Below are 55,303 nucleotides of genomic sequence, written 5' to 3'. Positions count from 1 at the left end.
CGGCCGCCGTCTCCCGCGCTTCCCGGGTCCCGCCCATGATCAGCCCACCGTCCAGATGTCGTGGAGACGCACTTCGAGCACCGCGAGGACGACCGCGCCCGCCGCGACCGTCGCCGACCCCCACCGGCTGCGCTCGGCGAGCGACATGAACCCGGCCACCGGCACCGCGCACAGCGCCCCCAGCAGGTAGGCGACGAAGATGGTGGTGCCCTCCTCCGCCTTCTCGCCGCGCGCCAGCTGCACGATGCCCACGATCAGCTGGGCGAGGACCAGGAGGGTCACCACGGCCATGCCGATGAAGTGCCAGTCCTTGGTCGGCTGGTCCCGGTAGGCGGCGAAGCCGCACCAGGCGGCGAGGGCGAGCGCGGCCACACAGACCGCGACCGTCAGGGCGTCGAGCATGCGCCCGAGCGTATTACGGCCGGAATGGTCCGATGCGCGCGGCCCCCGGGCCGTGGCCTTGACCACATCCGGGGCCCCTCGCGGCCGGTTCCGCCGGCCGGCGCGCGGCCCGGCGGAGCCCGTACACCCCGGCCCTACGGGGCAGGAGCGGCGGACCGGCCCAGCGGCTCCGGCCGTCCGCGGGGCGTCTCACAGCTGTCCGGTATGCGGACAGGCTGCTTCCGTTCGCAGCCGCGCATGTTTTACTTGCAGACATGACCACGACGAGCAGCCGCACCCTTGCGACCGAGGCGAACACGACGCCCGGTGCTCGTTGTATGTGTCGAATGTGCGCCTTCTGAGGGCCCCCGCCGAGCCTCGCGCCCCGAAGCGAGACCCCGACGGCCAGCCGTTCCGCCGCCCACCGGCGCGGACCGTGCCTGCCCCGCGCACCGCTGCCCCGGCCACCGCCGGAGCCGCCTCCCGTGCGCCTGACTGTCCGAAATGACGAATGCCCCGTGCACGGCGGACCCCGCGTCGCGCACTCGACAGTGACGGAAACCCCTGTGATCACCACTTCGGGCCTGACCAAGGTCTACGAGTCGCGCGGCCGCCAGGTCACCGCTCTGGACGGCGTCGACCTCCACGTCCGCGAAGGAGAGGTCTACGGCGTCATCGGCCAGAGCGGCGCCGGCAAGTCCTCGCTCATCCGCTGCGTCAACCTCCTGGAGCGTCCCACCTCCGGCACCGTGACGGTCGACGGCGTCGACCTCACCGCCCTCGTCGGCCGCAGCCGCCGCGCCGGCAAGGACCTGCGCCGGGCCCGCAGCCGGATCGGCATGGTCTTCCAGCACTTCAACCTGCTGTCCTCGCGCACGGTCAAGGACAACATCGAACTCCCCCTGGAGATCCTCGGCGTCTCCGGCGCCGAGCGCTCCCGCCGCGCCCTCGAACTCCTCGACCTCGTCGGCCTCGCCGACAAGGCGAAGGCCTACCCCGGACAGCTCTCCGGCGGCCAGAAGCAGCGCGTCGGCATCGCCCGCGCCCTCGCCGGCAACCCGAAGGTGCTCCTCTCCGACGAGGCCACCAGCGCCCTCGACCCCGAGACCACCCGCTCCATCCTCCAGCTGCTCCGCGACCTCAACCGGCAGCTCGGCCTCACCGTCCTCCTCATCACGCACGAGATGGACGTCGTCAAGACGATCTGCGACTCGGCCGCCCTCATGCAGCGGGGCCGGATCGTGGAGTCCGGCACCGTGAGCGAACTGCTCGCCACCCCCGGCTCCCAGCTGGCGGCCGAGCTGTTCCCGGTCAGCGGCCACTCCACCGGCCCCGACCGCACGGTCGTGGACGTCACCTTCCACGGCGAGGCCGCCACCCGGCCGGTCATCTCCCAGCTGTCCCGGACCTACAACATCGACATCTCGATCCTCGGGGCGGCGATGGACACCGTGGGCGGCAGGCAGATCGGCCGGATGCGGATCGAACTGCCCGGACGGTACGAGGAGAACGTGGTCCCGGTCGGCTTCCTTCGCGAGCAGGGCCTCCAGGTCGAGATCGTCGAGGAACAGCCGGAACAGGCGGAACACGGCGAGGCCGCCGGAACGCCGCTGCTGGTCAAGGAAGGTGCCAAGTGACCTGGGAAGAGATGCGGCCCCTGCTGGAGCAGGGCACCGTCGACACCCTCTACATGGTCCTCTGGGCCACCGTCGTCACCGTGCTGGGCGGCCTGCCGCTCGGCATCCTGCTCGTCCTCACCGACAAGGGCGGACTGCTGCAGAACCGGCCGGTGAACAAGATCGTCGGCGCGATCGTGAACATCGGGCGCTCCCTGCCGTTCATCATCCTGCTGATCGCCCTGATCCCCTTCACCACCTTCGTCGTCGGCACCTTCATCGGCCCGACCGCGATGATCGTGCCGCTCGCCATCGGCGCCATCCCCTTCTTCGCGCGCCTCGTCGAGACGGCCGTCCGCGAGGTCGACCACGGACTCGTCGAAGCCGTCCAGGCCATGGGCGGCGGCATCCCCACCATCGTCCGCAAGGTGCTCCTGCCGCAGGCCCTGCCCTCGCTCGTCTCCGCCGTCACCACCACGGTGATCGTGCTCATCGGCTACTCCGCGATGGCGGGCGCGGTGGGCGGCGAAGGCCTCGGATCCAAGGCCGTCACCTACGGGTACCAGCGCTTCGACACCACCTTCATGCTGGTCACCGTCGTCGTCCTGGTGGTCCTCGTGACCGTCGTCCAGCTCATCGGCGACGGAGTCGTACGGCTCCTCGCCCGCCGCGGCCGCACCGCCTGACCGCGACCGGCCCCCTCAAGGCTTCGTCCACCGAAGAACAGCCCGGACTTGTTGTCCAGGCGTCCACCGCTCCACCCGAAAGAGGCACTCTTCGTGCGTAAGAACATCAAGCTCACCGCCGGCTTCGCCGCCACCACCGCCCTCGCCCTCGGCCTCACCGCCTGCGGCACCTCCTCGGACCCGTCCTCCTCCACGAGCGGCTCCGGCGACGCCTCCAAGGCCCTCGTCGTCGCGGCGTCCCCCACGCCCCACGGCGACATCCTCACCTTCGTCCAGAAGAACCTCGCCGAGAAGGCCGGCCTCAAGCTGGAGGTCCGCGAGTTCACGGACTACGTCCTGCCGAACACCGCCACCCAGTCCGGCCAGGTCGACGCCAACTTCTTCCAGCACAAGCCGTACCTGGACGACTTCAACCAGAAGAACAAGACCACCATCGTCCCCGTGGTCGACGTCCACCTGGAGCCGCTCGGCCTCTACTCCAAGAAGCTGAAGTCGGTGAAGGACATCAAGTCCGGCCAGACCGTCGCCGTGCCCAACGACACCACCAACGGCGGCCGCGCCCTCCAGCTCCTCGCCGACAACGGCCTGATCACCCTCAAGCCGGGCGTGGGCACCAACGCCAAGCTCTCCGACATCACCGACAAGAAGGGCCTGGAGTTCAAGGAGCTGGAGGCCGCCACCGTGCCCCGCGCCCTGAACGACGTGGACGCCGCCGTCATCAACGGCAACTACGCCCTCGAGGCCGACCTGCAGCCCGCCAAGGACGCCCTCGTCCTGGAGAAGGCCGACGGCAACCCGTACGCCAACTTCCTCGCCGTCAAGAAGGGCAACGAGAACGACGCGCGCGTGCAGAAGCTCGCGAAGCTCCTGAACTCGCCCGAGGTGAAGAAGTACATCGAGGACACCTACAAGGGCTCGGTCATCCCGGCCTTCGGCGCCGCCGAGTAACGCCCGCCGCGCAGGATTCCCGCGCGAAGGCCCCGCCCGCCCCACCGGCGCGCGGGGCCTTCGGCACGGCCCCCGCCACCCCGCACCCGGCCATGCGCACGCGCCGTCCCATGCTGCATGCTGTGCGTTCACGGTCTCAACGGACGGTCTTCGCTACGGAGCTGCGCATGACTACCACCTTTCCGGACATCTCCATCAGCACGGACCGGCTGGTGCTGCGCCCGTACGAAGAGGCCGACATCCCCGCCTTCGTCGAGATGATGAACGACGAACTCGTCGTCGCCTGGACCTCCGTTCCGCACCCCTACACCCGCTCCCACGCCGAGGACTGGGTGCGCAGGATCGCTCCTGCGGAACGAACCGAAGGCCACGGCATCGTCTTCGCCGTCACCGAGTTCCTCACCCAGCGCCTCGTCGGCACCGTCCACCTCCACAGCACCAACTGGCGCACCAAGGCCACCGAGGTCGCCTACGTCACCGCCCCCTGGGCCCGCGGCGAGGGCTACGCCACCGAGTCCGTCCTCGCCGTCGCCCAGTGGCTGTTCGGCGACCGCGGCTTCGAACGCCTCGAACTGCGCACCGCCGCCGACAACACCGCCTCCCAGCAGGTCGCGCAGAAGATCGGCTGCATCAGCGAGGGCGTCCTGCGCAACGCCTGGATAGCGCGGAGCCAGACCGAGGCCGGAGACTGGGCCGACATCCGGACCGACCTCATCGTCTGGAGCCTCCTCCCCGAGGATCTCGACGGCGTCGCCGAGCAGATGGCCGACGCCGGCTACTCCACCTTCGCCGACTGGAGCTGACCACCGGCCCTCCACCGGCCCGAGACGGCCGGCACGCGCCCCGGGCGGCGCGCCGGGTCCGCGTCCGTTCCGGGTACGCTCGACCCGCTCGGCACGCTTCCGCCGCGTTCGACCCGTGTCCGACCCGCGGCGACCCGCACACCACCCCAGGAGACAGACGACGATGGCCGACCGCGTCACCGTGATCGGCTGGGACGGCTCGCCGCTCACCTCGGCGGCCCGGTCCGCGCTCCGCGCCGCCACCCTCGTGGCCGGCGCCGCCCACCACCTCGTACTGCCGGACGTACCCCCCGGCGCCGAACGCGTCCGCCTCGGCAGCCTCGACCTCGCCGCCCGCCGCATCGCCGGCCACCGCGGCACCGCCGTCGTCCTCGCCGACGGCGACCCCGGATTCTTCGGCGTCGTCCGCACCCTGCGCGCCCCCGAGCACGGCCTGGAGGTGGAGGTCGTCCCCGCCGTCTCCTCCGTCGCCACCGCCTTCGCCCGCGCCGGCATGCCCTGGGACGACGCCAAGGTCGTCGTCGCCCACCAGCGCACCCTGCGCCGCGCCGTCAACGTCTGCCGCGCCCACCCCAAGGTCGCCGTCCTCACCTCGCCCGGCGCGGGCCCCGCCGAACTCGCCCTGCTCCTCGACGGCGTCCACCGCACCTTCGTCGTCTGCGAGGAACTCGGCACCGCCCGCGAGCAGGTCTCCGTCCTCACCTCCGACAAGGCCGCCGACCACAGCTGGCGCGACCCCAACGTCGTCCTCGTCATCGGCGGCGTCGCCGGCGGCACCCCCGGAGCCGCCGGCGCCCCCTGGCTCCTCGGCGAGGACCCGGCGGCCCGTACCGTACGGGGCTGGGGCCTGCCCGCCGAGGAGTACGGGCCCGGCGGCGCGCCCCGCACCCGGGCGGGCGAGGACCCGGCCCTGCGCGCCGCCCAGCTGGCCCGCCTCGGACCCCGCCCCGGTGACCTGGTCTGGGACATCGGCTGCGCCGGCGGTGCGTTCTCCGTCGAGGCGGCCCGTTTCGGCGCCGCCGTCATCGCCGTTGACCTCGACCCCGACGCCTGCGCCCGCACCACCGCGGCCGCCCGCCGCCACGGCGTCCCCCTCCAGACCGTGCACGGCCGGGCCCCGCACGTCCTGGAGAGCCTGCCCGAGCCGGACGTCGTCCGCGTCGGGGCCGGCGGCGTCCCCGTCGTCACCGCCTGCACCGACCGGCGCCCGGAACGCATCGTCGCCCACGCCTCCACCCGCGACGAGGCCGAGTCCGTCGGCACCGCCCTCACCGCCGGCGGTTACACCGTCGAGAGCCTCCTCCTCCAGACGGTCGGGCTCGACCCGGACGACTGGTCCGAGCGCGAGCGGTCGGTCGTCTTCCTGCTCTCCGGACGCCGCGTCGACCCGCCCGCGCACCGGGCCGGGCAGCCCCACCCCTGACCGCCCCGCCCCACCGGGCCAGGTAGGCTGGCGGATTGTTGTACCGCACCCGGACGTTCGGCGTTCTGTTCGTCAATGTCCTGAAACGCTGGCCCTTTTGGCCCGCTGATGTGGTACGGAGCAACGGGGGGACCGCGCGACGTGGCGCAGTCCACAGCGCACCGTGGCGGATCTCCCTGCCACGATGGCCGAGGGCCGCGACAATGCTTGGGTGTCCGCGCGTCCTCCGTGCCGCGCGACGCGGACGCTCGTTCTTGTCGACGGGCGAAGGTCTGAAGGAGCACAACCGATGGGCGAGGGGTACGCATGACGGACACCGGCCAGATCCCGGGCGAGGGGCTGCCGGAGAACGCAGGCATGGTCGAGCAGCCGGGCGTTCCCGCGCCGGCTGCGTACACCTACCTGGACCCCTCCGAGCACACAGCCGAGGACGACGACCTGCTCCTGATGCCGGGCACGCAGGGAGCCTGGAGCGAGCAGCCGCCGGGTGCCACGCCCGCTCCGCCGGTCGCCGTACCGCCCCCGCCCGCCGCACCCGTGGCGCCCGGCCACGAGGCACCGCACCAGGGCGCGCCGCAGCACGGCGTGCCCGCTCCGGAGGCCCCGCAGGCCGGCGACCCGGTGACCGACCCGTTCGCGGGCCCACTGCCGGACTCCGCCGTCCTCGCCGACCAGCTGACCGCCCCGGCGGCTGCCACCCCGCCGCAGGGCGTGCCGCTCCCGCCCCAGGGAGCCGGTACTCCCGCGCACGGCACCCCCGCGCACGGCACCCCCGCGCACGGCGTCCCCGCCGCGCCGCACGAGCAGCCGGTCGTCACCGACCACGGATACGAGCCCGGCATCCTCGACACCGGTGCCCACGAGGCCGCCGGCCGGGACACCGGCTCCGTCGACCTCGGCGGGGTCCGCGTCCCGCCGCCGGCCACCGCTCCGGGGCCGCAGCACGGCCGCCGCCCGCTGCACATGGGCCCGGTCGTGCCCGACGGCACCGGAGGCGTCGTCCGTTCCCTCGCCGACCGAGGCCCCGCCACGGCCCCCGCTCCCGCGCCGCAGCCCGCGCCGGCCCCGGCGCCCGAGCCGGTCGTGGCGACGGCGCCCGCGCCCATGCCCGTACGGAACCCGGGGCCGCCCACCACGGGTCCCGAGTACTTCGACATCGCGCAGGACCAGTCGCTCGGACAGGGCCGGCAGCTCGCCCCGCAGGGTGCCGAGCCGTGGCCGGCGCAGCCCCAGGCAACCGAAGTCCCCGAAGAAACGGTCGTTCCGCCGGCCGGCCGGTTCGTCCAGGTGGAGGGCACCGTCCCCACCGCCCCGCACCTGGCCCCGACGCCCGTCGCGGAGCCCGCCCCGGCCCCGGCCGAGGCGCCCGCGCCGCAGGAGGCTCCCGAGGCGTCCGAGGACGCGGCCGCCCTTCCCGCCGAGGCCCAGGCCGAGCCCCAGCCCCAGCCGGCCGCGGAGCCCGCGCCCGCACCCGAGGCCGTGGCCGAGCAGCCCGCCGTCGCGCAGCCGACCGTCCCCGCGCCGCGCGAGGGCGAGCCGGCCGCCGCACCCGCCGCCGAGGCCGTACCGGTCGCCGTTCCCGAGGAGGCCGCCGGAATGCCCGCCGAGGCCCCGGCCGCCGAGCCCGTTCCGGCGGAGGCCGGGCCGCTGCCCGCCGCCGAGGTGACCCGGGCGGAGCCGGCCGCGCAGCCCGTGGAGGCCCGTCCGGAACCCGAGGCGCTGCCGGCCGAGGCCGCCGCGCCCGTGGAGCCCGCCGAGGTCCCGCAGGCCGCCGAGGAGACGGCCGTCGCCCCCGCGCAGCCCGTCGAGGCCGCCGTCCAGCCGCTCCCCGAGGAGCAGGCGCCCGAGGCCCCGGTCGTCACCGAGGCCGCCGTGCCCGTCGAGCCCGTGCCCGAGGCCGCCGCCGAGCCCGCGCAGACCGAGGTCGTGCAGGCCGAGGAGGCGGCCCCCGTCGAGCCGGCCCCCGTGGAGGAGACCGCTCCGGCCGGCACGGTGGCCGAGCCCGTCGCCGAGGCCGTGCCCGTGGAGGTGACCGGAGAGCCGGAGATGCTCCCGGAGGCCGCCACGGAGGCCGGCACCCCGGAAGAGGCCCCGGCGGCCGAGCTCCCGCAGGCTCCGGAGGCCCCGCACGCCGCCGCCGAGGCCCCGGCCGAGGCCCTCGCACCCGACGCCCCCGCCGCCGACGAACCCGGCGAGCCCGCCGAGCCGACCGCACCGGTCGAGAGCGCGGAGCCCGTCACCGTCGCGCCCGCCGCCCAGGACGGAGCGCCGGCCGAGGACGCCGGGACCGCGCCGGCCGCCGAGGCCGGGCCCCCGGCCCCCGGCTACGACGAGGCCGAGCGCGAGGCCGTCCTGCGCGTGATGCGCGAGCGCCGCGACATCCGCAACGGCTTCCGCTCCGACCCGATCCCGCACGAGGTGCTGCTCCGCGTCCTGGAGGCCGCCCACACGGCCCCCAGCGTCGGCCACTCCCAGCCCTGGGACTTCGTCGTCATCCGCTCCGCCGAGACCCGGCAGACGATGCACGAACTCGCCCAGCGGCAGCGCGAGGCGTACGCGAACTCGCTGCCGAAGGCCCGGGCCAAGCAGTTCAAGGAACTGAAGATCGAGGCCATCCTCGACACCCCGGTGAACATCGTCGTGACCGCCGACCCCACCCGGGGCGGCCGCCACACCCTCGGCCGCTACACGCAGCCGCAGATGGCCCCCTACTCCTCGGCCCTCGCCGTCGAGAACCTCTGGCTCGCCGCCCGTGCCGAGGGCCTCGGCGTCGGCTGGGTCAGCTTCTTCGACGAGCGCGAGATGGTCCGCGCCCTCGGCCTGCCCGAGCACCTCGAAGTGGTCGCGTACCTCTGCGTCGGCTACGTCGACGAGTTCCCGGCCGAGCCCGAGCTGATGCAGGCGGGCTGGTCCAAGCGCCGCCCGCTGGCCTGGGTCGTCCACGAGGAGACGTACGGCCGCCGCGCCCTGCCCGGCGAGGAGCCGCACGACCTCCTCCAGGAGACCGTCGCCAACATCCGCCCGCTGGACGCCAAGGCGCTCGGCGAGGCCTGGGAGCGGCAGAAGCGGATGACCAAGCCGGCCGGCGCGCTCGGCATGCTGGAGATCATCTCCGCCCAGCTCTCCGGCCTCTCCCGGATGTGCCCGCCGCCGATCCCCGAGCCGGCCGCCGTCGCGATCTTCGCGGGCGACCACGGCGTCCACGCCCAGGGCGTCACCCCGTGGCCGCAGGAGGTCACCGGCCAGATGGTGGCCAACTTCCTCGGCGGGGGAGCGGTCTGCAACGCCTTCGCCAACCAGGTCGGCGCCGAGGTCTGCGTCATCGACGTGGGCGTCGCCGCCGAGCTCCCGGCCACCCCCGGCCTCCTGCCGCGCAAGGTCCGCCCGGGCACCGGCGACTTCACCACCGGCCTCGCGATGACCCGCGAGGAGGTGCTCGCGGCGATCGAGGTCGGCATCGAGACCGCCCGCGACCTCGTCGCCGCCGGCAACAAGGCGCTGCTCACCGGCGAGATGGGCATCGCGAACACCACCGCGTCCGCCGCGCTCATCTCGGTCTACACCGGTGTCGACCCCGCCGAGGTCACCGGCCGCGGCACCGGCATCAACGACGAGACCCACGCCCGCAAGGTGGACGTGGTCCGGCGCGCGCTCGACCTGCACCAGCCGGACCCGGCCGACCCCCTCGGCGTCCTCGCCGCGGTCGGCGGCCTGGAGCACGCCGCCCTCGTCGGCCTGATCCTGGGCGCGGCCTCGCTCCGTACCCCGGTCATCCTCGACGGCGTCTCCACCGGGGCGGCGGCCCTCGTCGCCCGGGCGATCGCGCCCGAGTCGCTCGCGGCCTGCATCGCCGGCCACCGCAGCGCCGAGCCGGGCCACGTGGCGGCCCTCAACAAGCTCGGCCTGCGTCCCCTGGTCGACCTGGACCTCCGCCTCGGCGAGGGCACCGGCGCGCTGCTCGCCCTGCCGCTGGTGCAGAGCGCGGCCCGCGCGATGCACGAGGTGGCCACCTTCGACTCGGCGGGCGTCACCGAGAAGTAGGGCCTTCCCGCACCGGCGCAGGAGCCCGACCCGGAACCCCGGGGCCGGGCTCCTGCGCCGCCCGGCCCCGGCCCGCACCACCGAAGCGGTCCCGCCCGGCCCCGGAGCCGGACAGGCCCGCACCACCCGGAGCCGTACCGCCTCCCCGTGCGTACGGCACCTCCCCGTACCACCGGGGCCTCCCGCGAGCCCCGAGGGACAAGGGTCACAGCGTGCCCGGCCCCCCTCACCGATATCGTGGGCACGGGCCCACCGCCCGTCCCACCAGCCGCTTCACCGCCGCAGCGGCCCCCTCATCCGCACGCCCCTCCGAGGAGCCGCCCGCACATGGCCGAGCACGCCGAGCACCCCGCGCACGCCGAGCACCCCGCCTACCCCGTCGGCCTGCGCCTCGCGGGCCGACGCGTCGTCGTCCTGGGCGGCGGCCAGGTCGCCCAGCGCCGGCTCCCCGCCCTCATCGCCGCCGGCGCCGACATCACCCTCGTCTCCCCGTCCGCGACCCCCTCGGTGGAGGCCATGGCCGAGGCCGGCGAGATCACCTGGGTCAAGCGGCGGTACGAGGACGGGGATCTCGCCGAGGCCTGGTACGCGCTCGTCGCCACCACCGACCCGGCCTCCAACGCCGCCGCCTCCGCCGAGGCCGAGCGCCGCCGGATCTGGTGCGTCCGCTCCGACGACGCCGAGGCCGCCAGCGCCTGGACCCCCGCCACCGGCCGCTGCGAGGGCGTGACCGTGGCCGTACTCACCGGCCACGACCCGCGCCGCTCGGCGGCCGTGCGCGACGCCGTGCTCGAAGGCCTCAGGGACGGTTCGATCGCGGCCCCCCAGCAGCGGGCCCGGACCCCCTTCGTCGCGCTCGTCGGCGGCGGCCCCGGCGACCCGGACCTCATCACCGTGCGCGGCCGGCGTCTGCTCGCCGAGGCGGACGTGGTGATCGCCGACCGCCTCGGCCCGCGCGACCTCCTGGACGAACTGCCCCCGCACGTCGAGGTGATCGACGCGGCGAAGATCCCGTACGGCCGTTTCATGGCCCAGGAGGCCATCAACCACGCGCTCATCGAGCACGCCAAGGCCGGAAAGTCCGTCGTTCGCCTCAAGGGCGGCGACCCGTTCGTCTTCGGCCGGGGCATGGAGGAGGCGCAGGCGCTCGCCGCCGAGGGCATCGCCTGCACGGTCGTCCCCGGCATCTCCAGCTCGATCTCGGTTCCCGGCGCGGCCGGCATCCCCGTCACCCACCGGGGCGTCGCCCACGAGTTCACCGTCGTCAGCGGGCATGTGGCTCCCGACGACCCGCGCTCGCTCGTCGACTGGGCCTCGCTCGCCAAGCTCACCGGCACCCTGGTGATCCTCATGGGCGTCGACAAGATCGGGAAGATCGCCGAGGCGCTCGTCGCCCATGGCAAGGACCCCGGCACCCCGCTCGCCCTGGTCCAGGAGGGCACCACCGCCGCCCAGCGCCGGGTCGACGCCACCCTCGCCACCGTGGCGGAGGTCGTCAGGACCGAGGACGTGCGCCCGCCCGCCGTCATCGTGATCGGCCCCGTCGTCGCGGAAGGCCCCGGCAGGCCGGTCCGCTGACCGGCGCCCGCCCCGCGCTCCTTTTGGCACTCCACCCCGGACAAGGCAGTATCACCCCGTGGCCGAACTCATCACCATCGACGATCCCGACGACCCGCGCCTGCGCGACTACACCGGGCTGACCGACGTCGAACTGCGGCGCCGCCGCGAGCCCGCCGAGGGCCTGTTCATCGCGGAGGGCGAGAAGGTCATCCGCCGGGCCCGGCAGGCGGGTTACGCGATGCGGTCGATGCTGCTCTCGGACAAGTGGGTCGACGCCATGCGCGACGTCATCGACGAGGACCCCGCGCCGGTGTACGCGATCCAGCCGGACCTCGCCGAGCGGGTCACGGGCTACCACGTGCACCGGGGCGCCCTCGCCTCCATGCAGCGCAAGCCGCTCCCGGGCGCCGCCGAACTCCTCGCCGGCGCCCGGCGGGTGGCCGTCATGGAGTCGGTCAACGACCACACCAACATCGGCGCCATCTTCCGCAGCGCCGCCGCCCTCGGCATGGACGCCGTCCTGCTCTCCCCGGACTGCGCGGACCCGCTCTACCGGCGCTCCGTCAAGGTCTCCATGGGCGCCGTCTTCTCCGTGCCGTACGCCCGCCTGGAGAACTGGCCCCGGAGCCTGGAGACCGTACGGGAGGCGGGCTTCAAGCTGCTCGCGCTCACCCCGGCGGAGCGGGCCACCGCGATCGACGAGGCGGCCCCGCACCGGCTCGACCGGGTGGCGCTGATGCTCGGCGCCGAGGGGGAGGGGCTGTCCCCCCAGGCCCTGCGGGCCGCCGACGAGTGGGTCCGCATCCCGATGGCCCACGGCGTGGACTCCCTCAACGTGGGCGCGGCGGCGGCCGTCGCCTTCTACGCGGTCACCTCGGGCCGCCCGGAGTAGCCCCCGGCCGGGTCGGACGCGATGTGCCGGATATCCCCTAGCCCTGGAGTGCCTGCGCGGCGGCGATCCCCAGGGCCACGACCAGCGTCACCACGACGAAGACGAAGAGGCGCTGGCGCAGCAGCCGCGGGTTGGCGGGGCGCCGGCCCGTGGACGTGGAGCGGGTCCCCGGCCTGGACTGAGGGTTGCGGGAACCACCGGTACGGGGCCCGCCCGAGGGCCGCGACGACGGCCCCGTCCCGCGCCCCCGCTCCGGGGACCGGCCCCGGGTGTCGCGCTCGGTGTACCGCTCGGTCGGCCGTACGTGGCTGCGCTCCTCGGCACGGTCCCGCTGCGCCGGCGGACGGGAGGCCGGCAGCCCCTGCGCCTCGCGGGCCGCGATCTCCTTCAGCCGCATCGACAGCTGCAGCGTGCTCGGGCGCTCCTCCGGGTCCTTCGCCAGACAGGCCCTGATCAGCGGCGCGAGGGCGTCCGGCACTCCCTGTAGCTGCGGCTCCTCGTGCACCACCCGGTAGAGCATGACCTCGGAACTGCCGTGCCCGAAGGGGGAGTCGGCCATCGCCGCGTACGCGAGGGTGGCGCCGAGCGAGAAGACGTCCGTGGCCGGGGTGACCGCCGCGCCGCGCACCTGCTCGGGTGCCAGGAAGCCGGGCGAGCCCACGGCGGTGCCGACATGGGTGAGCGTGCTGGCCCCGGTGGCCCACGCGATGCCGAAGTCGATGATGCGCGGGCCCTTGGGGGAGAGCAGGATGTTCGAGGGCTTCAGGTCCCGGTGCACCACACCGGCCTCGTGGACGGCGACCAGGCCCTCCGAGAGGGCGGCCCCGATCGCGGCCACGTCCGCCGCCCGCAGGGGGCCCTCCTCGGCGACCCGGTCGTGCAGCGACGGGCCGGGCACGTACTGGGTGGCGAACCACGGGCGCTCGGCCTCCAGATCGGCCGCCACCAGCCGGGCCGTGCACCCGCCGCGGATCCGCCGGGCCGCGGACACCTCACGGGCGAACCGCGACCGGAACTCCTGGTCCTCGGCGAGATCGGGTCGGATCACCTTCAGCGCCACACGCTGTCCGCGCCGGTCGGATCCGAGGTACACGACCCCCATCCCTCCGGCCCCCAGCCTGCGGTGGAGGCGGAACGACCCGACGATCCGCGGATCCTCGCGCCGGAGCCGCATCATCGCCATGTCCGTCCCCTCGTCCGTTCGACGTGGCACAGCTTACGTAGTGGCGCCCCCGCGTGCTCATAGGCCGCGCCCTCACACCCGGATCGATTGTCAGTGCTGAGGGGGACACCCCCCGGCGGTCCGTACCCGTCCTCCGCCAACCCCCGCTCCGCTCCCTTCACTTGACGCGCCGTCCGGACGGAGGGTGCGCGCTCGCGCCGGCCGCCGGAGCTCCTCGCGGGACGGCGGACGCGGGCCGGGACCGACGACGTGAGCGACGTCACCCCGCCGAGCCTCTTCGGCCACCCGGTGGCCGGTTCCGTATCTCCGCTCCGCACCCCTCGGGGAAGTCCCCGACATCTCCACCGCCGTCTCCACCCAGGGGAGTACGCCGGGGGTCCGGGCGTCATCCTCCGGGAGGCCCGCAAGTCGGTACGCGGGCATGACGACCCGCCGCTCCCGGCTCCCTAATGTTGAGGTCAAGCGGCGGGTGCGGCACTCGTCCCCCGAGGTCACGCACCCGCCGCGCCGGACACGACAGGAGAGGAACCATGGCCTACACGGCACCGCGGTCGACACCCCGCCCTTCGGGGCACCGTCACCCCCTGGTGGCCACCGCCATGGTCCTCCCTCTCGCGGCCCTGCTGGTGGTCGTCTTCGGCGGCTGGGAAGCGGTGGTCACACAGGCGTCGTCCGTGGGCGTGATGCTGGGGCGCTGAACGGCGCCCCGGACCCGGGAGAGCGGCCCGGGTCGGGGACATCCGGCCAACAGCCCCGTGGGGACGGGGGTGCGGCGGACGGCAACGCGAGGCCGGTCAGCTGGGGAGCTGACCGGCCCTCGCGCATTCCGGCCCTGTCCTCCGGTGGACGGCCCCCGCGCGCGGACCTCCGGTCAGGGCCCCGGGGACGCCCGGTCCGGCGGTCCCGTACGCCGTCCCCTCCCGACCGGCCCCGGACGCACCCCCCGGCCCCGGGCCGCCGGCGCGGCCCACCGCGTACGCTCCCCGCGTGGAGACCGCAGCCCCGAACCAGCCCGACGTGCCCGCGCGGCTCGCCGCCCTCGCCCGCGCCGCCGCGCACGGGACCGGTCGCCCCTGCGACTGCGCCGGGGGCCTGCTCCGGGTCCTCGCGGACCGGGCCGACGGCACCGTCGTACGCCACGGGGCGCTCGTGGCGAAGGCGCACGCCCCCGACACCGACCCGGAGGGGCACCGCGCCCGGATGGCGCTCGCCGCGCACCCGTCCGTCGCCGGGGTCTTCCTGCCGCCGCTCCCGGCCCCGCTCCCGCCGCCGGCGGGCTGCCGGGACGCGGGGAACGACGGCTCCGCCGCCGAGGTGGACGGCCGGCCCGTGACCGTCTGGCCCTACGGCCCGCCCGTGGACCCGGAGGACCCCGACGCCGCCCCCTGGGAGGAGGCGGCCCGGCTCCTGGCCCTGCTGCACCGCACGCCGCCGCCGGAAGCCCTTCCCGCGCCCCTCCCGGCCATGCGGGCCCCGGTGAAGGCCGCCCTCGCGGTGGACCGGATGCGCGGGACGGCACCGGACCACCCGGCCGCCGCGACGGTCCTGCGCGCCTGGCGGACGGTCCCGGGGGCCCGGCTCCGGCCCGCGCCCGGTGACCGGTTCCTGTGCCACGGCGACTTCCACCTCGGCCAGCTCGTCCGGGACGCCCGCGATCCGGTGCACCGCCCCTGGCGGCTCATCGACGTGGACGACGCGGGCCTCGGCGACCCCGCCTGGGACCTGGCCCGCCCCGCCGCCTGGTTCGCGGCCGGACTGCTGCCCTCCGGCGTCTGGTCCCGCTTCCTCGGCGCGTACCGGGAGGCGGGCGGACCCGCCGTCGGGGCCGACCCCTGGGACCGGCTGGACGTACCGGCCCGCGCCCTCACCGTCCAGACCGCCGCCCTCGCGCTCACCAAGTCATCGGCGGAGGGCCGGCCGCTCGACGAGGTGGAGGAGGTGATGATCGACACCTGCGCCCGCATCGCCGGGAACCGAACCGACCCCGCCCCACCTGCGTCCACGTAAGGTGAGGTCATCATTCGAACGGCAACGGCAGGGAGTTGAGCCGAGCATGCAGTGTCCCAAGTGTCATGCGGCCATGCACACGTACAACCGCAACGGTGTCCAGATCGAGCAGTGCAGCGGTTGCCGGGGGATCTTCCTGGACTACGGCGAGCTGGAGGCCCTGACCCGCCTGGAGGCCCAGTGGGTCCAGCAGGCCCCGCCCGCCCCGCCGGCCGCCTACCCGGCGCAGCCCGCCCCCGCCGCTCCCGCCTGGGGTGCCCCGCAGCACGGCGGCCACCACGGCGGTCACTACCGTCAGCGCGGCTTCGGACGGATGCTCTTCTCCTCCTGAGCGCACGAAGGAGCCCCCGGCCGCTGAGAGGCGGCCGGGGGCTCCTTCGGATGGTGCGCGATACTGGGATTGAACCAGTGACCTCTTCCGTGTCAGGGAAGCGCTCTCCCGCTGAGCTAATCGCGCGGGTGCACCCGCGAGTGCGGGGTACTGCGTGCGCGATACTGGGATTGAACCAGTGACCTCTTCCGTGTCAGGGAAGCGCTCTCCCGCTGAGCTAATCGCGCGGGGGATCCGAAGATCCAGGACCCGAAGATCCAGTGGACGATACTGGGATTGAACCAGTGACCTCTTCCGTGTCAGGGAAGCGCTCTCCCGCTGAGCTAATCGTCCTTGGAGGTGGAGACGGGATTTGAACCCGTGTAGACGGCTTTGCAGGCCGTTGCCTCGCCTCTCGGCCACTCCACCAGGAGTGTGATTACGGGGGTCGGGAAGATCCCCCACATCGAGCGGACGACGAGATTCGAACTCGCGACCCTCACCTTGGCAAGGTGATGCTCTACCAACTGAGCCACGTCCGCCTGTCGTTTCCGTTCCGCTTGCGCGTCCCGGCGACGTGTTGAACTCTAGCGGATTCCTGGGCCAGTACAAAAACGCGTTTCCGCAGCGTGCTGACCTGCGGACGGAACGGGGTGCCCGGGCGGGCCCGCCGGCGGGCCGTCCCCCGGTCACCCGCCGTGTCCCCCGGGTGGCCGTCCGCCCCCGCGCGGGCCCGGGGGGAGGGGCGCCGGCCGGGACCCCGCGCGAGGGCGCGGCGCGGACCTAGACTCGACGCGTGCACGACCTTCCTCCCCTCGCCCGCTTCGGTGGCCTCCTCGCGACCGATCTCCGGGACGTCACCCATGACCCCGAGGCCCTGGACTCCACGGGCTTCTGGGCCGTCTGCGCCGACTTCGAGGGCCGGCTCACCTGCGCCCGCTTCGGAGACGTACGGCCCGACCCGGTGCCCGTGCCGGCGCCCGGGGCCTGGGCGGGGCCCCGGCCCGGTGACTGGACGTCCTCGCTCGACCGCGACGCGTACACCGCGGGCGTGCGGCGCGTGCGTGAGCACATCGCGCGCGGGGAGGTGTACCAGGCGAACCTTTGCCGCGTGCTGACCGCGCCGCTGCCGGACCCCCGGCGGGCCGACGTCGACGCGCTGACCGCGCTGCTCGCCCTGGGTAACCCCGCCCCGTACGCCGGAACGATTCGCCTGCCCGCGCACGGCGTGGAGATCGCCACCGCCTCCCCGGAGCTCTACCTGCGCCGCGAGGGCGCCCGGGTCACCTCCGGGCCCATCAAGGGGACCGGCCGCACCGCGGCGGACCTCCTCCCCAAGGACCACGCCGAGAACGTGATGATCGTGGACCTCGTCCGCAACGACCTGGGCCGGGTCTGCGAGACCGGCTCCGTCGCGGTCCCCGACCTCTGCGCCGTCGAGGAGCACCCCGGCCTCGTGCACCTCGTCTCCACCGTCACCGGCCTGCTCGTCGAGGAGGCGGGCTGGCCGGAGCTGCTCCGCGCCACCTTCCCGCCCGGCTCCGTCACCGGCGCCCCCAAGTCGAGCGCCCTGCGGATCATCGAGTCCCTGGAGACGGCGCCCCGCGGCCCGTACTGCGGAGGTGTGGGCTGGGTCGACGCCGATGCCGGCACCGGGGAGCTGGCCGTCGGCATACGCACCTTCTGGATCGACCGGCCCGAGGGCGTCCTCCGCTTCGGCACCGGAGCCGGGATCACCTGGGGCTCCGACCCCGAGCGCGAGTGGGAGGAGACCGAGCTGAAGGCCGCCCGGCTGGTCGCGATAGCGTCGGGCGGCCACGAGTCAGGCGCCTACGAGGCGAGCGGAAAGGCCACTTCTCGATGAAACTCTGGGTCAACGGCGGGCTGCGCGACGCGGAGACCGCCCTGGTCTCCGTCCTGGACCACGGACTGACCGTCGGCGACGGCGTCTTCGAGACGGTCAAGGCGGAGCGCGGCGAGACCTTCGCCCTCACGCTGCATCTGGAGCGGCTCGCCCGTTCCGCCCGGGGGCTCGGCCTGCCGGAGCCCGACCTCGACGAGGTCCGCCGGGCCTGCGCCGCCGTCCTGGCGGCCAACCCGGTGGAGCTCGGCCGGCTCCGCATCACGTACACCGGCGGTCTCTCGCCGCTCGGATCGGAGCGCGGCGACGCCGGGACCAGCCTCGTCGTCGCCGTGGGAGCGACGACCCGGCGGGCCGACACGACGGCCGTGATCACCGTGCCGTGGACCCGCAACGAACGCGGCGCCCTCACCGGTCTGAAGACCACCTCGTACGCCGAGAACGTGGTCGCCCTGGCCCGGGCCCGCGAACAGGGCGCCACCGAGGCGCTGTTCGCCAACACCGTCGGACAGCTCTGCGAGGGCACCGGCTCCAACGTCTTCGTGGTGATCGACGGCACCATCCACACCCCGCCGGTCTCCTCCGGCTGCCTCGCGGGCATCACCCGGGCCCTCGCGGTGCGGTGGACGGGAGCCCGGGAGACCGAGCTGCCGCTGGACGTCCTGGAGACCGCCGACGAGATCTTCCTGACCTCCACCCTCCGCGACGTGCAGGGCGTGCACCGCGTCGACGGGCGTCCGCTCACCGCCGAGCCGGGTCCCGTGACCGCGAAGGCGATGCGGATCTTCGACGAGCGTGCCGCCCTGGACCGCGACCCGAGGCTCGGCTGAGCCGCCCGGGCGCCCCCCGGGGGCGTCCTCCCCTCGGCCGGTGCGGCAAAACCGGATGACGGGCGGCCCGGGGGCGGGTAGAACACGGGTGATGACCACCACCCTGCGGCCGGCCGAGCCGCTTCAGCAGACGCCCGAGGGCGGCCGCTCCCGGACGTACGACGTGTGTGTGAACAGCCGCCGCGTGGGCTCCGTCCGCCTCAGGACCGATCCCGGCTTCGGCGCCGCCGCGGGCGTGATCGCGGACCTCCGGATCGCCGAACCGGACCGGCGGCGCGGGCGGGGCACGGTGGCGGCGCTCGCCTCGGAGGAGGTGCTGCGCGGCTGGGGCTGCACCGAGGTGCTGATCTCGGTGCCCGCCGAGGCGGAGGCGGCGCGGCGGATGGCCCGCGCCCTCGGCTACACCGAGCGCAGCAGGAACATGCTCAAGGAGCTGCCGCCGGGCGATCCTCCGGCGCTCCCGGAGAGCGTCGAGGTGCGGCCGATGACCGAGGCCGAGTTCGAGGCGTGGTCGGCGCGGGCCAAGGAGGGCTTCGCGCAGAGCTGGATCGAGCGCGGCGTCCCCGAGGAGCAGGCCCGGGCGAAGGCCGAGGAGAGCCACCGCCGGCACCTGCCGCGGGGACTGGCGACCCCCGGCGCGGCCGTGCACGTCGCCGTACGGGACGGCCGGGACGTCGGCCTCCTGTGGACCGGCCGGATGGAGCAGGGGCCGGGGGAGCGGCTGGGATTCGTGTACGAGGTGGAGGTCGCGGAGGATCAGCGGGGCCGGGGGTACGGCAGGGCGCTGATGCTGCTGGCCGAGCGCGTCGCCCGGGAGGCGGGGGAGACCCGGCTCGGACTGCACGTCTTCGCGGGCAACACCCCGGCGCTCCGGCTCTACGACTCGCTCGGCTACCGCACGACCCACGTCAACAGCGCCAAGACGCTGTTGTAGGGGCGGGGCCCCGGGTCCCGGAGGACCTTTTCAGGCGGTGAGCAGCCGGTCGACGGCGGCCTCGATGCGGGCGCGCAGGCCGTCCTGGCTCCGGCCGCCGTCGAGGCGCTCCCCGCCGATCACATAGGTCGGCGTGCCGGTGACCTTGATCGCCTTGCCCTCGGCCTCGTCCGCGTCCACGGTGAGCAGGTGCCGGCCGTCGATCAGGGCCGTGTCGAACTCCTCCGCGTCCAGGCCGAGTTCCGCGGCCACCTCCAGGAGGACGGGCTCGCCCCGGTCGGCCAGGTCGGCGGTCCTGGCGAGCAGCGCCTCGGCGTACGGCCATCCCTTGCCCTGCGCGGCGGCCTCCTCGGCGGCCTGGGCGGCGGCGTAGGCGTGCTTGTGCTTGGCCAGCGGGAAGTGCCGCAGCTGGACGTCGAGCCGGTCGCCGTACTTCTCGCGCAGGGCGCGGACGTCGCCGAGGGCCTGGAAGCAGTCGGGGCACTGGAGGTCGAACCAGGCCTCCAGGACGACGGGGGAGGAAGGTGCGGTGGTGGTGTCGCTCATGGGAGCAGTCTTCCAGTCGGGACCCGGGCGCCCCAACCGGGACCTGGGGAGGAGGACCCTGACGGGGCGACCCGGAGATCTCCCGGAGAACGGTCCGGAGGCGTGGCCCGGAGGGCGTGGGGCGGTGCAGGATGGAAGGGTCGGACCGTCCGGGACCTGGAGGAACGCATGCTCGCCGAGACCATTTGCTCCGCGGTGGCCGCCGCGGGCCTGGGCATTGCCGCGATCTCGGCCTACCGGAGGCGCTTCCTCACGGCGACCCGGATCGCGGCCTACGCGCTGGTGCCGCTGGGCCTGGTGATGACGGGCGCCGTCGAGTGGATCGCCGGGACGGCGTTCAGCCCGGTCGCCTGGGCCGGGTTCGGCGTGCTGGGCGTGGCCTGGCTGCTGTTCCTGTCGACCCGCGCGGTCGAGCGGCGGCGCGCCGCGCGCGGTGAGGCGGGCGTTCCGGCCGTCGCGCCGGGCGCCTCGGCACCTTCCGGAGCCTCCCGTGGCGCGATAGGCAAGCCCCAGGCGGGGCCCGCGGCCGGCGGTGACGACTTCAGCGACATCGAGGCGATTCTGAAGAAGCACGGAATTTGATCGTTTGTGCCCGTTCCCGTCCCGGGTGATCCACAGGATGGGGTGAACGGCCCCGGGTGCGGGGCGTGTTGCGGGATTTCCGGGGCGCGCGGTGCGCGATCATCCCCCCGAGATGCCGGATACCTCGCGGAAGCCCGTCCCCGCCCCCACCGATGCCCCGTTCGACACCCCGGTCGATCCGCCGGCCGAGATTCCCCAGGTCGCCGTCCTCGCGGTCGGTGGAACCGGCGCGGAGTCCGCGGCCGACGAGCCGCGGGGATGTCTCTTCGCGCTCTCCCAGCCACCTCTGATGATCTTCCTGGCGGTGATCGGCGCCCTGCTGCTCGCCGCGGCCGTGCACGACCTCTTCGTCCTGTGACGGGCGGCGCCGGCACTCAGCCGGCGGCCTCCTTGCGGCGCGCGCGGTAGGCGGCCACGTGCAGCCGGTTGCCGCAGGTGCGGCTGTCGCAGTAACGGCGGGAGCGGTTGCGGGAGAGATCCACGAAGGCGCGGCCGCAGTCGGGTGCCTCGCAGCGCCGCAGCCGCTCCTGTTCGCCCGCCACCACGATGAAGGCGAGCGCCATGCCGCAGTCGGCGGCGAGGTGGTCGGCGACCGACGCGCCCGGCGCGAAGTAGTGCACGTGCCAGTCGTAGCCGTCGTGATCGGTGAGCCGGGGGGTGGTGCCGGCACCCGCCACGAGCTGGTTGATCAGCGGGGCCGCGATCCGGGCCTCCGGGGCGCTGAAGACCGCCGCGAACTGCTCCCGCACCGCGCGGACGGCCCGCAGGTCGCCCGGACCGAGCTCACCGACGTCGCTGATCTTGTGTGCCTCGACGAAGGCGCACAGCGCGGGGAGGTCCGCGAGCTCGTCCTCGCGATCGCCCTGCGGCGCGGTGTTCATCAGATCGACGACGGTGTCGAGGGCGATCCGGGTGTCGTGAGGGATCAGCACGATTCGCTCCCTGGCCGGCCGCGGGCGGGCGCCCGCGGATTGGCGCTGACTCTAGCGCGCCCCGGACAGCACAGCGGCGCCCGTCACCGCGCCGGCTGCGCGGTGGGGGCGCCGGATGTCATGCCTGTGTGACTGCCCGCGCGGCGCCGTCTCCCCGAGTCGGACGGCGCCGTGCGGCTCTCGGCTGGCTCAGCTGTCGGCCAGGATGTGGGAGAGCTCGGTGTCGAGATCGAAGTGGCGGTGCTCGGTGCCGGGTGGCACGGCCGCGTCGGTCCGCTTGAGGAACGACTCCAGGGCCCGCGCCGGGGCCTCGAGCAGGGCTTCGCCCTCGGGGGAGCTGAGGGCGATGCAGACGACTCCCTGACCGTGGCTGCGGGACGGCCAGACCCGGACGTCGCCCGTGCCGGTGGGCCGGTGCAGCCCCTCGGCGAGAAGGTCGCGGGCGAAGACCCACTCGACCGTCTCCTCGGCTCCGGTGTGGAAGGTGGCGTGCACGGCATAGGGATCGGCCGTGTCATACCGCAGGCCCGCGGGTACAGGCAGTGAGGACTCGCTCGACACAACGAGGCGCAGGTGCAGCTCGCAGCTGACCGTGGTGTTCATAAGCGCCAGGGCCTTTCGCTCAGTGTGCGCTCGGGGATTCGCACGTCGGCGAAATCGACATGCCACCTCAGGTGCCGTTGTAAACCCCTCTGTCGGTTTTGTGGGTGTTCAGGTAGCTCGTATGGGCGCGTGTAACTTTGGGTAATACTGCCTTTCCGGTCGGAGCCGCCCGTCCGGTAAGTTGGGGCCATGAATGCGGAGAGTGACGAGCGCACCGGGGAATCCGCGGACGGCCAGGACGCCGAACTCGGATCCCGGGCACCGGAGTTCATCAAGTCCCGGCGGGGCCTGCACCTGAGCTGGCAGGTCGGTGTCTTCATCGTGGGACTCGCCGTGGTCGGCGCGGGCGTCGTGATGCTGCCCCTGCCCGGACCCGGCTGGTTGGTCATCTTCGCCGGCATGGCGATCTGGGCGACCGAGTTCGTCTGGGCCCAGCTGGTGCTGCGCTGGACCAAGCGGAAGGTGACCGAGGCCGCCCAGCGGGCCCTCGACCCCAAGGTCCGCCGCCGCAACCTCATCCTCACGACGGCCGGCCTGGTGATCGCCGGCGTGCTCATCGGCCTGTACCTGTGGAAGTTCGGCTTCGTCATGCCGTGGAAGATCGACCAGTGACCCCCGGGTGGTGCGGGAGCCCCGCTGACATGCGGTAATGTTGGCGATGCGCCCGGGCGATTAGCTCAGTGGGAGAGCGCTTCGTTCACACCGAAGAGGTCACTGGTTCGAACCCAGTATCGCCCACCACCCGGACCGAAGGCCCGGAGACGACCACCGTCTCCGGGCCTTCGGCGTACCGGCCTCACCGCATCCGGGAGAACCGCTCCCGCAGCCTCCGCGCGTCCCGCAGCCGGTGCTCGTACGTGGCACCCACCCCGAGCAGCAGCAGCCCGGCGAGGGCCGGCGGCAGCCAGCGGGGCAGCGCGCCCACCACCTGCACGACGTACGGCGCCAGCTCGTGCAGACCCACCAGGGCCAGCGTCCCGCCGCCCAGGAGCAGCGGCGCCCGCAGCCGGAACCGCGCCCCCAGCAGCGTCACCCCGAGCGCGGCGACGCCCAGGACCAGCGGGCGGATCCAGACGGGGTCGGTCCACACCGCGACCAGGCCCGGCAGGAAGGTCACCGCGAGCCCCGGCCCGTACGCCGTCCAGGACGAGGCCTCCGGGTCGCGCCGCCGCCGCAGCAGGCCCACCACCAGCGCCGGCACCGTCACCGGCAGCGTGTACGCCTCCGGGGTCGTCACCTCCCAGGCCGCGAGCCGCACCCAGACCGCCGCCAGGGCCAGTCCCGCCGCCGCCCACGAGGCGAAGCGGCGCCGCTCCGGGCGGAGGGCCGTCGCCAGGGCGATCACCCCGCCGAGCGCGAGCACCAGCGCCAGGTACGCCGGGCGGGACACCGCGAACCCCACCGCGAGCAGTCCCACGGCCGCCCCCGTCGGTTCCACCGCCAGGGCCACCGGACGCGCCTTCGCGCCCAGGGCGGCCGTTCCCGCCGGCACCAGCAGGAGGGCCAGGGCCGTGTGGTGCCGGCCCAGGTCGGCGGAGGCGGCCGTGGCGAGCACCAGGCCCGTCGCCGCGAGCACCCCGCCGACGGCGGCGGCCGTCCGCCGCGCGCCGGTGTCGAGCACCGCCACGCCCGTGAGGAGCGCCAGCAGCAGCCCCAGCACGGTGAAGGTGGCGCCCCGCGTGTCCAGGGCCAGGCCGAGCGCGCTCACGCCCGAGGCGCACCCGGCGGTGAAGCCGAGCCACCCGAGGACGTTCGCGGCCTCCGGCGCACCGGCCGTAAGGAGCCCCCTGGTCAGGAGGGCCGGGCGGACGGCGAGCGCCAGGGCGGCCGTGGTCGACGCCAGCTGGACCGCGAGGGTCCCGGCGTACGGGAGGCCGAGCACCACGGGCAGGGCGGTGAGCAGGGCCCAGCCGAGCGCGAGCGCGCCTCCGCGGGCCCAGAGCCTCGGCAGCGCGGCGAGGGCGGCCCCCACGAGGAGCAGGACCAGCGCGGCGGTCGCCGGGTACGGCGCCAGGGCGCGCTCGGCATGGCGCCCGGACCAGACGCCCGTGGTCCGGGCCAGCGGCTCCAGGAGCCCGGCGGCGACGGGCGGCAGCGCCCACAGGACGCCGAGCGCGGAGACCAGGGCCCCGGCCCCCGCCAGGCCGGTCCGTACCGCCGCGGGCAGCCATCCGGCGGAGGGAGAATCGGCCCCGGCCGACCCGCCGCCGGCGCCCGTCGTACCCGCGCCTTCCGCGCCGGCCCTCGTACCCGCCCCGTCGCCCGTCCCCGGCCACTCCGGCGCCTCCGGGCGCCTGTCCGGCGTGGCCGCCCGTGCCCGCTCCGGATCGGTGCCGGGGCCCCACGCGGGGGCTCCCGCCGAACCGGCCGGCGCTCCCCACGTCGCCCACGCGCCGCGGGCGGCCGGCGCCACCGGGGGACCCGGGCGCCGGAGAGCCGCCAGGGGCAGCGCGCACAGGACGTACGCCGGGACCGCCCAGTCGTCCGGGAGGGCGGCGCGCAGCAGGCCGCCCGTGGCGGCGAGGACCGACAGACCACCGAGGCCCGCGACGGCCACCGCGACCGCGGGGGCGCTCCGGGCCACGTACAGGCAGAGCACGGCCGCCGCCAGGAGCAGCGGCGCGGCCGTCCACGGAGAGGCGAGGGAGAGCCAGCCGCCCGTCAACAGCGCCCAGGCCCCCAGCGCGGCCCCGCCGGCACCCGCCGTGGCCCGCACCGCAGGCGGCCGGGTCCGCAGCACCACCGCCGTGTCCACGACGGCCGTCACCAGCGCCGCCCAGGCGAACGCCGCCACCCCGCCCCCCGCGGCGAGCACGCCCAGCGGCAGCGGCAGCTGTGCGGCCGCCACGGCGGCGGGCAGCGGGATCCGCAGCCGGGTCAGCGCCGAGCCGTACGCGGCCCACGCCCCGGCGAGGACCGCCGAGGCCGCCGCCGCGTACCCGAGCCCGTCCGTCCCGGGCAGGGCCACACGGTGCAGGGCGTACGCGTCGAGCACCATCAGGACCAGCCCGAGCGCCGCCACCGACTCGGCCGTCGACACCAGGCCCCTGCGCAGCAGCGGGACCGGGGCCGCCAGAGCCGCCGTGGTCACGAGCGCCAGCACCGCCGCCCGGCCGCCGATCCCCATCGAACCCCAGCTGACCAGGGTGAAGGCGATCGCCGCGCTCGTCAGGAGGGTGCCGCCGAGGGTCAGCAGCACGTTCTGCGCGCCGCGCGGTGACGCCTCCGCCCCCGGGACGTGCGGCGGCCGGAACGGAGCGGCCGGCGCGGCGACCGGCCGGGACAGCGCCTGGACCAGCCAGGCCCGGCGGGCCAGCAACTGGGCGCGCCGTTCGTCGAGGCGGGCCAGCTCGCGGTCGATGAGCACGAGCTCGTCCGCGGGCGGCAGGGTGTTGTTCATGTTCCGGAGTGTGGCCCCGGCCACAGCACCGGGGAATGCGTCGCCGTACTCAGATCCGCACCTGAGTACACCCGGCGCCCGCGTGTGCGAACCGGGCGGCCACACTGGATCCCATGGACTGGCACCGGTACCGCTTCCGCAGCGTCTGGCGGCTCGACGCCCCGCCCGCCACGGTCTACGCCGTCCTGGAGCGGCCCGAGGACTACCCCCGCTGGTGGCCCCAGGTCCGCGAGGCCGTGCCCGTCGACGGGACCACGGGCACCGCGCGCTTCCGGTCCCTCCTCCCGTACGACCTCGTCGTCACCGTCCGCGCCCTGCGCCAAGACCCCCTCGCCCGCGTCCTGGAGGTCGGCCTCGGCGGCGACCTGGACGGCTGGGCCCGCTGGACCCTCACCGCCGAGGGCACCGGCACCCGCGCCCTCTACGAGCAGGAGGTCGAGGTCCGGGCTCCGCTCATGCGGGCGTTCGCCGTCGTCGGCAGGCCCCTGTTCCGGGTCAACCACGCCCTGATGATGCGGGGCGGGCGGCGCGGACTCGCGTCCCACCTGCGCCGGGTTTGAACGAACCCCGCGCGGGCCTGTATGGTTCAACCCGTTCCCGGGCGATTAGCTCAGCGGGAGAGCACTTCGTTCACACCGAAGGGGTCACTGGTTCGATCCCAGTATCGCCCACCGGGAGAGGCCGGTCCGTCGTCACGACGGACCGGCCTTCCGCATTCCGGCCCCGCTCACCGGGGTGTCCTTCACCCCGGTCGTCCACGCCTCACGCCGCCGTGCGCAGCTCCGGACGCAGCGGCCACGCCGGGTCCACCAGCTCCGGCGTCCCCTGCCGCGCGAACCAGGCCTGGAGCCCGCGGGCCTGCGCCGCGTGCCACACCGCCTGGAGCGTGTGCAGTTCCGCCGGCGTCAGCCGCTCCAGACGGGAGGCGAAACGCCGCCCCACCGCCCGTACGACCTCCATCGCCGCCGCCGCGTCCGCCGCCGCGTCATGGGCCGCGCCCAACTCCACCTCGTAGTGCGCGCACAGGTCCGTCAGTGTCCGGCGGCCCTTCCGGTACCGGTCCAGATGCTTGTCGAGCACCCGCGGGTCGAGCACGCACAGCGAGGTGGTCTCCAGGTAGCGGCCCAGCGAGGACGCGCGGTGGCGGCGCAGCTCGCGGTCCAGGATCGTCAGGTCGAACGGGGCGTTCATCACCACCAACGGCCGCCCCATCGCCGCCTGTTCGGCGAGCGCCCGGCCCACCTCCTCCATCACCGGCGACGGCCAGCGGCCGTTGCGCTGAAGGTGATCATCCGTCAGGCCGTGGACGGCCGTGGCCGCTTCCGGCACCGGTATGCCGGGGTTGACCAGCCAGCGCGTCACCCGGGGGCGCGCTCCGGCGGTGTCCTGCACGACGAGGGCGGCCGAGACGATCCGGTCCTCCTCGACGTCAACTCCCGTGGTCTCCGTGTCGAATGCGGCCAGGGGCCCTTCGTACCAGTGCGTCGTCATCCCCGAACTCCTCGCCCGCTCCGGGCAGATGGCCAACCCCCTGCCCGAAGCGGTGATACCCGGACTGTTTGCGACGTACGCGGACCGGTCACAACACAAGGGACGGGGAAGGAAGACGACATGGCGCTCGCCCAGCCCGAGTCGGGAGGGCTTCCGTCGCAGCGGGCGGCACCGGCGCGCGGCTCGCTCGCCACCACCGCCTGCATGGAGACCCTTCAAGTGGGCTACCTGCACGCGGTCGCGGCCGCGGCGGGCTGTTCGCTCGCACAGCCCTTTCCGGACAACGGCATCGACTGGCACGTGAGCCACAGCGCTCCCGGACACACCATCGACGACGAAGTGACCATCAAGGTGCAGCTCAAGTGCACCTACCAGATTCCGCCGCGCCCGCCCGGCAGCACCTTCTCCTTCACCCTCGACAACGACCACCTGGTGAAACTCGCCCGGACCCCCGTGGCCGTGCACAAGATCCTGGTGGTGATGCTCGTCCCGAGGGAGCCGGAGAACTGGCTGAGCGCGAGCCACGACCGGCTCGACCTGCGGCACTGCTGCTACTGGATCAACCTGGCCGGGCACCCGGTCACGGGACGGCGGCGGACCACCGTCCGCGTCCCCACGGCGCGGATCTTCGACGACCGGGCGCTCTGCGACATCATGACCCGGGTCGGCGGGGGAGGGAGACCCTGAATGCACCGGCCGATCGACGAACCCGAGTACGAGAGCGGGTACGGGACCCGGCGCGTCCCCGGACCCGCCCCGTCCCCGTACCGGCCCCACCCGGCGCCCGGCGAACTTCCCGGGCCCTGGACCGGGATCCCCGCCCCGCCGTCCGGCCCCTGGGCCGACGTGCAGGGCACCCCCGACCCCGGCCGGGTCGATCCCCGGGTCCTCGGCGCCCTCCTCGCCCGCCACGGCTGGCGGCGGCGCGGCGGGGCGGCCGGCCGCTACAGCCGCTGGACACCGCCCGGCAGCGGCACCGGCAGCGGCGGCACCAGCCTCCTCGTCCCGGAGAGCCGCGCCTTCCCCGACTGCGACGACCTGCTCGGTGAGGCGCTGACCGCGCTCGCCCGCAGCGCGGCGCCCTCCGCACGCGAGGTCCTGACCGGGCTCTGTGTGCCCAGCGACGAGATCCGCTGGTGGCGCGACGTGCCGCCGGGCCCCTCCGGCACCGTGCCCTGGACCGTGCAGGAACAGCTCAGGTCGGCCGCCCGTCAGCTCCTCGTGGCCGGCGCCCTCGCGGTGCGCGGCCGGGCCGGCTACTACGGCGCCCGCCACCGGCGACCCGCCCAGGCCTCCCTGGAGACCGCGGTCGTGGCCGCCGCCCCCGGCGGGCGCGCCCTGACCGCCTTCCTGCCCGTCGAGCCCGGGCGGCCCGTCGCCGTCCGGCTCTACCACGCGCTGTACGCGGCCCGCGAGGCCACCGACTACCAGCGCGCCACCGGCGGCATGGACGCCTTCGACTCCGCCGTCGAGGCCGGGGTCAGCCGCGAGCTGGTCGAGGCGCTCATCGCCCTCGTGCGGGGCAGCGAGGGCGCCAGGATCGCCCTGGAGTGGGCCCCGGCCGCCGGCACCCCCGAAGGCTGCGCGGCACGTCCCGAGCCCGTCGAGTTCTCGCCCGGCGACCTGCCCGCCCTGCGCGCCGCGGGCGCCCGCTACCTCGCGGACGAGCCGTCCGTGCCGGTGCGGATCACCGGGGCCGTGGTCCGCATGCGCCGCTCCGGCCCGCGCGGCGAGGGCACGGTACGGCTCCGGGTGCTCGCCGGGGCCGAGGTCCCGCACGTCCGCGTCACCCTCGACGAGGAGGCGTACCGCATCGCCGGCCACGCCCACCTCCTCGGCCTGCCGATCCGGCTCGTGGGCCGCCTGGAGAGCCGGGGCGGCTTCCGCCGCCTGACCGACGCCTCCGGGGTCGTACCGGTCCAGGTCGACGAGGCGGAACGCGACCGGCTGATGAAGTCGCTCCAGGAGAACCTCGACTTCTTCGAGGAGGCGTGCGGAGGGGACACCTGACGCACCCCCGGCGGGGGCGCGGCGAGGGGGTCCGGGGAAACCGTTTCGCGGTCGGCCGGATCGGCTCGGTACGATCAGCGGTGACGCGGCACCTCGTCTCTGCCGTGCACCGCCGGCGCCGGCACCTCGTGTCTGCCTGCGCCCTTATGTATGGAGCACCCGTGTCCGATGTCCGTGTGACCGTCCAGTCCACCTCCGGAGCCGAGGAAAGGGCGGTGAGCGCGGGCACGACCGCCGGCGCCCTGTTCGAAGGCGACCGCACCGTCATCGCCGCCCGCGTCGGCGGCGAACTGAAGGACCTCTCGTACGAACTCGCCGAGGGCGACGTCGTCGAGGGCGTCGAGATCTCGTCCGAGGACGGCCTGAACATCCTGCGCCACTCGACCGCGCACGTCATGGCGCAGGCCGTGCAGGAGCTGTTCCCGGAGGCCAAGCTGGGCATCGGCCCGCCGGTCCGCGACGGCTTCTACTACGACTTCGACGTCGAGAGGCCGTTCACGCCCGAGGACCTCAAGGCCATCGAGAAGAAGATGCAGGAGATCCAGAAGCGCGGGCAGCGCTTCTCCCGCCGCGTCGTCTCCGACGAGGAGGCCCGCGAGGAGCTGGCGGCCGAGCCGTACAAGCTGGAACTCATCGGCATCAAGGGCGCCGCGTCCACGGACGACGGCGCGAACGTCGAGGTGGGCGGCGGCGAGCTGACCATCTACGACAACCTCGACGCCAAGACCGGCGAGCTGTGCTGGAAGGACCTCTGCCGCGGCCCCCACCTGCCGACCACCCGGAACATCCCGGCCTTCAAGCTGATGCGCAACGCCGCCGCCTACTGGCGCGGCAGCGAGAAGAACCCGATGCTCCAGCGCATCTACGGCACCGCGTGGCCGTCCAAGGACGAGCTGAAGGCCCACCTGGACTTCCTGGCCGAGGCCGAGAAGCGCGACCACCGCAAGCTGGGCAACGAGCTGGACCTCTTCTCCGTGCCGGACGAGATCGGCTCCGGCCTGGCCGTCTTCCACCCCAAGGGCGGCATCATCCGCCGGGTCATGGAGGACTACTCGCGCAAGCGGCACGAGGAGGAGGGCTACGAGTTCGTCTACTCGCCGCACGCCACCAAGGGCAAGCTGTTCGAGAAGTCGGGCCACCTGGACTGGTACGCCGAGGGCATGTACCCCCCCATGCAGCTCGACGAGGGTGTGGACTACTACCTCAAGCCCATGAACTGCCCGATGCACAACCTGATCTTCGACGCGCGCGGGCGGTCCTACCGCGAGCTGCCGCTGCGCCTGTTCGAGTTCGGCACCGTGTACCGGTACGAGAAGTCGGGCGTCGTCCACGGCCTCACCCGGGCCCGCGGCTTCACCCAGGACGACGCGCACATCTACTGCACCCGCGAGCAGATGGCGGAGGAGCTCGACAAGACGCTCACCTTCGTCCTGAACCTGCTGCGCGACTACGGTCTGGACGACTTCTACCTGGAGCTGTCCACCAAGGACCCGGAGAAGTACGTCGGCTCCGACGAGGCGTGGGAGGAGGCCACCTCCGTCCTCCAGCAGGTCGCCGAGAAGCAGGGCCTCCCGCTCACCCCCGACCCGGGCGGCGCCGCCTTCTACGGCCCGAAGATCTCGGTGCAGGCGCGGGACGCCATCGGCCGCACCTGGCAGATGTCGACCGTCCAGCTGGACTTCAACCTGCCGGAGCGCTTCGACCTGGAGTACACGGCACCCGACGGCACCAAGCAGCGTCCGGTGATGATCCACCGCGCGCTGTTCGGTTCGATCGAGCGGTTCTTCGCGGTGCTCCTGGAGCACTACGCGGGCGCGATGCCGCCCTGGCTGGCCCCGGTGCAGGCGGTCGGCATCCCGATCGGCGACACCCACGTCGAGTACCTGCAGGAGTTCGCCGCGGAGGCGAAGAAGCGCGGTCTGCGCGTGGACGTGGACGCCTCCTCGGACCGCATGCAGAAGAAGATCCGTACGCACCAGAAGCAGAAGGTGCCGTTCATGATCATCGTCGGTGACGAGGACATGGCCGCGGGGACCGTCTCCTTCCGCTACCGCGACGGGTCGCAGGAGAACGGCATCCCGCGCGAGGACGCCCTCGCGAAGCTCGCCGACGTGGTGGAGCGGCGCGTCCAGGTCTGAGCACCGCCGGTGCCGGAGTGACGTTCAGAAGGCCCCCGGGGAGTCCTCCGGGGGCCTTCCGTCCTTCCCGCGGCGCTCGTCCTCGCCCCGGAAGGCCTGGATCAGCCACGAGGAGAACGAACCCGTCACCGTGCCCAGCAGCGCCAGGCCGCAGGCCGTCGGACCCACGCCACCAGCCGGCCCACCGGTGTCACCGGGGCCACGTCCCCGTATCCCACCGTCGCCAGGATCGAGCAGGCTGAGCCGGAGCCGTACCGCGTAGTCGGCGGCGAACACCGCCCAGGACGCGAGGGTGAGGGCGAGGCACAGGTCGCGCCACGGCGCGGGGAGGCGGTCGGCGAGGGAGGTCCGCGCGCGGCGGTCCCAGCGTTCCTGCCGGTCGGGTGGCGGCGGCCTGTCGCTCATGCGATCAGCATGGGCCGCGCGGGGATCTTCCGCCCCGGCGGCACGTGCCGAACGGGCGACGCAATATGCTGCACAGCATGACGACTGAGCCGGAGCAGCAGATCGGAGTCGGGACGCAGGACGCGTTTCAGCGCCTGTGGACGCCTCACCGGATGGCGTACATCCAGGGCGAGAACAAGCCGACCGGGCCGGGCGCCGAGGACGGCTGCCCGTTCTGCGTGATTCCGTCGAAGTCCGACGAGGACGGCCTGGTCATCGCCCGTGGCGAGAGCGTCTACGCGGTCCTCAACCTGTACCCGTACAACGGCGGCCACCTCATGGTGGTGCCGTACCGGCACGTCGCCGACTACACGGACCTCGACGCGCCGGAGACGGCGGAGCTCGGTGACTTCACCAAGCGGGCCATGGTGGCGCTGCGGGCCGCTTCCGGAGCACACGGCTTCAACATCGGCATGAACCAGGGGTCCGTCGCCGGCGCCGGCATCGCCGCGCACCTGCACCAGCACGTGGTGCCGCGCTGGGGCGGCGACACCAACTTCATGCCGGTGGTCGGTCACACGAAGGTGCTCCCGCAGCTGCTCGCGGACACCCGCACGATGCTCGCCGACGCCTGGCCCGCGGGCGTCTGACCGACAGCCCCGCCCCGGCGTACGGGGCGGGGCCCCGGGCCCCGTGTTCACGCGTCGTAGACGTCGGCCTTCTTCGGGCCCGGCTCCTGCACGTTGCCGCTGAGGACCAGGGCGCGGTTGGTGAAGCGCTCCGTGTCCACCCCGTGCTCGTCCAGCACCTTGATCGTCGCCGCGTGGACCGCCCGCAGCACCGGCGTGGCCATACGGATGGCGTCGTCGGCCATGAAGCGGTTCTTCCACAGCGGGCCGGCCCAGACGTGCCGCAGGCCGAAGGGCTCGGGAAGGACCATCTTCCCGCCGAGGAAGTCGAGGACCGGCGGATACCAGGTCAGCGGGGCGCGGACCGCGAGCCGTACGACCTCGTCCGCCTCCATCAACGGCTGCTGGATCTCCTTGGTCTCCCAGAACCTGACGGTCTTGGAGACCTCCTTCGTCTTCGCCTTCGGCTTCGTCGTGAAAAGGCCGTGGACGGGACCGAGCGCGTGACCGGTGACCTCGATCCGCAGCGTGTGCAGGAGCGAGGTGACCGTCACCATCATCGTCAGGACCAGGTTCCCGTCCCAGAGGGTGAACTGCACGCCCAGGTAGTGACGGTTGCCCGCGCCGAACTGCTGGTCGTTGCAGATGCGCTGTATCTCGTGGGGCTTCACCTGGTAGTGGACGATGTCGTCGCCCTCGGGCCGGGTCACCTCGTCGGCGCCCTCACCGACCGGGGAGACGATCCAGTGCTTGACCGTCGGCTTCGGGAAACCGGTCTTCAGCGAGCCGCGCTCCAGGAGCGTCAACTGCTCGTGGACCCTGCGCACCACGTCCCAGGCGCGGAACGGGTGGATCTCCTTGCCCTCCTTGGGGACCAGCTCCTCGGCGAGGGTCCAGCTGCCCCAGCGGGTGCCCAGGCCGAGGATGCCCTTGGAGCCGGCGTAGAAGACGATGTTCGACTGCTGCTCGGCGGAGAGCTTCTCCAGGTTCCGCCGCAGCTCCTCCGCGTCCTTCTCGTTGGGGTCGGTGGGGACCGACTTCGGGATGTGCGGGCCGATGCCGCCGCCGCTGAGCAGGGCGGTCCACCGCTCCCGCAGGTCCACGGCCGTCCGCTCGCAGACCCGGCGGGCGAGGAACCAGCCCACGACCGGCGCGACGAGCATCGCGCGCAGATAGTTCATCAGCAGGCCGTCGAAGGGCAGCTTCACCAGCACGAGCACGCCGAACAGGCCGGCCGCCCAGAGCACGGCCGTGCCCAGGGCGCTGGTGCGCTTGTTCTCCGAACCGGCGGCGATCCTGCGCAACTGCACGACGCCGAGCCACAGCAGCAGGCCCGGCAGGAACAGGACGCCGCAGATGAGGGTGATCAGCGTCAGCTTGGTGTCGCGCTGCCGGCGCAGATGGGTGGCGGCGAGGCAGTGCTCGACGACCGGCTGCGGTTCGGCGCCGAAGGACTGGATCAGCGCCTTGCGGGCGCCCCCGAGCATGCGGACCTGCACGGCCCGCGAGAAGGCCTCACCGAGGTCGGGGCGGAAGAGTTTCTCCCACTTACCCGGCTTGACAGTCGTCTTGTAGAGCTCGTTGTCGGCTTCCTGGATCGTCTTGAGCGGGCTGTCCCGGTACGCGGCGGAGGCGAGGGCATGGGTCGCGCCCGTCCGTCCCTCCGACCCCTGGAGAGGGATCTGAGCCCCGGGTCCGAAACCGTCGATCGCCACTTCCGCCCCCATCGCCGCGACTGCCCTGTGCGGGCTGTTCCCCACTGCCGCGCCCCGCACACCTTCCGAGCTGGGCACCACAGCGTAACCGGGTACCGGCGGATGCGTCACCGCCTGTGGAAAACGGCGGCCGAATGCCGTCCGCCCCGCCGCGGCCGGGCGGACGGCCCCGCCTGTCAGTCCGTCAGGGAGCCGTTCCCCGTGGCCTGTCGGCGCACCTTCTCGGCCAGCTGGGAGGGCATCGGCTCGTGGCGGGCGTAGGCGCGGTCGAACCGGCCGGTGCCGTGCGAGAGGGAGCGCAGGTCGATCGCGTACCGGCCGATCTCGATCTCCGGCACCTCCGCCCGCACCACCGTGCGGCCCGGGCCCGCCTGTTCGGTTCCGACGACCCGCCCGCGCCGCCCGGACAGGTCGCTCATCACCGGGCCCACGTACTCGTCGGGCACCATCACCCGCACCTCCGCCACCGGCTCCAGGAGGTGGACGGTGGCCCCGGTGGCGGCCTCGCGGAGCGCGAGCGCCCCGGCCGTCTGGAAGGCGGCGTCCGAGGAGTCCACCGAGTGCGCCTTGCCGTCCCGCAGGGTGACCCGGACGTCCACCAGAGGGCAGCCCGCCGAGACGCCGCGCGCGGCCTGGGCCCGTACGCCCTTCTCGACGGAGGCCACGAACGGGCGCGGCACCGCCCCGCCCACCACCTTGTCCACGAACTCGACGCCGCTGCCCGGCGGCAGGGGTTCCACCTCGATCTCGCAGATGGCGAACTGGCCGTGACCGCCGGACTGCTTCACGTGCCGGCCGCGGCCCGCCGCCGGCCCGCCGAAGGTCTCCCGCAGCGGCACCTTGTACGGCACGGCGTCCACGCGCACCCCGTACCGGCCGCGCAGCCGCTCCAGGACCACGTCCTGGTGGGCCTCACCCAGGCACCACAGCACCACCTGGCGGGTGTCCTGGTTGTGTTCGAGCCGCAGGGTCGGGTCCTCCGCGACCAGCCGGGCCAGGCCCTGGGAGAGACGGTCCTCGTCGGCCTTGCTGTGCGCCTCGACGGCCAGCGGGAGCAGAGGCTCCGGCATGCTCCAGGGCTCCATCAGGAGCGGGTCCTCCCGGGCGGAGATCGTGTCGCCGGTCTCGGCCCGCCCGAGCCGGGCGACACAGGCCAGGTCACCGGCGACGCAGTACGGCACCGGCCGCTGCTGCTTCCCGAACGGCGAGGTCAGCCCGCCGACGCGCTCGTCCACGTCGTGGTCCTCGTGGCCCCGGTCGGCGAGCCCGTGGCCCGAGACGTGCACCGTCAGGTCCGGGCGCAGCGTGCCGGAGAAGACCCGCACCAGCGAGAGCCGGCCCACGTACGGGTCGGCGGCCGTCTTGACGACCTCGGCCACGAGCGGCCCGTCCGGGTCGCAGGCGAGCGCGGGCCGGGGCTGCCCGTCCGGCGTGGTCACGGCGACCGGCTCGTGTTCCAGGGGTGAGGGGAAGCCGCGGGTGATCAGCTCCAGGAGTTCCAGGGTGCCCAGGCCCTGCGTCCCGCCGTCGACGGCCGGCGCGGCCGGCAGCACCGGGTGGAACATGCCCCGGGCCACGGCCTTCTCCAGATCGTCGACCAGCGTCTTGACGTCGATCTCCTCACCGCCGAGATAGCGGTCCATGAGGGTCTCGTCCTCGCTCTCGGCGATGATCCCCTCGATGAGCCGCCCCCGCGCCTCGGCGATGAGCTCCCGCTGCGTCCCGTCCGGGGCCACCTCGCGCCGTGCCCCCGTGGAGTAGTCGAGGATCCGCTCCGTGAGCAGGCCGACGAGGCCGGTCACCGGCGCGTGACCGTCGGCTCCCTCCGTACCGCGCACGGGCAGGTGGAGCGGAAGCACCGCGTCGGGGTCGTCGCGCCCGAAGAGACCGGCGCAGACGGCGGTGAGCTCGGTGAAGTCGGTGCGGGCCGTGTCCAGGTGCGTGACGACGACGGCCCGGGGCATGCCGACGGCGGCGCACTCCTCCCACACCATCCGGGTGGAGGCGGCGATCGCGTCGGCCTCCTGGGCGGCCGAGACGACGAAGAGGGCCGCGTCCGCCGCGCGCAGACCGGCCCGCAGCTCCCCGACGAAATCCGCGTACCCCGGGGTGTCCAGCAGATTGATCTTGAAGCCGTCCCACTCGACCGGCACCAGCGAGAGCTGTACGGAACGCTGCCGGCGGTGCTCGATCTCGTCGTGGTCGGAAACCGTCGCCCCGTCCTCGACCCGGCCGGCCCGATTGACCGCCCCGGTGGCCTGCGCCAGCGCCTCGACCAGCGTCGTCTTGCCCGATCCGCTGTGGCCGACCAGCACCACGTTCCGTACGGCCGCGGGCCGGTCGGCCGCCGGAGCCCCTCCGGCGGCTCCGGTGGGGGTGTTCGACTTCTCGCCCATGGTGTTCCTCCCGACTGCGTGCGACGCACGGTGGGTGGGGCGCGGGCGCAGGGGGAGTGGCGTCACGCGGAGCGGCTCCGGCGGTGCCCGCGGTGGTCCTTCGAGCTTGGCACCGACACCCCGAGGCGTCCATACGTCCCCACGCGCGTGCCCCGGCACCGGCCCTCCCGGCCTGCCCCCGCGCGCGTGCCCACGGACACTCGACGCGGCGGGACGGGTGCGCTCCGGTGCGGCGCCGACCGCGTGGCTACGATGGGTGAGCCGGTGGTCATTGGGGCCGCGCGGCCCACCGAACCTCGGGAAGGCCATGCTGAACAAGTACGCGCGTGCGTTTTTTACGCGTGTCCTCACACCGTTCGCCGCGTTTCTGCTCCGCCGGGGCGTCAGCCCCGACGCCGTCACGCTCATCGGCACCGCGGGAGTGATGGCCGGCGCGCTGGTCTTCTTCCCCCGGGGCGAATTCTTCTGGGGCACGATCGTCATCACCCTCTTCGTCTTCTCCGACCTGGTCGACGGCAACATGGCCCGGCAGGCGGGGATCTCCAGCCGCTGGGGCGCCTTCCTCGACTCGACGCTCGACCGCGTCGCGGACGGGGCGATCTTCGGCGGCTTCGCGCTCTGGTACGCGGGCCGCGGTGACGACAACGTGCTGTGCGCCGTGTCGATCTTCTGTCTGGCCAGCGGCCAGGTCGTCTCGTACACCAAGGCGCGCGGCGAGTCCATCGGCCTCCCGGTCGCCGTGAACGGCCTGGTCGAGCGGGCCGAGCGGCTCGTGATCTCGCTGGTCGCCGCCGGTCTCGCCGGGCTCCACGCCTTCGGCGTGCCAGGGGTCGACGTGCTGCTGCCGATCGCGCTGTGGATCGTGGCCGTCGGCAGCGCGGTGACCCTGGGACAGCGGGTCGTGACCGTACGGCGCGAATCGGCCGAGGCGGACGCCGCGGGCCGGGGGAGTGAGGCGGCGTCATGAGCGCGCTGAAGGACCGGCTGACCGACGGCCTGTACGGGCTGGGCTGGTCCACCGTGAAGAAGCTGCCCGAGCCGGTGGCCGCGGGCCTCGGCCGGCGGATCGCCGACACCGCCTGGAAGCGGCGCGGCCCGGGCGTGCTCCGCCTGGAGGCCAACCTCGCGCGCGTGGTGCCGGACGCCACGCCCGAGCGCCTCGCCGCACTGTCGAAGGCCGGCATGCGCTCGTACATGCGCTACTGGATGGAGTCCTTCCGGCTGCCGGCCTGGAGCACCGAGCGCGTCGCCGGCAGTGTTTCCATCAAGGACATCCACCTCGTGGAGGAGACGCTCGCCGCCGGGCGCGGTGTCGTCCTCGCCCTGCCGCACCTGGCCAACTGGGACCTCGCCGGGGTCTGGGTGACCCGTGGGCTCGGCGTGCCCTTCACCACCGTGGCCGAGCGCCTCAAGCCCGAGTCGCTCTACGACCGCTTCGTCGCCTACCGCGAGTCCCTCGGCATGGAGGTCGTGCCGCACAACGGCGGCGCCGCCTTCGGCACGCTCGCCCGGCGGCTGCGGGCCGGCGGCCTGGTCTGCCTGGTGGCCGACCGCGACCTGTCGTCCTCCGGCACCGAGGTCACCTTCTTCGGGGAGCGCGCCCGGATGCCCGGCGGCCCCGCCATACTCGCCCAGCAGACCGGCGCGCTGCTCCTGCCGGCGACGCTCTGGTACGACGACACCCCGGTCATGAAGGGACGCATCCACGCGCCCGTCGACGTACCCGAGACGGGCACCCGGGCCGAGAAGACGTCCGTGATGACACAGGCGCTGGCCGACGCCTTCGCCGAGGGCATCGCGGATCACCCGGAGGACTGGCACATGCTGCAACGACTGTGGCCCGCGGACCTGGACGAGCGAGGGAAGGGCCGCCGACCGTGAAGATCGGCATCGTCTGCCCGTACTCCTGGGACGTCCCCGGAGGCGTCCAGTTCCACATCCGCGACCTCGCCGAGCACCTCATCCGGCTCGGCCACGAGGTCTCCGTCCTCGCCCCCGCCGACGACGACACCCCCCTGCCGCCGTACGTCGTCTCCGCGGGCCGGGCCGTCCCCGTGCCGTACAACGGCTCCGTCGCCCGGCTCAACTTCGGCTTCCTCTCGGCGGCGCGCGTACGGCGCTGGCTCCACGACGGCACCTTCGACGTCGTCCACATCCACGAGCCCACCTCCCCCTCGCTCGGCCTGCTCACCTGCTGGGCGGCGCAGGGACCGATCGTCGCCACCTTCCACACCTCCAACCCGCGCTCGCGGGCGATGATCGCCGCCTATCCGATCCTCCAGCCCGCCCTGGAGAAGATCAGCGCCCGGATCGCCGTCAGCGAGTACGCACGGCGCACGCTCGTCGAGCACCTCGGCGGTGACGCGGTCCTCATCCCGAACGGCGTCGACGTCGACTTCTTCGCCCGCGCCGAGCCGAAGAAGGAGTGGCAGGGCGGCACCCTCGGCTTCATCGGCCGCATCGACGAACCGCGCAAGGGCCTGCCGGTCCTCATGCGGGCCCTGCCGCGCATCCTCGCCGCGCGCCCGGAGACCCGGCTCCTGGTGGCCGGACGCGGCGACGAGGAGGAGGCCGTCGCCTCGCTGCCCGCCGAGATGCGCTCCCGGGTGGAGTTCCTCGGCATGGTCAGCGACGAGGACAAGGCGCGGCTGCTGCGGAGCGTGGACGTGTACGTGGCGCCCAACACCGGCGGCGAGAGCTTCGGCATCATCCTCGTCGAGGCGATGTCGGCCGGCGCGCCGGTCCTCGCCTCCGACCTGGACGCCTTCGCGCAGGTCCTCGACCAGGGCGCGGCGGGCGAGCTCTTCGCCAACGAGGACGCGGACGCCCTCGCCGACGCGGCCGTCCGCCTCCTGGGCGACGAGGCCCGGCGCAGCGAACTGAGCCTGCGGGGCTCCTCCCACGTCCGCCGCTTCGACTGGGCCACGGTGGGGGCGGACATCCTCGCCGTCTACGAGACGGTGACGGACGGCGCCGCGGCGGTGGACACCGACGAACGCGCGGGCGGGCTGCGGGCGCGACTGGGGCTGTGACGGCCCCGGCAGCCCGGGGATGCCCCGCCGCCACGCGGGGCAGGCTTGCCCCATGCTTTCGATCACCCGGCTCGATCTCGGACACTTCACCCGGCCCGCCGACGAATGGGGAGGGCCCCACGCGCGCGTGGAGCCCTCCCTCGCCTATCTCGTCCGCCACCCGGGCGGCAGCCTCCTCTTCGACACCGGCATGGGCGAGGGCTCGCCCGAGACGGACGCCCACTACCGGCCGGTCCGCCGGCCGCTGCCCGTCGGACCGGAGGACGTCGACCTCATCGTCAACTGCCACCTCCACTTCGACCACATCGGCGGCAACCAGCTCTTCCCCACCACCCCCGTCCTGGTCCAGCGCACCGAACTCGCCATCGCCCGCGCCGGCGGACACACCATCGACACGCTCCTGACCGGCGTCCGGTACGAGGAGCTCGACGGCGAGCACGAGATCGCGCCCGGCATCCGGATCGTGCCCACCCCCGGCCACACCGAGGGCCACCAGTCGCTGCTGCTCGACCACGGCGACCGCGTGACCGTCCTCGCCGGGCAGGCGTACGACTTCGCCCACGAGTTCGGCACCCCGTACCGCCCCTGGCTCGGCCGGCTCGCCGAACTCGCCGCCGGACGGCCGGCCCGAGTCCTGTTCGCCCACGACCACGACCTGTGGGAAGGGATCCTGCCGCCACCCCGGTAGCCTGTGCGCCCGTGACCGAAACCCTCATCTGGACCGTTGTCGCGCTGATCGTCGTCGGCGTCTACCTGAGCTGGACCGCCGGACGGCTCGACCGGCTGCACACCCGGATCGACGCCGCCCGCGCCGCACTCGACGCCCAGCTGCTGCGCCGGGCCTCGGTCACCCAGGAACTGGCCACCTCCGGCGTCCTCGACCCGGCCGCCTCCATCGTGCTGTACGAGGCCGCGCACGCCGCCCGGCAGGCCCAGGAGGACCAGCGCGAGGTCGCCGAGAGCGAACTGAGCCAGGCGCTGCGGGCCGTCTTCGGCGAGCCCGAGCAGGTCGAGGTGGTCCGCGCGGCGCCCGGTGGCGAGGAGACGGCGAACGAGCTGGCCGCCGCCGTCCGCCGGGTGCCCATGGCCCGCCGCTTCCACAACGACACGGTCCGCGCCGCCCGCGCCCTGCGCCGCCACCGCACCGTGCGGTGGTTCCGGCTGGCCGGTCACGCTCCGTTCCCGCTCGCCTTCGAAATGGACGACGAGCCCCCGGTGGCCCTTGCCGATCGACCGGCCTGACCCTCTGGGCCTGCGAAAACGATCCACCGGGTCCACATTGGCCCTTGATGTGGACCCCCGGTGGCCTGTTTCCTCGGTGGAGTCGTCAACCCCCGTTGTCACGAGTGAGGTACCCGTGTCCACCACGCCTTCCACCACCCCCCAGTCTCCCGAGACCGGCACCGCGCGCGTCAAGCGCGGCATGGCCGAGCAGCTCAAGGGCGGCGTGATCATGGACGTGGTCAACGCCGAGCAGGCGAAGATCGCCGAGGACGCCGGCGCCGTGGCCGTCATGGCCCTGGAGCGCGTCCCCGCGGACATCCGCAAGGACGGCGGCGTGGCCCGCATGTCCGACCCGAACATGATCGAAGAGATCATCGGCGCGGTCTCCATCCCGGTCATGGCCAAGTCCCGCATCGGCCACTTCGTCGAGGCCCAGGTCCTGCAGTCCCTCGGTGTCGACTACATCGACGAGTCCGAGGTCCTCACCCCGGCCGACGAGGTCAACCACTCCGACAAGTGGGCCTTCACCACCCCCTTCGTCTGTGGTGCCACCAACCTGGGCGAGGCCCTGCGCCGCATCGCCGAGGGCGCGGCCATGATCCGCTCCAAGGGCGAGGCCGGCACCGGCAACGTCGTCGAGGCCGTCCGCCACCTGCGCCAGATCAAGAACGAGATCGCCAAGCTGCGCGGCTTCGACAACAACGAGCTGTTCGCCGCCGCCAAGGAGCTGCGCGCCCCGTACGAGCTCGTCAAGGAGGTCGCCGAGCTCGGCAAGCTGCCCGTCGTCCTCTTCTCCGCCGGTGGCGTCGCCACCCCGGCCGACGCCGCGCTCATGCGCCAGCTCGGCGCCGAGGGCGTCTTCGTCGGCTCCGGCATCTTCAAGTCGGGCGACCCGGCCAAGCGCGCCGCGGCCATCGTGAAGGCCACCACCTTCTACGACGACCCGAAGATCATCGCGGACGCCTCCCGCAACCTGGGCGAGGCCATGGTCGGCATCAACTGCGACACCCTGCCCGAGTCCGAGCGCTACGCCAACCGGGGCTGGTAAGCACCGATGAACCCCACTCCCGTCATTGGTGTCCTGGCCCTCCAGGGCGACGTACGGGAGCACCTGATCGCCCTGGCCGCGGCCGACGCCGTGGCCAGGCCGGTGAGGCGCCCCGAGGAACTCGCCGAGGTCGACGGCCTGGTCGTCCCCGGCGGCGAATCCACCACCATCTCCAAGCTCGCCACGCTGTTCGGCCTGATGGAGCCCCTGCGCGAGCGCATCGCCGCGGGCCTCCCCGTCTACGGCACCTGCGCCGGCCTGATCATGCTCGCCGACAAGATCCTCGACCCGCGCTCGGGCCAGGAGACCTTCGGCGGCATCGACATGATCGTCCGCCGCAACGCCTTCGGACGGCAGAACGAGTCCTTCGAGGCCGCAGTCACCGTCGCCGGGATCGACGGCCCCGTCGAGGGCGTCTTCATCCGCGCGCCGTGGGTCGAGTCCGTCGGAGCCGAGGTGGAGGTCCTCGCCGAGCACGAGGGCCACGTCGTGGCCGTCCGGCAGGGCCGCGCCCTCGCGACCTCCTTCCACCCGGAGCTCACCGGCGACCACCGCGTCCACTCCCTGTTCGTGGACATGGTGCGCGCCGAACGGTGACGTGATCCCGGTAGGATCTCTCGGGTTCGTTCATTGAATGGGTTACGCGAAGGAGACAGGCAGATGTCCGGCCACTCTAAATGGGCTACGACGAAGCACAAGAAGGCCGTGATCGACGCCAAGCGCGGCAAGCTCTTCGCGAAGCTGATCAAGAACATCGAGGTCGCCGCCCGTACCGGCGGCGCCGACCCGGACGGCAACCCGACCCTCTTCGACGCCATTCAGAAGGCCAAGAAGTCGTCGGTCCCGAACAAGAACATCGACTCCGCGGTCAAGCGCGGCGGCGGCCTGGAGGCCGGCGGCGTCGACTACGCCACGATCATGTACGAGGGGTACGGCCCGAACGGTGTCGCGGTGCTCATCGAGTGCCTCACCGACAACCGCAACCGCGCCGCCTCCGACGTCCGTGTCGCCATGACCCGCAACGGCGGCTCCATGGCGGACCCCGGCTCGGTCTCGTACCTGTTCAACCGCAAGGGCGTCGTCGTCCTCCCCAAGGGCGAGCTGTCCGAGGACGACGTCCTCGAGGTCGTCCTCGAGGCCGGCGCCGAAGAGGTCAACGACCTCGGCGAGAGCTTCGAGATCATCAGCGAGGCCACCGACCTGGTCGCGGTCCGTACCGCCCTCCAGGAGGCCGGCATCGACTACGACTCGGCCGACTCCAGCTTCGTCCCGACCATGCAGGTCGAGCTCGACGAGGAGGGCGCGCGCAAGATGTTCAAGCTGATCGACGCCCTCGAGGACAGCGACGACGTGCAGAACGTCTTCGCGAACTTCGACGTCAGCGACGAGGTCATGGCGAAGGTCGACGCCTGATCGCGAGCCTTCGGCAGCGGGCCGGCGGGGGACACACCCCCGCCGGCCCGCTGCGTTGTCACAGGCAGCCGATAGCCTGCACAAACAGATGAGCGAGAGCGGTCGAGGGAGGGGCGCCATGCGCGTGCTGGGGGTGGACCCGGGACTGACCCGGTGCGGCGTCGGCGTGGTCGAGGGCGCGGCCGGACGGCCGCTCACCATGCTCGGTGTCGGCGTCGTCCGCACCGCCGCCGACGCGGACATCGGCCTCCGCCTCGTCGGCATCGAGCGCGGCATCGAGGAGTGGCTCGACCGCTACTCGCCCGAACTCGTCGCCGTCGAGCGGGTGTTCAGCCAGCACAACGTCCGTACGGTGATGGGCACCGCCCAGGCCAGCGCGGTCGCCATGCTCTGCGCCTCCCGGCGCGGCATCCCCGTCGCCCTGCACACCCCGAGCGAGGTCAAGGCCGCCGTCACCGGAAGCGGCCGGGCCGGCAAGGACCAGGTCGGCGCCATGGTCACCCGGCTGCTGCGCCTCTCCGCGCCGCCGAAGCCCGCCGACGCCGCCGACGCCCTCGCTCTCGCCATCTGCCACATCTGGCGGGCGCCCGCCCAGAACCGTCTCCAGCGGGCCGTCGCCCTGCACGCACCGAAAGGCCGCACGTCATGATCGCCTTCGTCAGCGGCCCGGTCGCCGCCCTCGCCCCCACCACCGCCGTCATCGAGGTCGGCGGGGTCGGCATGGCCGTCCAGTGCACGCCCACCACCATCGCGGGGCTCCGCGTCGGCGAGCAGGCCCGGCTCGCCACCTCCCTCGTCGTACGGGAGGACTCCCTCACCCTCTACGGCTTCGCCGACGACGACGAGCGGCAGGTCTTCGAGATCCTCCAGACCGCCAGCGGCGTCGGCCCCCGGCTCGCCCAGGCCATGCTCGGTGTGCACAGCCCCGACGCGCTGCGCCTCGCGGTCTCCACCGGCGACGAGAAGGCGCTCACCGCCGTCCCCGGCATCGGCAAGAAGGGCGCGCAGAAACTCCTCCTCGAACTGAAGGACAAGCTCGGCCGGCCCCTCGGCACCGGTGGCCTCGTCGGCGCCCAGCGCGCCGCCGCCACCGGGCCCGCCCCCTGGACCGAGCAGCTCCACTCCGCCCTCATCGGCCTCGGCTACGCCGGCCGCGAGGCGGACGAGGCGGTCGGCGCCGTCACCCCGCAGGCCGAGGCCGCCCTCGCCGAGACCGGCTCCGTGCCCGTACCGCAGCTGCTCCGCGCCGCCCTGCAGACCCTGAACCGCGCCCGCTGACCCCGCCGGGCCCCGCCGCCCGCACCGTACGAACAAGAAGGCAGACTCCACCGTGAACTGGGACGACGAGACGGCACCCGCCGCAGAGGAGCGGATCGTCGGCGCCGCCGCCGAGGGGGACGACCAGGCCGTCGAGGCGGCCCTGCGCCCCAAGGACCTCGCCGAGTTCGTCGGCCAGGAGAAGGTCCGCCAGCAGCTCGACCTCGTGCTCAAGGCCGCCCGCCAGCGCGGAGCCACCGCCGACCACGTCCTGCTCTCCGGCGCCCCCGGCCTCGGCAAGACCACCCTGTCGATGATCATCGCGGCCGAGATGAACGCCCCCATCCGCATCACCTCCGGCCCCGCCATCCAGCACGCCGGCGACCTCGCCGCGATCCTCTCCTCCCTCCAGGAGGGCGAGATCCTCTTCCTCGACGAGATCCACCGGATGTCCCGGCCCGCCGAGGAGATGCTCTACATGGCGATGGAGGACTTCCGCGTCGACGTCATCGTCGGCAAGGGTCCCGGCGCCACCGCCATCCCGCTGGAACTCCCGCCCTTCACCCTGGTCGGCGCCACCACCCGGGCCGGTCTCCTGCCGCCCCCGCTGCGCGACCGCTTCGGCTTCACCGCCCACATGGAGTTCTACGACCCGGCCGAGCTCCAGCGGGTGATCCACCGCTCCGCGGGGCTCCTCGACGTCGAGATCGACCCCGCCGGAGCCGCCGAGATCGCCGGCCGCTCCCGCGGCACCCCCCGAATCGCCAACCGACTGCTGCGCCGGGTCCGCGACTACGCCCAGGTCAGGGCCGACGGCCGGATCACCCGCGAGATCGCCGCGGCCGCCCTCCGCGTCTACGAGGTCGACAGCCGCGGCCTCGACCGTCTCGACCGGGCCGTCCTGGAAGCCCTCCTGAAACTCTTCGGCGGCGGACCCGTCGGCCTGTCGACCCTCGCCGTCGCGGTGGGGGAGGAGCGCGAGACCGTCGAGGAGGTCGCCGAACCCTTCCTCGTACGGGAAGGGCTGCTGGCCCGCACGCCCCGGGGCCGCGTCGCCACCCCTGCGGCCTGGGCGCACCTCGGACTGGTTCCGCCGCAGGCCGCGCCGCCCGGGGGCGCCGCGAGGCCCGGGGCCACGGGACAACAGGGACTGTTCGGGACCTGAGGCCGCCGCGCCGGCGGAGTGACGAGCGCGTGACGGCGCGGAGTCTCGCCGGACCAGGAACCGCGGTGCCATGCTGGGCGTTGTTCCATCGATGCGGACTCGCCTAGACTCCGCCGATGCCGCCCTTTCTGGTCGGCGTACCCACCCCCGAAAAACAGGCCGCGGGCTCATCGCCGCGACCGTGCGAAGGAATCCCGTCCCGTGAACCTCCTGACCTTCCTCCCCTTCATCGTCCTCATCGGGGCCATGTTCCTGATGACGCGCTCTGCGAAGAAGAAGCAGCAGCAGGCGGTGGAGATGCGCAACCAGATGCAGCCCGGCACCGGCGTACGGACGATCGGGGGGATGTACGCCACCGTCAAGGAGATCGGCGACGAGACCGTTCTCCTGGAGGTCGCTCCCGGCGTCCACGCCGTCTACGCGAAGAACGCGATCGGCGCGGTCCTGGAGGACTCCGAGTACAACCGCATCGTCCACGGCGACGATGAGGAGTCGGACACCGACACCGTCGTCCCGGACGACGCCTCCTCGCTGACCGGGTCCACCGACCCGGTCAAGACCGACGGGGCCGACGACGCCCAGCCCAGGACCGACCTGACCAAGAAGGCGGACACCGCCGAGGCGGGGCAGGGCGACACGGACGGCAAGCCCGAGGGCGAGGCAGACACCAAGTAACCGTGACCGGGGATCACGTGCCACGCCCACCGGCGTCCGCGCGGTCCCCGGACCGGTTCCACGTCTGCGGGGGAAGGTCCCCACACACACTTCGTGGCCGCCTCGCGCACACCCATACGCGAGGCGGTTGGACAGGGAGAAACGACAGGTGGCAGCACCGAAGAAGGGCCGAAGGCCGGCGGGGGCCCAGAGCCGGCCGGGCCGCGCCCTGGCATTCATCTTGATCGCCATGGTCGCGCTCACCGGCGGCATGTTCTGGTCGGGGCACACCACCCCGCGCCTCGGCATCGACCTCGCCGGCGGAACGTCGATCACGCTCAAGGCGAAGGCCGACCCCGGACAGGAGTCCGCGGTCAACGAGACGAACATGAACACCGCGGTCGGCATCATCGAGCGCCGTGTCAACGGTCTCGGCGTCTCCGAGGCCGAGGTCCAGACGCAGGGCCGCGAGAACATCATCGTCAACATCCCTCGCGGGACGAACGAGAAGCAGGCCCGGGAGCAGGTCGGTACCACCGCCCAGCTCTACTTCCGGCCCGTGCTCGCCGTCGCGCCCGCCGTGCCGCCGCAGCCGGCCCCCAGCACGACCGGTTCCCCGTCGTCGTCGCCGAAGCCGAGCGCCTCCTCCTCCGGCGCCACCGCCGGCGAGAAGTCGGCCACCCCGACGGCGACCGGCACCCCGAAGGCCACCGCCACCACCCAGGGCCGCGTCCTGTCCGAGGCCCTCAAGGCCCCGAGCCCGACGCCGACCGGCAGCGCCTCGCCCTCCGCGTCCACGAGCCCCAAGGGCACGCCGACGCCCACCGCGCCGCCGGCGCCGGACGCCGCGACCGCGGCGCTCCAGCAGAAGTTCACCTCCCTGAACTGCCTCGACCCCAAGCAGCGCTCCGCCGCCGGCAAGGGCGTCAAGCCGAGCGAGCCGACCGTCGCCTGCGGTGAGGACGACCCCGGCATCTGGTCGAAGTACCTCCTCGGCCCGGCCGAGGTCGAGGGCCGTGACGTCGACGACGCCCAGGGCGCCTTCGACCAGCAGCGCGGCATGTGGATCGTGACCATGGACTTCACGAGCGCGGGCTCGAAGAAGTTCCAGTCGATCACCAGCAAGCTCTCGCAGCAGACCGACCCGCAGAACCGCTTCGCGATCGTCCTCGACGGCCAGGTCGTCTCCGCGCCCTCGGTCCGCCAGACGCTGAGCGCCAGCGCGGAGATCTCCGGCAACTTCAACCAGCAGTCCGCCCAGGACCTCGGCAACATCCTGTCCTACGGCGCCCTGCCGCTCACCTTCGACACCCAGAGCGTCGACACCGTCACCGCCGCCCTCGGCGGCGACCAGCTGGAGGCCGGCCTGATCGCCGGCGCCATCGGCCTCGGCCTCGTCGTGCTCTACCTCGTCGTCTACTACCGCGGCCTGTCGCTGGTGGCCATCCTCAGCCTCGGCGTCTCCGCCCTCCTCACCTACGTGATCATGGCCCTGCTCGGCCCGGCCATCGGCTTCGCGCTGAACCTGCCGGCCGTCTGCGGCGCCATCGTCGCCATCGGCATCACCGCCGACTCGTTCATCGTCTACTTCGAGCGCGTCCGGGACGAACTGCGCGAGGGCCGCACTCTCCGCCCGGCCGTCGAGCGCGCCTGGCCGCGCGCCCGCCGCACGATCCTGGTCTCCGACTTCGTGTCGTTCCTGGCCGCGGCCGTCCTCTTCATCGTCACCGTGGGCAAGGTCCAGGGCTTCGCGTTCACGCTCGGCCTGACCACCCTGCTCGACATCGTCGTGGTGTTCCTCTTCACCAAGCCGGTCATGACGCTGCTGGCCCGCACCAAGTTCTTCGGCAACGGCCACCCGTGGTCCGGCCTGGACCCGAAGCGCCTCGGCGCCAAGCCGCCGCTGCGCCGCTCCCGCCGTACCACCGCCCCCGCCGGCCCTGTCGAACCGAAGGAGGCGTGAGATGTCGAAGCTCGGAGATCTCGGCGCCCGACTCCACCGTGGTGAGGTCGGCTACGACTTCATCGGCAACCGCAAGATCTGGTATGGCCTGTCCATCCTGATCACCATCACCGCCATCGTCGCCCTGGCCGTCCGTGGCCTCAACATGGGCATCGAGTTCCAGGGCGGTGCCGTCTTCACCACCCCGAAGACGGCCGTCTCCGTCAGCCAGGCCCAGGAGTACGCGGAGGAGGCCTCCGGCCACGACGCGATCGTCCAGCAGCTCGGCAACGGCTCCCTGCGCATCCAGGTCGGCGGCCTGGACACCGAGCAGTCCGACCAGGTCCGCTCGGAGCTCGCCAAGGACCTGAGCGTCCCCGAGGAGAAGATCGCGGCCGAACTCGTCGGCCCGAGCTGGGGTGAGCAGATCGCCAACAAGGCCTGGACGGGCCTCGGGGTCTTCATGATCCTCGTGGTGATCTACCTGGCCATCGCCTTCGAATGGAGAATGGCGGTCGCGGCGCTCATCGCCCTGATCCACGACCTCACCATCACGGTCGGTATCTACTCGCTGGTCGGCTTCGAGGTCACCGTCGGTACGGTCATCGGTCTGCTGACGATCCTCGGCTACTCGCTGTACGACACCGTCGTCGTCTTCGACTCCCTCAAGGAACAGACGAAGGACATCACGAAGCAGACCCGCTTCACCTACAGCGAGCTCGCCAACCGCTCCATCAACGGCACCCTGGTCCGCTCGATCAACACCACCGTGGTGGCGCTGCTGCCGGTCGCCGGCCTCCTCTTCATCGGTGGCGGCGTCCTCGGCGCGGGCATGCTCAACGACATCTCGCTGTCGCTGTTCGTGGGTCTGGCCGCCGGCGCCTACTCGTCGATCTTCATCGCCACCCCGCTCGTCGCCGACCTCAAGGAGCGCGAGCCGGCGATCAAGGCCCTCAGGAAGCGCATCAAGGTCAAGCGGGCCTCCGCCGCCGCGAAGGACGACGGCTTCGACGGGACCGACGCCGAGACGGCCGTGGTGGGCGGCCAGCGCGCCGCGCACCGCGGTACCCAGGAGCACCGCGGATGACGGCCGGCACCCAGGACGTCACCGCCCTGCTGCTCAGCCGCATCAGGGACGTCCCCGACTACCCGAAGCCGGGGGTGCTGTTCAAGGACATCACCCCGCTGCTCGCGGACCCGGAGGCGTTCGGCGCGCTCACCGAGACCCTCGCCGGCCTCTGTGCCGCGCAGGGCGCGACGAAGGTCGTCGGCCTGGAGGCCCGCGGCTTCATCCTCGCGGCGCCCGTCGCCGTCCGCGCGGGCCTGGGCTTCATCCCGGTCCGCAAGGCCGGCAAGCTCCCCGGGGCGACGCTCCGGCAGGCGTACGAGCTGGAGTACGGCACCGCCGAGATCGAGGTGCACGCCGAGGACCTGGCCGAGGGCGACCGCGTCATGGTCATCGACGACGTCCTGGCCACCGGCGGCACCGCCGAGGCCTCCCTCGACCTCATCCGCCGCGCCGGCGCCGAGGTCGCGGGCGTCGCGGTCCTCATGGAGCTGGGCTTCCTGCCGGGCCGCGCGCGACTGGAGCCGGCCCTGAACGGGGCTCCGCTCACCGCGCTGATCACGGTCTGACGTCGGGCACACCCCGACAGGGGCGCCCCGGGGAATCCCCGGGGCGCCCCTGTCCGTTCTCCCCGACGGACGGACCCTGCGGGTGTGCCCGGAATCGGAGGCGCCCGAGGACCGGCCGGGCCCTGCCCGCCGGAGAGCCGTCCGAAACCCGGGCGCGTGGGCACACCGGGGCCCGGCTCGATACCATGGCCTTTCCGGGCCTGACCGGGGGACCCGGAACCTCCCCCAGACCCGTTCCGGGGAGAACCCCCCAGAGGAGCGCTCTTGCCAGACGAGGCCCAGCCACTCTCCGCCGCGCAGCCCGACCCGAAGGCCGACCAGGCCGCGCCGGGGACCGGCGCGCCCCAGGAACGGCCCGCGGAGAACAGGCCGGCGCCTGCTGCGCCCGCCCCGGCGCCGACCCCGCCCGCGCGGTCCGCCCCGGCCCCGGCCGGCCGCTCCGGCGGCTCCTCGAACCGGGTCCGCGCCCGCCTCGCCCGCCTCGGCGTCCAGCGTTCCTCCCCGTACAACCCGGTCCTCGAACCGCTGCTGCGGATCGTCCGCTCCAACGACCCGAAGATCGAGACCGCGACGCTCCGCCAGATCGAGCGGGCCTACCAGGTCGCCGAGCGCTGGCACCGCGGTCAGAAGCGCAAGAGCGGCGACCCGTACATCACCCACCCGCTCGCCGTCACCACCATCCTCGCCGAGCTCGGCATGGACCCGGCGACCCTCATGGCCGGACTCCTCCACGACACCGTCGAGGACACCGAGTACGGCCTCGACACCCTCCGCCGCGACTTCGGCGACCAGGTCGCCCTCCTCGTCGACGGCGTCACCAAGCTCGACAAGGTCAAGTTCGGCGAGGCCGCGCAGGCCGAGACCGTCCGCAAGATGGTCGTCGCCATGGCCAAGGACCCGCGCGTCCTGGTCATCAAGCTCGCCGACCGCCTGCACAACATGCGCACCATGCGCTACCTCAAGCGGGAGAAGCAGGAGAAGAAGGCCCGCGAGACCCTGGAGATCTACGCCCCGCTGGCCCACCGGCTGGGCATGAACACCATCAAGTGGGAGCTGGAGGACCTCGCCTTCGCGATCCTCTACCCCAAGATGTACGACGAGATCGTCCGGCTCGTCGCCGAGCGCGCCCCCAAGCGCGACGAGTACCTCGCGATAGTGACCGACGAGGTGCAGGCCGACCTCCGGGCCGCCCGCATCAAGGCCACGGTCACCGGCCGCCCCAAGCACTACTACAGCGTCTACCAGAAGATGATCGTCCGCGGCCGGGACTTCGCGGAGATCTACGACCTGGTCGGCATCCGCGTCCTCGTGGACACCGTCCGCGACTGCTACGCGGCCCTCGGCACCGTCCACGCGCGATGGAACCCGGTCCCCGGCCGGTTCAAGGACTACATCGCGATGCCGAAGTTCAACATGTACCAGTCGCTGCACACGACGGTCATCGGACCCAACGGCAAACCGGTCGAACTCCAGATCCGCACCTTCGACATGCACCGGCGCGCCGAGTACGGCATCGCCGCCCACTGGAAGTACAAGCAGGAGGCCGTCGCCGGCGCCTCCAAGGTGCGCACCGACGCCCCCCGCAAGGCCGGCAAGGACGACCACGTCAACGACATGGCGTGGCTGCGCCAGCTGCTCGACTGGCAGAAGGAGACGGAGGACCCCTCCGAGTTCCTGGAGTCGCTCCGCTTCGACCTGTCCCGCAACGAGGTCTTCGTCTTCACCCCCAAGGGCGACGTCATAGCGCTGCCCGCCGGCGCCACCCCCGTCGACTTCGCCTACGCCGTCCACACCGAGGTCGGCCACCGCACCATAGGCGCGCGGGTCAACGGGCGGCTCGTCCCCCTCGAATCGACCCTCGACAACGGCGACCTGGTGGAGGTCTTCACCTCCAAGGCGGCCGGCGCGGGCCCGTCCCGCGACTGGCTGGGCTTCGTCAAGTCGCCCCGCGCCCGCAACAAGATCCGCGCCTGGTTCTCCAAGGAGCGCCGCGACGAGGCCATCGAGCAGGGCAAGGACGCCATCGCGCGTGCCATGCGCAAGCAGAACCTGCCGATCCAGCGGATCCTCACCGGCGACTCCCTCGTCACCCTCGCCCACGAGATGCGCTACAGCGACATCTCCTCGCTGTACGCGGCGATCGGCGAGGGCCACGTCACCGCCCAGTCCATCGTGCAGAAGCTGGTCCAGGCGCTCGGCGGTGAGGAGGCCGCCACCGAGGACATCGCCGAGACCGCCCCGCCGAGCCGCGGCCGCTCCAAGCGCCGCTCCAGCGCCGACCCCGGCGTGGTCGTCAAGGGCGTCGAGGACGTGTGGGTGAAACTCGCCCGCTGCTGCACCCCGGTCCCCGGCGACCCGATCATCGGCTTCGTCACCCGCGGCAGCGGCGTCAGCGTCCACCGCAGCGACTGCGTCAACGTCGAGTCGCTCTCGCGCGAGCCCGAGCGGATCCTGGACGTCGAATGGGCGCCCACCCAGTCCTCGGTCTTCCTGGTCGCCATCCAGGTCGAGGCCCTCGACCGCTCCCGGCTCCTGTCGGACGTCACCCGGGTCCTCTCGGACCAGCACGTCAACATCCTCTCGGCGGCCGTCCAGACCTCCCGCGACCGGGTGGCCACCTCCCGCTTCACCTTCGAGATGGGCGACCCCAAGCACCTCGGCCACGTCCTGAAGGCCGTCCGGGGCGTCGAGGGCGTGTACGACGTCTACCGCGTGACCAGCGCGCGGCGCCCGTGACCGTGCCCATGGGGAAGGCCCCCGGCGCGGGTGCGCCGGGGGCCTTCCCCGTACGGGACGACGGATCGGCAGCCGTCAGCCGCCGAACTCCTGCAGGCCCTTGAGCGCCTGGTCCAGCAGGGCCTGTCGGCCCTCCAGCTCCTTGGAGAGCTTGTCGGCCTTGGCGTCGTTGCCCGCCGCACGGGCCGCGTCGATCTGCTTGCGCAGCTTCTCGACGGCGTCCTGCAGCTGACCGGTCAGACCCTCGGCGCGCGCGCGTGCCTCCGGGTTCGTCCGGCGCCACTCGGCCTCCTCGGCCTCCTGGATCGCCCGCTCCACCGCGTGCATCCGGCCCTCGACCTTCGGCCGGGCGTCGCGCGGCACGTGGCCGATGGCCTCCCAGCGCTCGTTGAGGGAACGGAAGGCCGCACGGGCCGCCTTCAGGTCCGTCACCGGCACCAGCTTCTCGGCCTCGGTGGCGAGCTCCTCCTTCAGCTTGAGGTTCTCGGTCTGCTCCGCGTCCCGCTCGGCGAAGACCTCACCGCGCGCCGCGAAGAAGACGTCCTGGGCGCCGCGGAAGCGGTTCCACAGCTCGTCCTCGTGCTCGCGCTGGGCCCGGCCGGCCGCCTTCCACTCCGCCATCAGCTCGCGGTAGCGGGCCGCCGTGGCCCCCCAGTCGGTGGAGCTCGACAGCGACTCGGCCTCCGCGGCCAGCCGCTCCTTGACCTTGCGGGCCTCCTCGCGCTGCGAGTCCAGCGCGGCGAAGTGGGCCTTGCGGCGCTTGGAGAACGCCGAGCGGGCGTGCGAGAACCGGTGCCACAGCTCGTCGTCGGACTTCCGGTCGAGCCGGGGCAGGCCCTTCCAGGTGTCCACGAGGGCCCGCAGCCGCTCGCCCGCGGACCGCCACTGCTCGCTCTTGGCCAGCTCCTCGGCCTCCGCGACCAGCGCCTCCTTGGCCGCGCGGGCCTCGTCGGCCTGCTTCGCCTTCTGCGCCTTGCGCTCCTCGCGGCGCGACTCCACCGTCTCGGCGAGCTTGTCCAGCCGGGCGCCGAGCGCGGCCAGGTCACCGACGGCGTGGTGCTCGTCGACCTGCTGGCGGATGTGCTCGATCGCCGCGGTGGCGTCCTTCGCGGAGAGGTCGGTGGTCCTCACGCGCTTCTCGAGGAGGCCGATCTCGACCACCAAGCCCTCGTACTTGCGCTCGAAGTAGGCCAGGGCCTCCTCAGGGCTGCCCGCCTGCCACGATCCGACGACCTTCTCGCCCTCGGCCGTCCGCACGTACACGGTGCCCGTCTCGTCGACGCGGCCCCACGGGTCGCTGCTCACAGCGCCTCCTCACCATGATGCCGTCGCGGGGTCGTACCCCCCGGCATCGTCCACAGTTTCCCGGCGGGCCTCGCCCGCCTTCCGCAGCGCCGCCGGCGACGGCCCGCGCTGCACAACGCCAATCTAGGCGAACGGCGGCCCGGCTGTCCGCACTCAGCGCGACCGAATTCGGCCGCCCCCAGGGCGTACGGCTCCGGGCCCCGCGCCCGCCGGACACCGCCCGCTACTTCTTGGTGACGGTCGCCTTCTCGATGGTGACGGCCTTCTTCGGAGCGCCGTCCGCGCCGCCGCCCTCGACACCGCCGGCGGCCACGTCCCGGACGACCTTCAGACCGGCCGCGTCGATCGTGCCGAAGGGGGTGTAGCCGGGGGGCAGCGGGGAGTCCTTGTAGACGAGGAAGAACTGCGAGCCGCCCGTGCCGGGCTGGCCCGTGTTGGCCATGGCCACCGTCCCGGCCCGGTAGACGACCTTGCCGTTCGCGCCGGCCTTGCCCAGCGAGGCCAGGTTCTCGTCCGGGAGCGTGTAACCGGGGTCTCCGGTGCCGTCGCCCTTGGGGTCGCCGCACTGGAGCACGAAAATGCCGTCCGTCGTCAGCCGGTGACACTTCGTCCCGTCGAAGTACTTCTTCCCCGCGAGGTGGTGGAAGGAGTTCACCGTCTGCGGGGTCTTCGCCGCGTCCATGGTGACCGTCACGCGGCCCCGGTCGGTGTCCAGCGCCATCGTGTACGAGGCGTTCCGGTCGATGGTCAGCTCCGGCGCCGCGCTCGTGTTCTCACCCGAGGGCTTGGCGTCACCATCCGTCAGGCGCACCGAGGCGTACACCGCGGCACCCGCCGCGAGGACCACGGCCACGACGCCCGCCACGACGGTGTTGCGGCGCCTGGCCCTGCGCCGCGCCTCCTCCCGCCGCTGCTGCTGCCGCACGTACTTCTCCCTGGCGAGCTGCCGCCGACGCTGATCGCTGCTGACCACCGGTCCCGCTCCTTGTCCGCTCGTCTGTTCCCGTCCTGGCCGGGTGTGCCCGTACCGTATACGGGTTGGCTGTGGAACCGGCACCGCCGGTAGGCTCTGACCCGCCGTATTCCGAGGTTTCCACCCCTTCCGCGCCGCTGCGCCGGACGACTTCTAAGGACGAACGTGCTGATTGCCGGCTTCCCCGCCGGGGCCTGGGGGACCAACTGCTACCTGGTCGCCCCCGCCGCGGGCGAGGAGTGCGTCATCATCGACCCCGGCCACCAGGCCGCCCAGGGTGTCGAGGAGACGCTCAGGAAGCATCGGCTCAAGCCCGTCGCCGTCGTCCTCACCCACGGACACATCGACCACGTCGCGTCCGTCGTCCCGGTGTGCGGCGCCCATGACGTCCCCGCGTGGATCCACCCGTCCGACCGGTACATGATGAGCGACCCGGAGAAGGCCCTCGGCCGCTCCATCGGGATGCCCCTCATGGGAGAGCTGACCGTGGGGGAGCCCGACGACGTGCGGGAGCTCTCCGACGGTGCCGAGCTGAACCTCGCCGGCCTGGAGTTCTCCGTCGCCCACGCGCCCGGTCATACCAAGGGGTCGGTGACCTTCCGGATGCCCGAGAGCGCG

General features: G+C 73.3%; 51 protein-coding genes, 7 tRNA genes and 1 pseudogene (2 of these 59 only partly in view). 41 read left to right on the top strand and 18 right to left on the bottom strand.

Going from position 1 to position 55,303, the window contains the following annotated elements; translation table 11 throughout:
- Both ABTY40_RS22065 and ABTY40_RS22060 read right to left on the bottom strand, forming a co-directional pair.
- On the bottom strand, positions 1 to 37 hold the start of the coding sequence (locus tag ABTY40_RS22065) for a hypothetical protein (RefSeq protein ID WP_345282305.1). Its footprint begins 398 nt before the window's first position; 37 of the gene's 435 nt are visible here — the first part of the coding sequence; its start codon is at positions 35 to 37; the stop codon falls past the left edge of the window.
- A gap of 2 nt (positions 38 to 39) precedes the next feature.
- A complete protein-coding gene (locus tag ABTY40_RS22060; protein WP_309051336.1) occupies positions 40 to 402 on the bottom strand; it encodes a hypothetical protein in 363 nt (120 codons plus the stop codon).
- A gap of 545 nt (positions 403 to 947) precedes the next feature.
- On the opposite strand from ABTY40_RS22060, the gene ABTY40_RS22055 reads away from it, so the two are divergent.
- From ABTY40_RS22055 to ABTY40_RS22020, 8 genes are all read left to right on the top strand, one after another.
- On the top strand, positions 948 to 2,018 hold the full coding sequence (locus ABTY40_RS22055) for a methionine ABC transporter ATP-binding protein (protein ID WP_352061095.1): 1,071 nt from the start codon (positions 948 to 950) through the stop codon (positions 2,016 to 2,018).
- On the top strand, positions 2,015 to 2,683 hold the full coding sequence (locus ABTY40_RS22050; RefSeq protein WP_309051334.1) for a methionine ABC transporter permease: 669 nt from the start codon (positions 2,015 to 2,017) through the stop codon (positions 2,681 to 2,683). Before ABTY40_RS22055 ends, ABTY40_RS22050 begins: the two co-directional genes overlap by 4 nt.
- Before the next feature lie 93 nt (positions 2,684 to 2,776).
- Positions 2,777 to 3,631, top strand: a complete 855-nt coding sequence (locus tag ABTY40_RS22045) for a MetQ/NlpA family ABC transporter substrate-binding protein (RefSeq protein ID WP_352061093.1) — start codon at positions 2,777 to 2,779, stop codon at positions 3,629 to 3,631.
- Between the two features lie 167 nt (positions 3,632 to 3,798).
- A complete protein-coding gene (locus ABTY40_RS22040; RefSeq protein ID WP_345282298.1) occupies positions 3,799 to 4,434 on the top strand; it encodes a GNAT family N-acetyltransferase in 636 nt (211 codons plus the stop codon).
- Positions 4,435 to 4,597: 163 nt separating this feature from the next.
- Entirely contained in the window at positions 4,598 to 5,857 is a 1,260-nt protein-coding gene (cbiE, locus tag ABTY40_RS22035; protein ID WP_352061091.1) for a precorrin-6y C5,15-methyltransferase (decarboxylating) subunit CbiE, read from the top strand.
- 306 nt (positions 5,858 to 6,163) lie between these two features.
- Positions 6,164 to 9,898, top strand: a complete 3,735-nt coding sequence (gene cobT, locus ABTY40_RS22030; protein ID WP_352061090.1) for a nicotinate-nucleotide--dimethylbenzimidazole phosphoribosyltransferase — start codon at positions 6,164 to 6,166, stop codon at positions 9,896 to 9,898.
- 327 nt (positions 9,899 to 10,225) lie between these two features.
- On the top strand, positions 10,226 to 11,476 hold the full coding sequence (gene cobA / locus ABTY40_RS22025; RefSeq protein WP_352061089.1) for a uroporphyrinogen-III C-methyltransferase: 1,251 nt from the start codon (positions 10,226 to 10,228) through the stop codon (positions 11,474 to 11,476).
- Between the two features lie 58 nt (positions 11,477 to 11,534).
- The gene (locus ABTY40_RS22020; protein WP_352061088.1) at positions 11,535 to 12,350 is read left to right on the top strand and encodes a TrmH family RNA methyltransferase; all 816 of its coding nucleotides are present in this window, start codon (positions 11,535 to 11,537) and stop codon (positions 12,348 to 12,350) included.
- A 37-nt stretch (positions 12,351 to 12,387) separates the two neighbouring features.
- Here ABTY40_RS22020 and ABTY40_RS22015 read toward each other — a convergent pair whose 3' ends face one another.
- Positions 12,388 to 13,533 carry a serine/threonine-protein kinase gene (locus ABTY40_RS22015; RefSeq protein ID WP_352061087.1) on the bottom strand — a complete coding sequence of 382 codons (1,146 nt, stop codon included), beginning with the start codon at positions 13,531 to 13,533 and terminating at the stop codon, positions 12,388 to 12,390.
- A gap of 530 nt (positions 13,534 to 14,063) precedes the next feature.
- On the opposite strand from ABTY40_RS22015, the gene ABTY40_RS22010 reads away from it, so the two are divergent.
- From ABTY40_RS22010 to ABTY40_RS22000, 3 genes are all read left to right on the top strand, one after another.
- A complete protein-coding gene (locus tag ABTY40_RS22010) occupies positions 14,064 to 14,231 on the top strand; it encodes a hypothetical protein (RefSeq protein WP_309053726.1) in 168 nt (55 codons plus the stop codon).
- A 289-nt stretch (positions 14,232 to 14,520) separates the two neighbouring features.
- Positions 14,521 to 15,540: a phosphotransferase family protein gene (locus ABTY40_RS22005; protein WP_352061086.1), complete on the top strand. Its 1,020-nt coding sequence runs from the start codon at positions 14,521 to 14,523 to the stop codon at positions 15,538 to 15,540.
- A gap of 46 nt (positions 15,541 to 15,586) precedes the next feature.
- Entirely contained in the window at positions 15,587 to 15,871 is a 285-nt protein-coding gene (locus ABTY40_RS22000; protein ID WP_352061085.1) for a TFIIB-type zinc ribbon-containing protein, read from the top strand.
- Between the two features lie 51 nt (positions 15,872 to 15,922).
- Here the strand turns inward: ABTY40_RS22000 and ABTY40_RS21995 are convergent.
- From ABTY40_RS21995 to ABTY40_RS21975, 5 genes are all read right to left on the bottom strand, one after another.
- Positions 15,923 to 15,997: transfer RNA gene (locus ABTY40_RS21995), tRNA-Val, on the bottom strand.
- 29 nt (positions 15,998 to 16,026) lie between these two features.
- Positions 16,027 to 16,098: transfer RNA gene (locus ABTY40_RS21990), tRNA-Val, on the bottom strand.
- A gap of 34 nt (positions 16,099 to 16,132) precedes the next feature.
- Positions 16,133 to 16,204: transfer RNA gene (locus ABTY40_RS21985), tRNA-Val, on the bottom strand.
- Between the two features lies 1 nt (position 16,205).
- Positions 16,206 to 16,279: transfer RNA gene (locus ABTY40_RS21980), tRNA-Cys, on the bottom strand.
- 40 nt (positions 16,280 to 16,319) lie between these two features.
- Positions 16,320 to 16,392, bottom strand: a tRNA-Gly gene (locus tag ABTY40_RS21975).
- A 254-nt stretch (positions 16,393 to 16,646) separates the two neighbouring features.
- Here ABTY40_RS21975 and ABTY40_RS21970 point away from each other — a divergent pair.
- The 3 genes from ABTY40_RS21970 to ABTY40_RS21960 all read left to right on the top strand — a co-directional run bounded on the left by ABTY40_RS21970 (position 16,647) and on the right by ABTY40_RS21960 (position 19,475).
- Positions 16,647 to 17,714 (top strand): chorismate-binding protein, encoded by a 1,068-nt coding sequence (locus ABTY40_RS21970; protein ID WP_352061084.1) that lies wholly within the window; start codon positions 16,647 to 16,649, stop codon positions 17,712 to 17,714.
- Entirely contained in the window at positions 17,711 to 18,541 is an 831-nt protein-coding gene (locus tag ABTY40_RS21965) for an aminotransferase class IV (RefSeq protein ID WP_352061083.1), read from the top strand. The genes ABTY40_RS21970 and ABTY40_RS21965 overlap by 4 nt, the downstream gene beginning before the upstream one ends.
- 91 nt (positions 18,542 to 18,632) lie before the next feature.
- Positions 18,633 to 19,475: a GNAT family N-acetyltransferase gene (locus tag ABTY40_RS21960; protein WP_352061082.1), complete on the top strand. Its 843-nt coding sequence runs from the start codon at positions 18,633 to 18,635 to the stop codon at positions 19,473 to 19,475.
- Positions 19,476 to 19,505: 30 nt separating this feature from the next.
- Here the strand turns inward: ABTY40_RS21960 and ABTY40_RS21955 are convergent, their stop codons facing one another.
- Positions 19,506 to 20,021 (bottom strand): DsbA family protein, encoded by a 516-nt coding sequence (locus tag ABTY40_RS21955; protein ID WP_352061081.1) that lies wholly within the window; start codon positions 20,019 to 20,021, stop codon positions 19,506 to 19,508.
- A gap of 168 nt (positions 20,022 to 20,189) precedes the next feature.
- On the opposite strand from ABTY40_RS21955, the gene ABTY40_RS21950 reads away from it, so the two are divergent.
- Both ABTY40_RS21950 and ABTY40_RS21945 read left to right on the top strand, forming a co-directional pair.
- Positions 20,190 to 20,603 (top strand): hypothetical protein, encoded by a 414-nt coding sequence (locus ABTY40_RS21950; RefSeq protein ID WP_352061080.1) that lies wholly within the window; start codon positions 20,190 to 20,192, stop codon positions 20,601 to 20,603.
- A 112-nt stretch (positions 20,604 to 20,715) separates the two neighbouring features.
- Positions 20,716 to 20,961, top strand: coding sequence for a hypothetical protein (locus ABTY40_RS21945; protein ID WP_352061079.1), 246 nt, complete (start codon positions 20,716 to 20,718; stop codon positions 20,959 to 20,961).
- Positions 20,962 to 20,977: 16 nt separating this feature from the next.
- Here ABTY40_RS21945 and ABTY40_RS21940 read toward each other — a convergent pair whose 3' ends face one another.
- Together ABTY40_RS21940 and ABTY40_RS21935 are read right to left on the bottom strand one after the other, a co-directional pair.
- The gene (locus tag ABTY40_RS21940) at positions 20,978 to 21,535 is read right to left on the bottom strand and encodes a CGNR zinc finger domain-containing protein (protein WP_352061078.1); all 558 of its coding nucleotides are present in this window, start codon (positions 21,533 to 21,535) and stop codon (positions 20,978 to 20,980) included.
- Positions 21,536 to 21,724: 189 nt separating this feature from the next.
- The gene (locus tag ABTY40_RS21935; RefSeq protein ID WP_015032345.1) at positions 21,725 to 22,138 is read right to left on the bottom strand and encodes an SsgA family sporulation/cell division regulator; all 414 of its coding nucleotides are present in this window, start codon (positions 22,136 to 22,138) and stop codon (positions 21,725 to 21,727) included.
- A gap of 189 nt (positions 22,139 to 22,327) precedes the next feature.
- Here ABTY40_RS21935 and ABTY40_RS21930 point away from each other — a divergent pair, with 189 nt between their 5' ends.
- Together ABTY40_RS21930 and ABTY40_RS21925 are read left to right on the top strand one after the other, a co-directional pair.
- Positions 22,328 to 22,750: a TIGR02611 family protein gene (locus tag ABTY40_RS21930; RefSeq protein ID WP_352061077.1), complete on the top strand. Its 423-nt coding sequence runs from the start codon at positions 22,328 to 22,330 to the stop codon at positions 22,748 to 22,750.
- 54 nt (positions 22,751 to 22,804) lie between these two features.
- Positions 22,805 to 22,879, top strand: a tRNA-Val gene (locus ABTY40_RS21925).
- A gap of 55 nt (positions 22,880 to 22,934) precedes the next feature.
- On the opposite strand, the gene ABTY40_RS21920 is transcribed toward ABTY40_RS21925, so the two are convergent.
- Complete coding sequence (locus ABTY40_RS21920) at positions 22,935 to 25,538, bottom strand: SCO7613 C-terminal domain-containing membrane protein (protein ID WP_352061076.1); 2,604 nt, start codon at positions 25,536 to 25,538, stop codon at positions 22,935 to 22,937.
- 113 nt (positions 25,539 to 25,651) lie between these two features.
- On the opposite strand from ABTY40_RS21920, the gene ABTY40_RS21915 reads away from it, so the two are divergent.
- On the top strand, positions 25,652 to 26,098 hold the full coding sequence (locus ABTY40_RS21915; protein WP_352061075.1) for an SRPBCC family protein: 447 nt from the start codon (positions 25,652 to 25,654) through the stop codon (positions 26,096 to 26,098).
- Positions 26,099 to 26,137: 39 nt separating this feature from the next.
- Positions 26,138 to 26,209: transfer RNA gene (locus tag ABTY40_RS21910), tRNA-Val, on the top strand.
- Positions 26,210 to 26,300: 91 nt separating this feature from the next.
- Here the strand turns inward: ABTY40_RS21910 and ABTY40_RS21905 are convergent.
- On the bottom strand, positions 26,301 to 27,029 hold the full coding sequence (locus ABTY40_RS21905) for a 3'-5' exonuclease (protein WP_352061074.1): 729 nt from the start codon (positions 27,027 to 27,029) through the stop codon (positions 26,301 to 26,303).
- Between the two features lie 120 nt (positions 27,030 to 27,149).
- Between ABTY40_RS21905 and ABTY40_RS21900 the strand changes: the two genes are divergently transcribed.
- The 3 genes from ABTY40_RS21900 (at position 27,150) to thrS (ending at position 31,177) form a co-directional block, all read left to right on the top strand.
- Complete coding sequence (locus tag ABTY40_RS21900; protein WP_352061073.1) at positions 27,150 to 27,716, top strand: DUF4365 domain-containing protein; 567 nt, start codon at positions 27,150 to 27,152, stop codon at positions 27,714 to 27,716.
- Positions 27,717 to 29,039 (top strand): hypothetical protein, encoded by a 1,323-nt coding sequence (locus ABTY40_RS21895; RefSeq protein WP_352061072.1) that lies wholly within the window; start codon positions 27,717 to 27,719, stop codon positions 29,037 to 29,039. It begins immediately after the preceding gene.
- Between the two features lie 161 nt (positions 29,040 to 29,200).
- Positions 29,201 to 31,177: a threonine--tRNA ligase gene (gene thrS, locus ABTY40_RS21890; protein ID WP_352061071.1), complete on the top strand. Its 1,977-nt coding sequence runs from the start codon at positions 29,201 to 29,203 to the stop codon at positions 31,175 to 31,177.
- 24 nt (positions 31,178 to 31,201) lie between these two features.
- Here thrS and ABTY40_RS30920 read toward each other — a convergent pair.
- A pseudogene (locus tag ABTY40_RS30920) lies at positions 31,202 to 31,416 on the bottom strand (potassium channel family protein); the annotation flags it as partial.
- Positions 31,417 to 31,647: 231 nt separating this feature from the next.
- On the opposite strand from ABTY40_RS30920, the gene ABTY40_RS21880 reads away from it, so the two are divergent.
- A complete protein-coding gene (locus tag ABTY40_RS21880; protein WP_352061070.1) occupies positions 31,648 to 32,211 on the top strand; it encodes an HIT family protein in 564 nt (187 codons plus the stop codon).
- 47 nt (positions 32,212 to 32,258) lie between these two features.
- Here ABTY40_RS21880 and ABTY40_RS21875 read toward each other — a convergent pair whose 3' ends face one another.
- Both ABTY40_RS21875 and ABTY40_RS21870 read right to left on the bottom strand, forming a co-directional pair.
- The gene (locus ABTY40_RS21875) at positions 32,259 to 33,917 is read right to left on the bottom strand and encodes an AbeC-like domain-containing protein (RefSeq protein WP_352061069.1); all 1,659 of its coding nucleotides are present in this window, start codon (positions 33,915 to 33,917) and stop codon (positions 32,259 to 32,261) included.
- A 164-nt stretch (positions 33,918 to 34,081) separates the two neighbouring features.
- Positions 34,082 to 36,301, bottom strand: coding sequence for an elongation factor G-like protein EF-G2 (locus tag ABTY40_RS21870; protein WP_352061068.1), 2,220 nt, complete (start codon positions 36,299 to 36,301; stop codon positions 34,082 to 34,084).
- A 307-nt stretch (positions 36,302 to 36,608) separates the two neighbouring features.
- Here ABTY40_RS21870 and pgsA point away from each other — a divergent pair, with 307 nt between their 5' ends.
- The 16 genes from pgsA (at position 36,609) to ABTY40_RS21790 (ending at position 52,407) form a co-directional block, all read left to right on the top strand.
- Positions 36,609 to 37,268 (top strand): phosphatidylinositol phosphate synthase, encoded by a 660-nt coding sequence (gene pgsA / locus ABTY40_RS21865; RefSeq protein ID WP_352061067.1) that lies wholly within the window; start codon positions 36,609 to 36,611, stop codon positions 37,266 to 37,268.
- Positions 37,265 to 38,182 carry a phosphatidylinositol mannoside acyltransferase gene (locus ABTY40_RS21860; RefSeq protein WP_352061066.1) on the top strand — a complete coding sequence of 306 codons (918 nt, stop codon included), beginning with the start codon at positions 37,265 to 37,267 and terminating at the stop codon, positions 38,180 to 38,182. Before pgsA ends, ABTY40_RS21860 begins: the two co-directional genes overlap by 4 nt.
- A complete protein-coding gene (locus ABTY40_RS21855; protein ID WP_352061065.1) occupies positions 38,179 to 39,333 on the top strand; it encodes a glycosyltransferase family 4 protein in 1,155 nt (384 codons plus the stop codon). Before ABTY40_RS21860 ends, ABTY40_RS21855 begins: the two co-directional genes overlap by 4 nt.
- A 52-nt stretch (positions 39,334 to 39,385) precedes the next feature.
- Complete coding sequence (locus ABTY40_RS21850) at positions 39,386 to 40,021, top strand: N-acyl homoserine lactonase family protein (protein ID WP_352061064.1); 636 nt, start codon at positions 39,386 to 39,388, stop codon at positions 40,019 to 40,021.
- Positions 40,022 to 40,032: 11 nt separating this feature from the next.
- Positions 40,033 to 40,575, top strand: a complete 543-nt coding sequence (locus ABTY40_RS21845) for a hypothetical protein (protein ID WP_352061063.1) — start codon at positions 40,033 to 40,035, stop codon at positions 40,573 to 40,575.
- A 115-nt stretch (positions 40,576 to 40,690) separates the two neighbouring features.
- Complete coding sequence (gene pdxS / locus ABTY40_RS21840) at positions 40,691 to 41,605, top strand: pyridoxal 5'-phosphate synthase lyase subunit PdxS (protein WP_352061062.1); 915 nt, start codon at positions 40,691 to 40,693, stop codon at positions 41,603 to 41,605.
- Between the two features lie 6 nt (positions 41,606 to 41,611).
- Entirely contained in the window at positions 41,612 to 42,202 is a 591-nt protein-coding gene (gene pdxT, locus ABTY40_RS21835; protein WP_352061061.1) for a pyridoxal 5'-phosphate synthase glutaminase subunit PdxT, read from the top strand.
- A 63-nt stretch (positions 42,203 to 42,265) separates the two neighbouring features.
- On the top strand, positions 42,266 to 43,018 hold the full coding sequence (locus ABTY40_RS21830; protein WP_352061060.1) for a YebC/PmpR family DNA-binding transcriptional regulator: 753 nt from the start codon (positions 42,266 to 42,268) through the stop codon (positions 43,016 to 43,018).
- A 118-nt stretch (positions 43,019 to 43,136) separates the two neighbouring features.
- Positions 43,137 to 43,667 carry a crossover junction endodeoxyribonuclease RuvC gene (ruvC, locus tag ABTY40_RS21825; RefSeq protein WP_345282231.1) on the top strand — a complete coding sequence of 177 codons (531 nt, stop codon included), beginning with the start codon at positions 43,137 to 43,139 and terminating at the stop codon, positions 43,665 to 43,667.
- Positions 43,664 to 44,296 carry a Holliday junction branch migration protein RuvA gene (gene ruvA, locus ABTY40_RS21820; RefSeq protein ID WP_345282229.1) on the top strand — a complete coding sequence of 211 codons (633 nt, stop codon included), beginning with the start codon at positions 43,664 to 43,666 and terminating at the stop codon, positions 44,294 to 44,296. The genes ruvC and ruvA overlap by 4 nt, the downstream gene beginning before the upstream one ends.
- 52 nt (positions 44,297 to 44,348) lie before the next feature.
- The gene (gene ruvB / locus ABTY40_RS21815; protein ID WP_352061059.1) at positions 44,349 to 45,440 is read left to right on the top strand and encodes a Holliday junction branch migration DNA helicase RuvB; all 1,092 of its coding nucleotides are present in this window, start codon (positions 44,349 to 44,351) and stop codon (positions 45,438 to 45,440) included.
- A gap of 201 nt (positions 45,441 to 45,641) precedes the next feature.
- Positions 45,642 to 46,115: a preprotein translocase subunit YajC gene (yajC, locus tag ABTY40_RS21810; RefSeq protein WP_352061058.1), complete on the top strand. Its 474-nt coding sequence runs from the start codon at positions 45,642 to 45,644 to the stop codon at positions 46,113 to 46,115.
- A 148-nt stretch (positions 46,116 to 46,263) separates the two neighbouring features.
- On the top strand, positions 46,264 to 48,057 hold the full coding sequence (secD, locus tag ABTY40_RS21805) for a protein translocase subunit SecD (protein WP_352061057.1): 1,794 nt from the start codon (positions 46,264 to 46,266) through the stop codon (positions 48,055 to 48,057).
- A 1-nt stretch (position 48,058) separates the two neighbouring features.
- Entirely contained in the window at positions 48,059 to 49,123 is a 1,065-nt protein-coding gene (gene secF / locus ABTY40_RS21800; RefSeq protein WP_352061056.1) for a protein translocase subunit SecF, read from the top strand.
- On the top strand, positions 49,120 to 49,671 hold the full coding sequence (locus tag ABTY40_RS21795) for an adenine phosphoribosyltransferase (protein ID WP_309052651.1): 552 nt from the start codon (positions 49,120 to 49,122) through the stop codon (positions 49,669 to 49,671). The genes secF and ABTY40_RS21795 overlap by 4 nt, the downstream gene beginning before the upstream one ends.
- A gap of 264 nt (positions 49,672 to 49,935) precedes the next feature.
- The gene (locus tag ABTY40_RS21790) at positions 49,936 to 52,407 is read left to right on the top strand and encodes a RelA/SpoT family protein (RefSeq protein ID WP_345282218.1); all 2,472 of its coding nucleotides are present in this window, start codon (positions 49,936 to 49,938) and stop codon (positions 52,405 to 52,407) included.
- A 75-nt stretch (positions 52,408 to 52,482) separates the two neighbouring features.
- Here ABTY40_RS21790 and ABTY40_RS21785 read toward each other — a convergent pair whose 3' ends face one another.
- Together ABTY40_RS21785 and ABTY40_RS21780 are read right to left on the bottom strand one after the other, a co-directional pair.
- On the bottom strand, positions 52,483 to 53,712 hold the full coding sequence (locus ABTY40_RS21785; protein ID WP_352061055.1) for a DUF349 domain-containing protein: 1,230 nt from the start codon (positions 53,710 to 53,712) through the stop codon (positions 52,483 to 52,485).
- Positions 53,713 to 53,935: 223 nt separating this feature from the next.
- On the bottom strand, positions 53,936 to 54,685 hold the full coding sequence (locus ABTY40_RS21780) for a peptidylprolyl isomerase (protein WP_352061054.1): 750 nt from the start codon (positions 54,683 to 54,685) through the stop codon (positions 53,936 to 53,938).
- A 165-nt stretch (positions 54,686 to 54,850) separates the two neighbouring features.
- Here ABTY40_RS21780 and ABTY40_RS21775 point away from each other — a divergent pair, with 165 nt between their 5' ends.
- Positions 54,851 to 55,303, top strand: partial view of an MBL fold metallo-hydrolase gene (locus ABTY40_RS21775; RefSeq protein WP_352061053.1) — the 5' portion only. The gene runs 255 nt beyond the window's last position; 453 of the gene's 708 nt are visible here — the first part of the coding sequence; the start codon lies at positions 54,851 to 54,853; its stop codon lies beyond the right edge, outside the window.

The sequence above is a fragment of the Streptomyces sp. NPDC126503 genome (assembly GCF_040302405.1).
Classification (GTDB): domain Bacteria; phylum Actinomycetota; class Actinomycetes; order Streptomycetales; family Streptomycetaceae; genus Streptomyces; species Streptomyces gulbargensis.
Note: the sequence above shows the minus strand (reverse complement) of the source record. Positions and strands in the feature narration are given on the sequence as shown.

What these genes read in the sequence shown, in the direction of transcription:
- ABTY40_RS22060 (WP_309051336.1), bottom strand. Translation starts at nt 402, where the DNA reads ATGCTCGACGCCCTGACGGTCGCGGTCTGTGTGGCCGCGCTCGCCCTC.
- ABTY40_RS22040 (WP_345282298.1), top strand. Translation starts at nt 3,799, where the DNA reads ATGACTACCACCTTTCCGGACATCTCCATCAGCACGGACCGGCTGGTG.
- cbiE (WP_352061091.1), top strand. Translation starts at nt 4,598, where the DNA reads ATGGCCGACCGCGTCACCGTGATCGGCTGGGACGGCTCGCCGCTCACC.
- cobT (WP_352061090.1), top strand. Translation starts at nt 6,164, where the DNA reads ATGACGGACACCGGCCAGATCCCGGGCGAGGGGCTGCCGGAGAACGCA.
- cobA (WP_352061089.1), top strand. Translation starts at nt 10,226, where the DNA reads ATGGCCGAGCACGCCGAGCACCCCGCGCACGCCGAGCACCCCGCCTAC.
- ABTY40_RS22015 (WP_352061087.1), bottom strand. Translation starts at nt 13,533, where the DNA reads ATGGCGATGATGCGGCTCCGGCGCGAGGATCCGCGGATCGTCGGGTCG.
- ABTY40_RS22010 (WP_309053726.1), top strand. Translation starts at nt 14,064, where the DNA reads ATGGCCTACACGGCACCGCGGTCGACACCCCGCCCTTCGGGGCACCGT.
- ABTY40_RS22000 (WP_352061085.1), top strand. Translation starts at nt 15,587, where the DNA reads ATGCAGTGTCCCAAGTGTCATGCGGCCATGCACACGTACAACCGCAAC.
- ABTY40_RS21965 (WP_352061083.1), top strand. Translation starts at nt 17,711, where the DNA reads ATGAAACTCTGGGTCAACGGCGGGCTGCGCGACGCGGAGACCGCCCTG.
- ABTY40_RS21960 (WP_352061082.1), top strand. Translation starts at nt 18,633, where the DNA reads ATGACCACCACCCTGCGGCCGGCCGAGCCGCTTCAGCAGACGCCCGAG.
- ABTY40_RS21955 (WP_352061081.1), bottom strand. Translation starts at nt 20,021, where the DNA reads ATGAGCGACACCACCACCGCACCTTCCTCCCCCGTCGTCCTGGAGGCC.
- ABTY40_RS21950 (WP_352061080.1), top strand. Translation starts at nt 20,190, where the DNA reads ATGCTCGCCGAGACCATTTGCTCCGCGGTGGCCGCCGCGGGCCTGGGC.
- ABTY40_RS21945 (WP_352061079.1), top strand. Translation starts at nt 20,716, where the DNA reads ATGCCGGATACCTCGCGGAAGCCCGTCCCCGCCCCCACCGATGCCCCG.
- ABTY40_RS21935 (WP_015032345.1), bottom strand. Translation starts at nt 22,138, where the DNA reads ATGAACACCACGGTCAGCTGCGAGCTGCACCTGCGCCTCGTTGTGTCG.
- ABTY40_RS21930 (WP_352061077.1), top strand. Translation starts at nt 22,328, where the DNA reads ATGAATGCGGAGAGTGACGAGCGCACCGGGGAATCCGCGGACGGCCAG.
- ABTY40_RS21920 (WP_352061076.1), bottom strand. Translation starts at nt 25,538, where the DNA reads ATGAACAACACCCTGCCGCCCGCGGACGAGCTCGTGCTCATCGACCGC.
- ABTY40_RS21915 (WP_352061075.1), top strand. Translation starts at nt 25,652, where the DNA reads ATGGACTGGCACCGGTACCGCTTCCGCAGCGTCTGGCGGCTCGACGCC.
- ABTY40_RS21905 (WP_352061074.1), bottom strand. Translation starts at nt 27,029, where the DNA reads ATGACGACGCACTGGTACGAAGGGCCCCTGGCCGCATTCGACACGGAG.
- ABTY40_RS21900 (WP_352061073.1), top strand. Translation starts at nt 27,150, where the DNA reads ATGGCGCTCGCCCAGCCCGAGTCGGGAGGGCTTCCGTCGCAGCGGGCG.
- ABTY40_RS21895 (WP_352061072.1), top strand. Translation starts at nt 27,717, where the DNA reads ATGCACCGGCCGATCGACGAACCCGAGTACGAGAGCGGGTACGGGACC.
- ABTY40_RS21880 (WP_352061070.1), top strand. Translation starts at nt 31,648, where the DNA reads ATGCTGCACAGCATGACGACTGAGCCGGAGCAGCAGATCGGAGTCGGG.
- ABTY40_RS21875 (WP_352061069.1), bottom strand. Translation starts at nt 33,917, where the DNA reads ATGGGGGCGGAAGTGGCGATCGACGGTTTCGGACCCGGGGCTCAGATC.
- ABTY40_RS21870 (WP_352061068.1), bottom strand. Translation starts at nt 36,301, where the DNA reads ATGGGCGAGAAGTCGAACACCCCCACCGGAGCCGCCGGAGGGGCTCCG.
- pgsA (WP_352061067.1), top strand. Translation starts at nt 36,609, where the DNA reads ATGCTGAACAAGTACGCGCGTGCGTTTTTTACGCGTGTCCTCACACCG.
- ABTY40_RS21860 (WP_352061066.1), top strand. Translation starts at nt 37,265, where the DNA reads ATGAGCGCGCTGAAGGACCGGCTGACCGACGGCCTGTACGGGCTGGGC.
- ABTY40_RS21850 (WP_352061064.1), top strand. Translation starts at nt 39,386, where the DNA reads ATGCTTTCGATCACCCGGCTCGATCTCGGACACTTCACCCGGCCCGCC.
- pdxT (WP_352061061.1), top strand. Translation starts at nt 41,612, where the DNA reads ATGAACCCCACTCCCGTCATTGGTGTCCTGGCCCTCCAGGGCGACGTA.
- ABTY40_RS21830 (WP_352061060.1), top strand. Translation starts at nt 42,266, where the DNA reads ATGTCCGGCCACTCTAAATGGGCTACGACGAAGCACAAGAAGGCCGTG.
- ruvC (WP_345282231.1), top strand. Translation starts at nt 43,137, where the DNA reads ATGCGCGTGCTGGGGGTGGACCCGGGACTGACCCGGTGCGGCGTCGGC.
- ruvA (WP_345282229.1), top strand. Translation starts at nt 43,664, where the DNA reads ATGATCGCCTTCGTCAGCGGCCCGGTCGCCGCCCTCGCCCCCACCACC.
- secF (WP_352061056.1), top strand. Translation starts at nt 48,059, where the DNA reads ATGTCGAAGCTCGGAGATCTCGGCGCCCGACTCCACCGTGGTGAGGTC.
- ABTY40_RS21795 (WP_309052651.1), top strand. Translation starts at nt 49,120, where the DNA reads ATGACGGCCGGCACCCAGGACGTCACCGCCCTGCTGCTCAGCCGCATC.